Consider the following 44,763-nt stretch of genomic DNA (forward strand, 5'->3'; position numbering starts at 1 on the left):
AAATCCTTGTTCTGCGAAACATCAACCACAAGCGCCCCTATCGCGGAGCGATTTAGTGCATGAGCCCAAAGCGGACGATTCAGATTGAAGAGGGGGCGACCTACCGCCGGTGGACTATGCACCCGCGAACTTCTGACGAAGAAGTGCACAACTTGTGGTCTGATCTAGTGACAATGTCAGGGAACTCCTCAGGCTATTCTTGTGGGAATTGGGTATTCCGCCCGCAAGAGGTCACGCAAAATGTCAGAACCTTTGGCCCGCTCCTATGCAGGACATATCATTGCCACGCTCAAACTAGGTTTGCCTCTGGTCGGCGGGCATATTGCGCAATTCGCCATCACTCTGACTGATGCAATGATGATCGGCTGGTACGACATCACGGCGCTGGCCGGCATGATCCTGGGAGCGACGCTTTTCTTACTGATCTTTCTTGTCGGTTCGGGCTTTGCGTCTGCCGCAATGCCGATGTCTGCCGAGGCGAATGCTGCCGGAGCCGAGATAGGCGTTCGGCGCGCAACGGTCTCCTCCTTCTGGCTTTCAATTGGGTTTGCTGCGCTCACTCTCCCTTTGATGCTTTTTTCCGGCGACCTCTTCCGCACCCTAGGCCAAGAACCGGGCAACGCTGACTTGGCGCAGGTCTATTTGCGGATTGCTGCTTGGGGCATGTTTCCCGCGCTCATTGTGATGGTGTTGCGGACCTATCTTTCTGCCATGGAGACGACGCAGGTCATCTTCTGGACTACGCTTCTCATGGCCTTCGTGAACGCCGGCCTGAACTGGGTTCTCATTTTTGGGAACCTCGGCGCACCCGAGCTCGGTGTCGAAGGTGCAGCAATCGCTTCGGTAATCACGCACTCTATCTCGATCCCGTTTCTGGTCGTCTACGCATCACGCAAGTTCCGTAGTCATCGCATCATCTCTGGCCTGCGCGAATTCGATGTACCGACGAGCCGGAGGGTATTTTCGTTGGGGCTTCCTATCGGGCTCACATCGCTTGCCGAAATGGGCATGTTCAGCGTTGGCACCTTGATGATGGGCCTGGTGGGCACATTGTCGCTGTCTGCCCACGCCATCGCTCAGCTGATCTCAGCAACGACGTTCATGATCCATCTCGGCGTCAGTCAAGCTGCGACCGTTCGGGTCGGCAAAGCATTGGGTAATAATGATGCCGAAGGAATGCGCGACGGTGCCATTGCCGCAATGATTATCGCTTACATATGGGTCGGCTTAACGGTATTCGTTCTCGTTGTTTATCCTGACCCTCTGATCTCTCTTTTCGTGGACGCAGCGGAACCCGCCCGCGATCAGGTCATCGCGGTCGCAACCATGTTTCTGCTTGTGGCTGCTGCATTTCAGTTTGCCGACGCCAGCCAATTGATGGGCCTCAGTCTCCTTCGTGGCCTGCAGGATACAAGGATTCCCATGATACTTGCGGTGATAAGCTACTGGGTAGTAGGGGTCCCGGCCTCGTATTTTCTCGCCTTCAAAGTCGAATTGGGCGGCACAGGCATCTGGTGGGGACAAGTTGCGGCTCTGTCTGTCGCCGCGCTTCTTCTTCAGGCGCGGTTCTGGTGGGTCATGCTGCCCCTTCAAGCAAAGGTGTCCAATGTCGCGACCATCGACCCGGACACAACCGCGGCGGCAAGTCCGCGCGCCGCCGAGCTTGGCCCCACACAGGGCTTTGGGATAGCTTCTAGCCAGGGGGGCTAGATCATGAACCTACAAGCGCTTGGCCAAGAGCGAGACATCGCTGAGATACACGACGTCATTGACGAGGAGACGGCCGCGTTTATGGCCCGAGATTTTGAACGCTGGTCCGCATGCTTTGTGCACGGCCCGCGCACCCGCGAAGTCTCCTATGGTGCCGACCGAGGCGTTCTTATCCACAAGGGTTGGGATGAGGTCGCTGCGGCGATGCAGAAAATTATGGCCGACAATCCGGAACCGGAAGACAAAGATCTGGGACACAATGAAATTGAGGTTTCGGTCAATGGCGATCTTGCATGGGCGGTTTTTAACTCAAGATGTCACGCTCTTCCCAACGATCCCTACCCATTACATGACTCTGAACAGGTGCGTATCCTCGAGCGTCATTCTGGTCGCTGGCGGATTGTGTATCTAGGGTTCGCCATGCTCCGCCTAAGAATTCAAGCGCGCCCCGTGATACAGGTCGACGAGAATGCGCGCGTCATCTGGGCAACCTCCGAGACGCTTGCGGCGCTGAGCGATTTCGAGGGGCTCACGATTACGCAGGGGCGTTTGCACTCGACAGACAGCCATTTCAATAAGGCACTTACCCGAGCGATTGCGCGAGCAGCGAAGCTCCGTCACATCTTTGACTCGTCCTACAACAAGCAGCCAGGCAATACCTTCCATTTCCCTTGCATCCTCGGTGACGCCGAAGATGGGGGGACCATGCACTGCACTGTGTTCGCGCGGGATGGATCGGTAAATGTAACGTTCAATGATAACGAATTGATAAAGGGAAAGATCAAAGCCGCACAGGAAGTATTCTCGCTGTCACAAGGCCAAGGTCGCCTCGTCGCCGAAATAGCAAGCGGGCGCTGCCTAACCGAAGTCGCGGCTTCTCTCGGGATCAGCATCAATACCGCTCGGACCCATCTGTCGCGGATTTACGAAAAGACCGGCGTCTCCAGTCAACACGCACTGATCCGCCTGCTGATGTCATTGAATTCGCTTCCTGTTTGACTGCAAAATGGTACCGTCCTGAGGCGGGGGCCGTTCCCTGCTGAGTGGCAGGTTTGTCCGGCACAGCAGACCTTGGTTGTGGGTGCAGCGGATGACGGCTCCGAGCCCATAGAGGACTTCGCCATGCGGCGAAAACAACACTGTTCGGAGTCGATAGTGAGCGTCGCTTTGCCGGTCGACTAATCTGGATCATCAGGTTGGCGAGTTTGCCCCGGAAGCCAGCCGGAAGGTCATATCCGCACCGACGCTGCCTTGGTCCGAAAATTGTTCGATGCAGTCGCCAATTTCGCTCCAGGCCACATCGCGTTTTTCGTCGTCCAGATCGGCCAGCACGGCGCGATAGGCACCAAATGCTTCCTTCATCATAGTTAGCGCGTCGCCGACCGAAGCGATGGACAATCGTGCGGTGACCTGCTCGATCCTGGTGTCGATATACCCGGCCGCTCGAAACAAGTTCTCCAGTCTCGCAGGATCTGACAATGCAAACAGCCCAGGTGAGCCCGGCGGCGGCGGTGTCTTCCCGGCATGCTTTAGTGCGATCATCATAGTTTTTGAAAACAGGAGGTTGTCTTGCGGCGAGGCAACCACAAGCACTGCGAAGCGCCCGTTTTCCGCTAAGACGCTTCGCACGGCCGCGAGCGCGTTTTGAGGCGACTGGAACAGCATCAGGCCGAGCCGGCAGGTTGCCGCATCAACGCGCAGTCCGCTTTCGGATAGGCCTTCGGCTGGGCCGTGCAGCGTTTCCACATTGGTCAGCCCCGCGGCGGCGACATTGGAGGCCACGAAAGTTAGCATTTTGGACGCGATGTCGTTTGCAAAAACCCGGCCAGACGGCCCGACACGGCGGGCGGCTTGAATCGTTTGGCTGCCTGCACCACAGGCAAGGTCCAACACTCGCATGCCCGGCTTTATGTTGGCCGCATCCAGCATTTGTTCAGTCGCCTCGGTCGCCGCGCCCATCAATTCGGCTTCCCATCTTGCCCAGCCCGGCGCGGCTGAATCCCAAATACCTTCGTTTTCGTGTTTGCCATTTCCGGCCATCGCACCCATCCTCCCTGAAAGTGATGCCTTAGGTTACACTGCATTTCAGCTCGCTCAAGAGCCCAGCCAGACCAGGTTTTGCGTACAAAGAAGTGATTCCTGCGCGATGTGCAGATGCCGACGATGGTTTGCTTCCAGTAAATCGCGGAATTGCCTGAGGATTCCCGCCCAATACCGGACCTTCGTTCAATCTGCAGCTAACGGCAGGTTCGAGCCCTGTACGGAAGTTTGGTTGTGCCGCAGCATAGGTCGCTACTGCCGGAAACCTTGGTCGTCCACCGAACGAACTTCACGCGCCGGATTTCCCGCCACGATCATCCGCGGAGCAACATCCTTTGTGACGACCGATCCCGCGGCGACAACAGCGCCATCTCCAATTCTCGCTCCGGGTAGAATTATTGCTCCTGCGCCGATCCACGCATAATTGCCGACTGTGATGGACAACGCATAATTAACAACCCTGAACGGCAGCGTGTCGCCCTCCTTTGGCGGCTTATACCGGTCCTCTGGGCGCAACGGGTGGGTGTCAGTAATAAACTGGACGTTGGGCCCAACCGCAACAAAATCCCCGAGTGTGATCATCTTTGCATCAAGAAACGTGGCGCCAAAGTTTACGAAGGTCCAGGTCCCAATCTTGACGTGTCGGCCATACAGAAAGGTGAAAGAACCAATACGGGACCGCTTCCCTGAGCAAACAATCCTTTTGCGGCCTCGATACGCCTTTCAGATTTTGGAGTTTTTCAACAAAATAGGCGCATAGCAGAAGTGTCAAAATCTTGCTGCGTGCGCTCGCAGTGCAAAAACCTGCGGCGTCACCGCGAAATCGCTACTACAACGCAGAGAGGAATACGGCCATTTCGGCAGTAGAGTAGCAAATTTGAAACGATGGATTCACACGACGCGGACTTTCCAAACTTTTGCTGTAGGCATGCAAATGTCAGGTTCGAGCGTGTCGCGGCGAGATGACATCCAGGCTGCACCCGAATGCCGGTGATCTATTTGGTCTTTGGTAAATTGGCGATCAGGCAAAAGGCATTGGCCCAGCCGATATCAAAATATTGCTGCCAAGCGGAAATTGAACGATCGAGGCCTCTGCCTGATTGAGAACTGAAAGCATCGGGTTTCGCCGTCATTATCTGGTCGGAATTCCCATTTATTTGAGGGACAACGTTACCTCGCAAACATACTTTCAGGCTTCGTGTCGATTGAGCCAACGTTCGCACGCTAGTCGCCCACGTGCGCCAACGTCGAGAAACGGTCTAGGAGGCAAGAGACTTGGCTGACCAAGGCTCTGGATGTCGGCGATCAAAGGATTGTCGACACCACAGGCAAGGTCAGCGGCAAGAATTCCGCTAAATGTGCCTTTTGCCACACCCATTGCGTTCTGACATACAGCGGACCACACATTCGGAGCCAGTTGCCCGAAACCCGGAGCGCTGTTTTTCGACAGGCAAACAAAACCGCTCCATGTATGCTCCATGTCCACATCGGGCAGCATGGGAAACCGTTGATCAAACAACGCCTTGTGGCGGCGCTTTACAGCGGCGATTTCAGAGGCCGAGACGCGTTGGTTCGGACAATAATTCAGACCATGGCGAATGATGATCCGGTGATCATTGGTGTAACGCATGGTGATGCCGACAAAGGCATTGGCCGGGGTCATGCCCCACGGCTTTTCAACGCCGTATGTCTTCTGTTCATCCTCTGTCAATTTGCGCGTCATGCTGCAATGGGCAACCAGGTGAAGCAACCGGTTGCGGTAGTAGCCAAATTTCTGTGAAAACCCGTTGGTTGCCATGATCAGTTTCGCGCTGCGCAGAGACCCAAGCGCCGTCTTGAAATGAACTCCATTTTCGAAGGTGGCTTCTTGGACCGGCGAATTTTCATACAGCGTCACATTGCATGGCAGCGTGTCTGCCAGCCCCCGCGTCAATGCCGATGGATTGAGCAGCGCCCCGCCCGGTGTGTAGATTGCTGCTGTGAAATGCTCAGAGCCGATTACTTGGGCAATATCGGGCTTTTCAACCCATTCAAAGGGCTCGCCGAGTGCCTCCAGTTCTTTGGCGAAGGGTACCAATACCTGCTTCAAGCCGCGCGGCGACACGGCGGCATGATACTTGCCATCACGGGACCAATCGCAATCGATATCGTTTATTTTTATGGCTTCATCAAGATCACCAACCGCCATTTTGGCCAAACGCATGAACCGATGTGACCCGTCCAGTTCATCAAGTGACGCCCCCACGTTGTGTGGCAGATCAACCGCAAATCCGGAATTACGCCCGGACGCGTTCTCTCCAGCGGCGCCAGCCTCGATTACAGCGATGTGTTGATCCGGGCAGTTCTTTGCCAGACGCCGGGCCGCAGCAAGACCTGCAAAGCCAGCACCAAGAACGACCCAATCAGCCGTCAGGTCACCAACCAGCGCAGGCTTTGGGGTACGGGGTGCAAGGATTGCGCTCCAGCCATTGGTTTTGTCGTCGAGGGGGAGTCGTTTGATCCGCATAGCCGCGCTCTCAACTTTTGTCGCGGTGCATAACCCCGGCTGCCAAAAAGCCCCCGTCAACGCCGAGCACATGGCCAGTGACATAGCCTGCCTGCTCACTTGCCAGAAATACAGCTGTGAACGCTGTTTCATCCGGGCTGCCGTATCTGTCCATTGGAATTCCGGCCCGGTAAACGCGGCGCGTTTCGTCGGAATGCATTTTCGCCACCAATTCGGTTTCAATTGCACCCGGGGCCAGCGCATTGGCTGTAATGCCATGTCGGGCCAGTTCAACCGCCATCACTTTGGTCAGCCCAACGACGCCCGCCTTGGCCGCGCCATAAGCTGCCCGCCCGGTGCCGCCGCGCAGCCCGGCGGTGGACGACAGCGTCACAATGCGCCCGTAGCCTTGCGGAACCATCTTTTTCGCCGCCGCCTGAGCGCAATAGAACGTGCCTGACAGATCAATGTCGATCAGGCGTTGCCATTCTTCGGGTGTGGTTTCAAGAAAACTGCGTTCAATCCCGACGCCCGCACTATGCACCAGAATATCCAGCCGCCCAAACCGGTCCATGACCGCATCAGCTATCGCATTGGCACTTTCCGGGTTGGCGGCATCAAGCGTCAGCGCTGTGGCGCGATCCGCGCCCAAATCTTTTACAACCGCCTCGGCCCCTTCGGTGTTGCGATCAGCGATGGCAACTCTGGCCCCCAGCCCGATCAGTTGTGTGGCCACCGCACGGCCAATCCCACTCGCCCCGCCGGTCACCAGCGCCACCCTGCCGGTGAAATCCAGCTGTGCGGACATTTGACCGTTCATCATTCGATACCTCTGTTCAGATCAAACCAGCATGCCACGTGCGGCGACCGGGATCACTTCAGCGATCTCGCCGCCACGAACCGCCACCAACTGATCCACCATGTTCACGGCAACGCAGACGTGATTTGGGATCACACGCACGATATCGCCAACCACCGGCTTGTTGTTGCATCTCGAAAGGTCGAGAAATCCATGCTCTTCTGCGAATTTGTGGATGCGCGCCTCAGGATGCTCCATGATCAAACCGAAGCCTTCCAGACCGCCGGTGTCGGACGTCAAAGTCTTGGAGCCTGCGTCCAGAATGCCCCTCTCTTCGCCGCCGCGACTGACAACGCTGGTAAACACCTGAAGCGCGCAATCGCCCAGGGTTGCAAACTTCGCTTCAATCATCATGCGATCGTTGAAAATGCAGGTGCCTGCGCGATGTTCGGTAGCGCCTTTCAGCTTTCCGATATTGGCGAAATTGGGGGTTCCACCGGTGGAGATAATCTTGTGTTTGAGGCTCAGAGACGCAAGTCCGGCGGTCATCTCATCCAGAAACACCTGTGTCTGCGGCCAGCTATCAAGTGCTGGATAAAACAACAGCCCTGCAAAGTTCAGCCATGGGTTATCACGGATGATTTGGGCCAGCGCAAGCGCTTCGCGCGGTGTCTCAACACCGGCACGTTTTTGCCCGGTGTCGCATTCGATCATTACATCCAATGGGCGTTCAGCCCGTTGCGCGGCCTCAGAATAGGCGCTAAGCGAAACTGGATTATCGGCGCAAACCTTCAGGGCGACACGCCGCTGCAATGCCGCTAGCCTACCAGAGCGTGCAGCCCCCAACAGGTTGGTTGCGATCACAATATCCGTGATGCCGGCATTCGCCATCACCTCGGCCTCACCCAGTTTTTGGCAGGTGATCCCCTGCGCGCCTGCCGCGATCTGCATCTTTGCCAGAATGGGTGATTTATGGGTCTTGATATGCGGGCGATTGGCAACCCCTGCCGCGTCACACAGCTGCTGGGCGCGGGCGATATTGCGCTCGACCACATCCAGATCAATCACAGGGCACGGCGTGCCGAAACTCTCGATAACGGCGGTCTTAAGCGCAGCCAATTCACCCATTTTTCTCAACCTCTTTGATATGTCCTTCGGCGGCGCGGGCCAAGGCATCTGCATCCAGTTCGATCCCCAGACCCGGTCCCCGCAGAATGGGCAGACGTCCCTCTTGCAACCGCAGGTCAGGAGATTTCACGATGTCCCATTCCAGCAAGTGGTTCATATATTGATTGCCGTCATCCAGATTGGGCAGGGTTGCGCCCACTTGGTTGGCCGCCGTTGTTGTTATTCCGGTCTCGTAAAGACCGTGAAGGCAAATATCTATGCCAGCAGCTTCTGCGATATGGGCCACTTTGCGAAACCGTGCGATGCCGCCGGTTTCATGCAGGCCAAGTGTAATCATGTCAGCCGCCTTTTCGCGGCAAACATCATAGGCATCCTGCGGGGTGAAAACCAGTTGATCGGCAGCAATTGCAATCGGGCTGCGGTCGCGGACCTGCGCAAGGGCCGCGATTGATTCCGCGTTAGTTGGCTGTTCCACCATATCGATATCGAACTCGGACATTTTGCGCAGCATCCGTGCGGCCCGCACCGGGGACCAGCTTTCGTTCGGATCCATGCGCAGGCGTTTGTCGGGGCCGACCGCTGCGCGCACCAGTCGCGCAATCTCCAGATCCAATGCATCGCCGCGCCCTACCTTGAAATAAATCACATCACAGCCCGCGGCTGCCATCTCGCGCGCCTCATCGGCGACCTCTTGGGCTGTGGCGCCCTGAGGGAAGCCGAAATAGTGGATCTCGTCGCGCACCGCCCCGCCAAGAAGCTCGTGCACCGCGCGCCCAGTGGCCTTGCCCATCACATCCCAAAGCGCCATCTCCAGACCCGCCAAAACCTGGCCCGAATAGCGCGGTGCACTACAGGTGCCGAGTGCCTGAAAAAGGGCATGATAACATTCGCCCATTAGGCGCGTGTTCTCAAACGGGCTGCGGCCGATACATATATCCCCGGCAACGTTCAGATAGGCCTCAATCGCCGGTGCTGACGGAGTTGCGACGCATTCGCCAATGCCTACAAGCCCATCGTCAGTGTGAACCTCTACCAGCACCACACCCGCACCCCGAATAATCCCTTTGGCCCAATGATAAGGTTTCTTGTAAGGCACCAGCAAAGGCGTGGTCGTGATCCGTGTGATTTTCAATGTTCGTTTCCAAAAGTGTTAATTGCCAAGCAGCAAGTCAGGCAAGAAGAGCGCGATCTCAGGGATGAAGGTGGTCAGAAGAAGTGTCGGTAACCAGGCGAATATAATGAAAATCATCGTCGGTCCGATGAGGTCGCGCACCGGTACATTGGTGACCTGCGCCCCGAGATAGAGCAGCGGGGCCGTGGGCGGCGTGATATTCCCCATCCCCAGATTGACCCCCAGGACAGCTGCAAAATGAATCGGGTCCATGCCTGCGTTCTCAGCAATGGGCAGCAGCAGCGATGCACTCAGAATGATGCCGCTGATATCGTCCATCAGCATGCCGATCAAAAGCATGACCAGATTGATCATAAGGATAACAACAATCGGGTTGTCCGAAATCGAATAGATCAAGTCTTCGGCGAGACCTGGTATGTCTTCAAAAATCAGGAACCTGCTGGTGATCAACACCATGAAGATCATCACCATAACCACGCCAATGGTGGTCGCCGAATCCTTCAGGCTTTCGTAGAACGTGTGTAGCGTAAGGCCGCGGTAAAAGAAGAACCCGATCGGGATGGCATAGATCACAGCAACGCCAGCGGCCTCAGTCGGCGTCATGATGCCGCCATAGATCCCACCCAAAATGATAAAGGGCATGAATAGCGCAGGCAGTGCCGTCCAGGTTTTTTTGCTAAGCTGAAAGAAAAACCGCTGTGGGATCTCACTGATCTGAATGCTGGTGTTTTTACGCAGGACCACGAAATTTACGATGATCAGCATCACAGTCAGGATCAGGCCGGGAACAACCGTTGCCAGGAAACACTTGAGCACTGACAACTGGCCCACCCACGCATAGAGCAACTGCGCGCCGCTGGGGGGTATCAGCAGGCCAAGTGGGCTGGCGCTGATGACGAGGGCGGCGGAAAAACCATCGGGATACTTTGCCTTGCGCAGATGCGGCATAATTATCCCGCCAATGCAGGTAAGTGTCGCAGCACCACTGCCGGAAATTGCACCAAACATGGCGCTGGCGACGACGGCGGCAGCACTTAAGCCTCCTCTGAGATGACCGAACATAAGCTCTGCAATCTCGACAATTGGATTGGCGATCTTGCCACGCTGCATGATGTCACCGGCCATAATGAACAGCGGAATGGCCAAAAGGATCACCGAATTCATCTTCCAGTGCCCGGTGGCGAGAAACCCAGAAACATCATAGCCCGCTGTGTAGGCCAGCAGGATCAGAACCCCGCCAAAGGCCAAAGGTACGGACACACCAATTGCCAGCAGGACGCAGATCAGTAGGATTGCAATTGCGATTACCATGTCATGTATTCCCCGCGTCGATGTTTACTTGTTTCGTCGCGTCGCGGGTCTCTGCATATCGGTCCGGCCCGACCTTCAACATCAGATAGATGGCCAAGGCGCTGTAGAAGGCCATGAAAAAGAATCCCACAAAGATAGCCACTCGGGGAATGAAAAAGGGGATTTTAAGGGCGATCGTTGTCTTCCAGCGTGGATAGTCTGCGATCTCGTTCGCCAGCATCAGATACGCCCAATATAGCACGACCAGCGTGATGCCGAGTTCAATGACAGTGATCGCGATTTTGCGGAGCCACAAAACAGTGTGGTTCTCGGTGATGGCATCCAAAAGATCTGCGTTGATCTGTTTGTCATGGTAAGTGCCAAGCGCACTGCCCAGGAAATAAATCCAGAAACAAATCGGCAGCAGCCACTCTTCATAGGCAAACAGATCGCGTTCCAGAATATATCTGAAGAACACAACGCCAAAGAATGTGATCGGTAGAAGGGGCAGCGATACGACGACCAAAACTGTCTTTATCCGGATCATCAGCCGGACAAGGCCGCGCAGCCCAGGCGGAAGGGCGTCTTCAAACAAGATCATTGGATTTCTGGCCCCCAGATAAAGGGGAATGCCCACTCGTTCGTCAGAGCATTCCCCAATCGTATCATTTTAGCGGGATGAGCAGCTTACTCGGCAATTAGTTCATCCATGATATCCTGGCCGATGATACCAGCCAATTCCGGCCATACATTTTCCTTGATATGGGCGACCATTGCGGCCCGTTCTTCGGGTGTATAATCCAGAATCTCGTAACCGGATTCGACCATCTGATCCATGAAACCCTGACTGCGCTCCCAGGCTTTATCGATTGCGGAGCTAGCAGCTTTTTCGGCAGCCGCCTTAACAACGCCGCGCTGTTCGTCGTTCATCTTGTCCCAGGTCTTCTGACTGGCATAGAGCGACGACGCTTCGATAAACGTATTTACCGGGATGTAATATTTCCCGATATCGGCAACCGCAAAGGTCGTGTAGGCCCATTCCGGGGTGCAACAGATCGCGCCGTCAATCACACCGGATTGCAGCGCCGGAAGCACCTCGGCCCAATTCATCGTCGTTGACCGGTATCCAATGCTTTCGACAGTTTTCTTAGCAATATCCGAACTCCAGACACGGATATTCACGCCCTTGTCGCCAAACCCGGCATGATCGGTCGGCTTTTCACTTGCAACAATGCCGATTAGGCCTTCACCAACAAGACCGAGGGAAACCAGCCCGTGATCGGCCATGATCCCTGAAAGGATTGTATTGAGCTTTGATTCGGGATTGCCATAGACGGCTTTGAGTTCATCAAACGTGGTCACCATTGCAGGCAGGTTCAGGACCTCTAGGCGCGGGTCTGTCTGGGCGTAGACAAAAGCCTGCACCATATCGACGTTGCCGCGAATGGCATCTTCAATCAGTTCCTCGCCGGACCCCAATTGCGATGCAGGGAAATACTTGGCCGTCAGCCCGACATCGGCGGCCTCTATTTCCTTGACCATGTTCTCCATGATCTCAGTGCCAAAGTGCTTTGCTGGCCAAGTGCCCGCGATGCTGAGTTTGATGTCTTCAGCAAAGGCGGCTGTCGAAAGCGATAAAGCCAGCGCCAAGCTCAGAAATGGCTTTCCAATTTGTTGTATTTTCATTGATGCAAATCTCCTCTGTCATTTGTCGGGCCATCCGGCGCGATCTTTTTGTTACCTCGCAAGGTTGACTCTGAATCGCGCTATTGTCTTGTATGTATCAGACATTCAAAAGAACATATCAGACTCATTGAAAGCGCGTGATGTGACCAACATGCAAAACATCTTCCCACCACCGCCGCCCGCGCCGACGATAGAACCTGATCTGCGCGTTTCATTTATTCTGGCGCCCCGCTTCACCCTTGTGTCGTTTGCGGGCTTCATTGACTGCCTTCGCCACGCCGCAGACGAGGCCGATTTTGGCAGGCAGATCTATTGCCAGTGGGCCGTCGCCGCGCCAAATCTGGAGCCAATCGAAGCCAGTTGCGGTATATCCATCACGCCCAACGCATCCTTTAGCGAGGCCACGGACGTGGATTATCTGATTGTGGTCGGCGGCCAGTTGCCATGGAGCCTGGATTTGCCTGATGAAACGTTTGACTATCTGCGCGCTGCGCATGCAAACGGCACCAAGATCATTAGCCTGTGTACAGGGAGTTTCATCCTCGGGCGTGCAGGTCTGTTGCGTGGCAAAAGTTGCGTTATTCACGTTGAACATCGCGCCCAGTTTCAGCGCCTCTTTCCTGATACCCGGACACAGTCAGATCTGATCTATCTCGATGACAACGGGATAATTACTTGCCCCGGTGGCACCTCGGCGATTGATCTCGCCTTTAACCTGATCGAAAATCATTGCGGCAAGGCTCGCGCCATCAAAGCCCTGACATCCTTGCTGGTTGATCGCCAACGAACGTCGCATCACATGCCGCAGCGGCCGTTTGGGTATCTTACATCCTGCGGGAACTGGCGGGTTGAACAAGCGGTCACCCTGATGGAAAGGAACTTTTCGAACCCCTACAGCGTCGCAGGTCTGGCTGAGCGATTGAACACGTCTGAACGTGAACTCAACAGAGCTTTCAAAAAACATGCCCACGAGCCTCCCTCAGCGATCTGCCGAAGCATGCGTCTGACGCACGGCCATTGGTTGTTGATCAACACCACGCGAACGATCACGCAAATTTCGCTGGAATGCGGATTTTCAGACGGAGCTCATTTCAGTCGCTGGTTCAGAAAAACATACGGTGAACCGCCCAACCTTTTCAGAGCCCGACGCCAGCGTGTTGATGAGCCAATGTCTAGTCTACAGGCATAACTTTCCCCTAGGGGCTGGCGAGTGCCAATTGAGGTCAAATGGTGTTTTTGCGGCTCGACAACATATGAGTATCTGTCGCACGCCCGCCGGTTACGCAAAGAAGCTGGTTCATGGATCGACCATCAAGTTTCCAGTACATCGCGCCACGAAGCAATGTGGGTAACTATTGAAGCCCTACACTTTTGATTGCATGAGCGGCGGTCAAGAAGACCGCATAGAACTTCTGGGGCAGACCTCGATTGAGACCTATTGGATAAGGCAACATTGCTGGGCGTGGGCAACGTATCCAAGATTTCTTGCTAAACGGTCGGTCCGGGTCAAAGCGGCCAGAATTGAAATGTAGAATATGCACGCGTCACCATTGTCGCTATGCGCTGAAATCAGATGCTACCTTTCCAAAGCCGTACGGTGCTCCCCGTCCTGCCTTTTGGTGTCAGTCTCAGCAAAATTGTAGCTTGATATCTGTCGGGATCACCTGGTTGAATGGCCGGACTCAGGCATCTTCTTGCGTTGCAAAGCATCTTTTTCCGCATCCGCGAACAAGTTTCGGAGATTTCTGCACGTGCATTCGTTGCACCTGCACAAGTCCGGTTTGTCCGGAGGCCGTGCGAAAGCTATCAAGGGCTTTTACAAATGCCAAAAATTGCCAGATTCAGGCGCTCTCCAGTCGAGCTGAACCATCAATTTAGCAATCCCGAAAACGAGCGGCGCGAAATCATGAAGAATCCCGAGTTTTAACACAGCCTCTCGGCAGAGCGGACATTGATGAAGGGCGCGGCGGATGGCTGCTCAGAGCCCAATGCACAAGCGCAGAATTTTTGCTGTGAGCGCACGCAGCGCGGAATCCTGCTGTGTCGCCGCGCAAAGCACCAAACCGGGGGGTGGCTGCGACATCGCTTTCGGTGGCGGACCCCATCGACAGAGCCTCGAATTTCAAGGCGGGACTTCCGCCCCGGGGTACTTCACTGGCCTATGTCAAAAACGGCGAGGTGCTGTTGGGCTTTCTGGTCTTTCCGCAACGGGACCTTATCTATCAGGCAGTGCGGGGCGGCGGCGGCACATGCAACGGCCTGTCCATCATGACGAGTTATCCGTTGGCACGATGCGCCGCTGGTCTCGGGTGTCGTGGGAATGCAGTCGTCAGAAGTGGTCGAGGCGATTGCGACCTCTGCAAGCACGGGCAACTCAGAAATGATCCCCGGTCGAAACAAGCAGTCCGAGATGACCAGCGCGGATGAATTGGTAGGTCCGCGAACCATCTAAAATATCTGACGTTTAACAAATTATTTTGTTAAACGAAAAAATTCACCTTAACTGAAATTATCGCGTTATAAACGTCCTAAACAAAGGAGGAATACAATGATCAAAAAATTGAATCGCCGCGTCGCTTTTGCATCGCTGACCGCACTCGGCCTTGCGGTGGGCCTTGGTGCCCCGGCATTTGCCGACAGCCATTTGCTGACCCTACGCATGTCGACCCCGGCCTCGGCCACCGACCAGCGCTCTATCGCCCTAGAAGAGGTGTTCGCCCCTGCCGTCGCCGAATTTGCTACCTATGAGCCGCACTACAATGGCTCATTGATCGCGCAGAACTCCGAGCTGGAAGCCATTGCTTCTGGTGACCTGGAAATGTCGATCACCTCGGCGCAGGAACTAGCGCAATTCTTCCCTGAATTCTCGATTTTCGCTACCGGCTATGTCCACCAGGACGCCGCGCATCAAGTTGCGGTCTTCAACGATGCGCTTATGGAGCCATTTAAGCAGACGGTCGAAGACGAGCTTGGCGTCAAACTGCTGAGCGTGATGTATCTCGGCCAGCGCCACGTAAACCTGCGTCAGACCAAAGAAGAGCTGACTGTGATGACACCTGCGGATCTGGCTGGCGTGAACCTGCGGATGCCGGGCACCGATGCATGGCAGTTCCTGGGTAAAGCGCTGGGTGCCAACCCGACTCCGATGGCCTTCACGGAAGTCTATACAGCGCTTTCGACTGGCTCAGTAGATGGTCAGGACAACCCGCTTCCGACTGTGGTTGACGCCAAGTTCTACGAAGTCACCAACCAGATCGTCCTGACAGCGCATCTGGTTGACTTAAACTATGTTGCCTTTTCGAAAGCTGTCTGGGACGGTCTGTCCGCCGATCAGCAGGCCATTGTTCAGGCCGCGGCTGATGCTGCTGCCGAAAGCGGGCGTCAGATCCAGCTTCAAAAAGAGGCCGAACTAGGGGCCTTTCTGACGGAAAAAGGTCTGGAAATCTACGAGCCAGACATGGCCGCCTTCCGCAGCCATGTTCAGTCGATGTACCTGACCACCGACGCTTCGGCTGATTGGCCCGAAGGCGTGCTGGACAAAATCAATGCGCTCGGAAACTGATCTGAGAACGACAGCGCGCGGGATCCGGTGAAACCGATATTTAACGGAATAACCCGTGGAACAGAATTCGTGGCGGCCATGATGATGGCCGCCATGTTTGCGACATTCATCCTGCAGGTCACCGTGCGCTACACCGCGCGCGCCGAATGGATCGCCGAGGCTGTGCCGTTCCTTGACCCCAACCGCCATGGCTGGACGCTGGAATTCTGCCTATTGATGTGGGTGTGGATCGTTTTCTGGGGCAATTCCTTTATCGTGCGCCAACGCGACCATGTGATTTTCGATATCGTCTACACCAGCGTGAACCCACGGCTGCGCAAGTGGTTCGCTATTATCGCATCCGTTGCTATCTGCGTCGGGTTGTTGTTGTCGCTAGAGCCGACCTGGGACAAGTTCCATATACTGCGCCTGAAGAAGACACCGACCCTGTCAAACGTCTTCGGCGACTGGATTCGGGTGCGCCACGTTTATTCGATCTACTTCGCATTCCTGTTGGTCGTGGCGCTGCGCTATGCTTGGCGCACCTGGGATATCATCCGCAATGGCGCAGATGCCGATCTGCACCATTACGACGAACTTGCCGCATCGTCTGACGACGGCCCGAGGATTTCGAGAAATGACACTTGAATTCGGGCTTTGCCTGTTCACGCTGTTCATAATGGCTGGGATCGGCACACCGATTGCCTATGCGATCCTGCTCGCCTCGTTCGTGTATCTAACCGCAAGCGGCGCCGGCGTAGGTATCGCGGGCAAGGTACTGATGGATGGGCTTTATAACAGCTTTATTCTGCTTGCCGTACCGCTGTTCATTGTCGCCGCGAACATCATGAACGCCGGCACGATATCGGACCGGCTGCTGGGGTTCTGCGTCGGTCTTGTCGGCCGATTCAAGGGCGGGCTGGGGCACGTCAACGTGGTGGCATCGCTGATCTTTTCTGGCATGTCCGGCTCTGCTATCGCGGACGCTGCTGGTATCGGCAAAATCATCATCGAGATGATGACCAAATCGGGCCACTACACCCGGGGATACGCCGCCGCGATCACCGCAGCCTCGGCAACCATCGGCCCAATCATACCGCCCTCAATCCCGATGGTGCTTTACGCGCTCGTCTCGAACACTTCGATCGGCTTTCTGTTTCTGGGCGGCATCGTGCCGGGGTTGTTTATGGGGGCCGTTCTGATGGGGATGAATTATTTCATCTCGCTCCAGCGTGGGTTCCTGACTGAGGAACCCGTACCACTTCGCGAATTGCCGGCATTGACGGTCAATGCCTTCCCGGCGCTGCTGATGCCCGGGATCTTGCTCTACGGTATCTACGGCGGCGTCACCACGCCGACCGAAGCGGCCGCCGTCGCTGCGTTCTATGCGCTGATTCTGGCGTCAGCGTTCTACCGCGCGCTCAGCATCCATGCCTTCTATCGCATCCTTGTCGAGAGCGCCCGGTCGTCGGCGGCGGTGGGGCTAGTGATCGGCGGCGCGCTGATCCTCAACTTTGTCGTCGCCTCAGAAAACATCCCCGGAATGTTGGCCGATGCGCTGGTCGGGCTCGACGTCGAACCGATCATTTTCCTGCTCGGGGTCAATGTGCTGATCCTGCTGCTGGGCTGCGTACTTGACGCCACAACGATCATACTGGTGATCATCCCGCTGTTCCTGCCGACCTGCCGCGAGCTTGGAATCGATCTGGTCCACTTCGGCGTCGTCGCAGTCGTCAACTGTATGATCGGCCTGATCACGCCACCCTACGGCATTCTTCTGTTCGTGATCAACGCCGTAACCCGCATCCCGCTGGGCGAGATCATCCGCGAAGTCTTGCCCTTCCTCGCGGTACTTATCGCGGCACTCCTCGTTCTGATCTTGGTGCCTGAACTCGTGCTCTGGCTGCCACGGATATTCGGTTATCTCGGCTAATGCGCCATGGCGATGATTAACAATCCAACGCCAACAACCGGCATTGGAATATCCTCGACATCTACTCACCGGATAAAGAAGTCAGCCACGTCTCCACGTGATTGTGGTCGAACTTAAGCGACACAAGGCACCAGTTGAAAGCTGCCCTCTAATAAGGGCGGGCCAGTCTCTATGTGGTCTCGCGCTCGGGAAACCTTGCCGCGATCGCCGTGTGGGCTTCGCCCGTCAGCGCTTGTAGCGGCGCGCGAACATTGCCCCAGCTTGCGTTTCCGGTTTTGGCCATCATGGCTTGTTTCAACGCCGGAATAACCGGAACCGACACAATCAAATCCACGTCAGAGGACAACGCAGTATCCTCGACATGTGTGTCGAACAAAGTGCGCACGCGCTGTGGGTACAGGTTGGCCAGTCCGCAAATTGATCCGGCACCGCCCATCGCTGCTGCTTTGTGCAATAGCCGTTCATCTCCGACCAGAACCGGTATTTCACCGCTTTTCAACAGTGCGCTGGTGTTATCCCATTGTCCGGCGCTGTCCTTGATCGCCAAAATGCGGTCGGGGAAGGCCGTGTGCAGACGTTTGACGAGATTGAGTGACAACGGAACATGTGTCACTTGCGGGATATGATAGAGGATAAACTTGGCCTGCGTATCAGCCGCTTCGAATAGCTTTACGTGCCACTCGGACAAACCGACATCGTCCAAATCCTTAAAATAGAACGGCGGCAAAAGCAGAAAATTCGTTATACCAAACCCAACGCCTTGTTGGACTTGTGCCACCACATCCCCGATTGCGGAACCGCATAAGCCAAGAGTGATCTTGCTGCTTGGGATACCGCTGTCGATTAAGGCCGCAATTGCGCCCGATCTCTCACTAAAGGCGATAGAGGCGCCTTCGCCCGTGGTGCCAAAAGGCGTGACGCCGTTCGCGCCGCTTTGCAGCATCGAATTCGCATGCCCGCAAAAAAGCGACAGGTTCAGGCTGCCATCCGAATGAAACGGGGTCAGCAATGCTGCAGAGATTCCAAAATGTTTGATGTTCGTACCCATTCGTTGTCGTCAGATTCGCTGCCGCTACTGCAGATCATACTATTGGTTGCGGGTTGATTGTAAACGTAACATGTTAGGAATGCGGTCACCGTCCAAAGGCTGCATCGGATGGGGAATTGCATGCAATGCCAAGGATTATTTGCGCAGGTTTAATCGCTGCGGATCTGGTGTTCGACGTCGCAGAATTTCCGGTGAAGGGCACAAAGAACCGGGCAACCGGATCCCACATGACCACCGGTGGCGGAGCCCTGAACGCGGCTTCGACGATCGCCAGCCTTGGTGGTGATGCCAGCCTTGCAGGTGCCATCGGCGACGACGCATCGGGCGCGTTCCTGCGCAAGAAGATGGCGGACCGCCGGATTGACGACCAGTTTGTTAGCACGATTCCAAGGATTCCAACGTCTCGATCCGCGAATATGTTAACGCCCGATGGCGATCGGACAGTCATCAACCACCGCGATTCCGCGCTTATCCCTTGCGATTTCGCCCTGCCGCCTGAATTTCAGTTTGATGCGGCACTTGTCGACACGCGGTGGTCCGAGGGTGCAGCACTGATCGTGAAGGCCGCACGCCGCATTGGCAAACCGGCTGTTGTCGACGCAGAGGCTCCGGTTGCCCACGCAGCACAGGTGCTCGCCCTCGCCAGCCATGTTGTTTTCTCTGAGCAGGGCCTGGCCGATTATTGCGGTGGCAGCGACGCAGCGGCCCTGACATTGGCCCAAAAGCGGCTTGGAAACTGGTGTGCAGTAACCCGAGGCCCTCTGCCGGTATTGTGCCACGATGGGCGGTGTTTGACCGAGATTCCGACGTATCCGACAACGGCGGTGAATACGCTTGGTGCCGGTGACGTCTGGCATGGCGCATTCGCATTGGCGCTGTCCAATGGGTGTTCGGAAAATGAAGCGGTCCACTGGGCAAATGCCGCCGCATCCTTGAAAGTGAGTCGTCCGATACACGATGAGACTTTGCCGACTGCTGCCGAAGTGGATGCCCTGCTAGGCTCAGGATCGACGCAATCAACGGAAGGATCACAATGATGCAGACATCCAAACATTCGTTGACTGTGAACGGCGCGGTAGTTCCTGAGTCATCGTTGGATGAATTACGCTCCGCTGACGTGAATGGCGATATTGCGCAACAATTAAGTGACAACGGCTATCTTTTTTTGCGTGGCGTGCATGATCCGGTCGAAGTCGACGCCGCACGACTAGAGGTCCTGCATCGGCTTGCAGAAGTTGGCGAGGTTAAGGACCCTGTCAAATGCGGCCTGGCGTCCGGCACGTCTCGGCGACGAGAAACCTATCCCACTACAGATGATCTAGGGACTTTTTGGCGGTCCGTCAGCGAAGGCAAAGCCGTGCGAAGAGTCATCAACGGGCCACGTATCATGCGCGTCATGAGCCAACTCTTTCAGGAACCGGCCCAGCATTTTGCCTTTGCCTGGTTGCGTGCCATGACCGCGGGGCGTACCAGCCCACTGCATGTCGATCACCCTTATATGAACCGCGGATCCAAGCGGCTCGTCACCTGTTGGAGCCCGCTATGCCTCATCAGTTTGACCGACGGACCCCTGTATATCTTGAAGGACTCTCATAAATGGCCCGACATTCGACAACAGTTTGACGGCCATGATGTGGATCGTGAACCGTCCCGCCCCGGGCATATCGAAGAAAGCCCAATTACGCTGGCACAACGCAAAACCAGCAAATTTCTAACGGCGGAGTTTAATCTGGGTGATTGCCTGATCTTTGGCATGTTCACCGTCCACGGATCTTTTGACAACAACTCGAGCGCTGGATTGATCCGGCTATCTTGCGACACCCGGTTCCAACCTGCCGCAGATCCCATGGACGAACGCTTTGCGGGACCAAATCCGCCTGCGCACAACGGGCTCGGATACGGTTGCCTGTCCGCGTCACGTCCATTGACCGAAACCAGCGCATTGCGCTGAGGAGGTAGGTCATGAAAGGAATTGTTCCCAGCCTCAACACGCCCTTTGACAAGGACGGTGCCGTTGATCATGACTCCTTGCGCAAACTGGTCAACCACACCGTGAATGCAGGCTGTGGCGGCATGCTGGGCCTTGCAGTTGCCGGAGAGCAATCGACACTGACCCAGGCAGAAAAGGTCCGGTTTGCAGAAACTGTGGCAGAGACCAACGCGCAGCGGATTCCATTCATCGTCAGCGTCACTGCTCCAGATATGGATGCGAGCCTCGCGTTGACGAAATTAGCCAAATCTATCGGCGCGGCAGGAATTTGTGTGCAAATTCCCACCGGTTTTGACCGCCGGGAGAGCCTGGCCTTTTTGCAGGACCTGTCCCGCCACGCGCCCAAAATACTTATGGTTCAGGATCTCGATTGGGTGGGCGGCGGCCTGCCCCTCGACGATATCGTTTATCTCTTCGACAATCTTACTAAATTCTCCTGGTTGAAAATTGAAACACAGCAGGCTGGCCCCAAATATTCAGCAGTTCTGCAAGCCACGAATAATGCGCTGAACGTTTGCGGTGGCTGGGCCGTAACACAGTTGATGGACGCAATGGCGCGTGGGGTGAACGCGTTCATTCCGACCGGCATGGAAAATGTCTATGTCGCGATATATACGCACTATGAAAGCGGGGATCACAATGCGGCGCGCGCGCTGTTTGAAGGCGTGTTGCCGATCCTGAATTTTTCAAACCAAGATATCGACACAAGCATTCTGTTCTTTAAGCAGCTCAGGAATGCCGAGGGGCTTTTTAAGACCGCGGTCTGCCGAAACGAGAACGCCAGATTTGATGCTATCCAAGAGGCTGAAGCGCGCTACGCCCTCACCTCTGCAATGGCGTTAATTCGCTCTCACTCTGCGCGTTCTCAACCCGTTTGAATTTCTGAAACCTTCTTGGTTGACCGGGTTTCTCAGAATCGCCCATCACCTGCGCCCAATCCGCGTCCACAACATCGCCTATATAAAGATCACCAGTGCTGTCATAGGCGATGCTGTGTGGCGACAGAAATTGACCCGGACCCAGACCCGGTCCCTGCTGTGCATCAAGCCGTGAAAGCAAATTGCTCTGTTGATCAAAAACGCTGACAAACGGGCCAAGATTTGGGAACTCTCGGTTGACCGTCAGGTACGAGGCCAACTCACCAACGATACAGTCTGGGCAAGAGCCGGGCGTGATCGCCAATCCACTGGGCCTGTGCATGTTGTTGATCTGTGTCTCATACCGGCCATTTTCATCAAATATCTGGACCCGAGAATTTTCCCGGTCCGCGACGTAGATCCAGCCATCGGCGTCGCAGCAAATGTTATGGGGAAGATTAAACTCTCCAGGTCCTGTTCCCGGCGTTCCCCAGCTTTTCAACAATCTGCCCTTGGGGTCAAACTTGTGGATACAGGCGTTTTGATATCCATCTGACACAAAGATATCGCCAGACGGTGAAACTGCCGAATGCGTGCACTTGCAAAAGGGCTTGCCGCTCATAAAGCCAGAACCCACCCCGGCTGTCCCAATTTGCAAAAGGAGCTTTCCATCCAGCGTAAACTTTCGCACCGTGTGGTCGAAATTATCGGTCAGATAGATGCATTGGTCGGGCCCGATCGAGGCCCCGTGCGGGTTCGCAAAGGTCCCCTGGCCCCATTTCGACAACACATCTCCTCTTTGGTTCAGGACCACGACGGGATTGCTGCCGCGGTTGAAAAGGTAAACCCTGTCTTTGTTGTCCACGGCAATTCCAGCAACGTCGCCCAGCATTATGTCCGTCGGCAACTTCGCCCAATCTGTAACCGGTTTGTAGGAGTGGCGACCTTTGCCCAAAGAAACGACCATCCACATTCCTCCAATTTGTGCGGTGCGCGACGCACGCACTGTGCGCGAAGAATCCGCATATGTGAACCTGTGAAAGCTCTTCTGAGGGGCCGGAAACGCAAACCCCTAACCTCCAAAACGGGTGTGGCATACGACCGGAATAAAACTGATCTATCGAGTTTCCCCCGAATGACCGTACAAGGGAAATTGCGCTGCAGCTTTTTCGGGCTCCGAAGGTATTTATCTGTACCCGACATCCAGCGGCGATCAAGCAACACGGCATCTTGCGTGCGTTGGAATGGACTGCGCCGGTCACGCAATGCGTCCGGACCTCAAGACAGTCACCTGGTATTATTCCCTCACATTCGTGGAAGACGGCAGCGGCGAGCAGAAATGGCTCAAGGAGGTCGTTTTGCGGCCGAAAGGTCGGTTTTGGCCCAAAGACACAGTAAGGGTCCATAAATACCTAGTGAGGTGTGATCGGTGATTGCCTCAAAATTACACTTGGCGGGGCCCACACGCCGGTCGTACTGGAACCATGCCGGCTGTCCTGTTTGGGCCGAAGGCAAGTTGTCTCAGCTAAATCTTGGCAGAAGCGCGCAAGAATACATGCGTCACGGACGTCCGCATGTCGGACGTCCGTGATACCGTATTGAACGGCAGCTTTGTCCCGCATATCCCTCCGCCCTAGGTGGTCATTGACTATCGACCTCGGGAAAGTGTCCGGTTAGCCGACCCGCGGCCTGAGTTGCGACAGAATTACATGCAATAATAAATATGTGTTAAGTGAAGTGTGTGCATTGTCTGAGAGAGAGAGGTAGTATGTTTGTTTCAAGCCGCAAAGCTATAGTGACCTTTTGGATGCCGTCGGCACCATCGGTCAGCCTTCAAAAGTCCATCAAGTTCCAGCGAGCGTTGCGCCTCAAGCGCATGGCCGCTGCTATCGCTTTGTTGACAAACTGGACTGGCGAGCCCGCCCTGTTCAATGACCTGCAGAGCCATGCTGTATGAGGTAATCCTATCGCTGAGACTGCTTGCGATTGCGCCAGTACCGCATCGAATGCAAAGCCTGAAGTCACCCAGAAATCCTCGCCCATCAAATCATCTTAAACTGTCCGGCGGGCCTGTAAGCGTGAACAACTTTAAAGAATAGAAGGCCCAAGCGGCTCTGCGGTCGTAGCGACCTTTTGCCAAACCTCTGCAGATGACCGCTAACAGGTTCATCATGTAGTGACTACAATCTCACCGCCTACGCAGTATTCTACATTCTGGGCTCTTATGCGCATTGTGAGCTGGTTGACGATCAGTGATCAGCATCTTTCCATTTGACCGGGGTAACATAAACGATGCTACCATCAACACTGACCATCACATCACCGTCCTGAATATTAACCTGCAGCTTCATCGAGCGACTTGCCTGTTTTCCCAGTTCGCTGGTGTCCTTCTCAGAAAAATTTATAACCTGAAGGTTATCAAACCGGGTGGTGCTGTTTTTGATCTTCTCCCACCACATCTCAGCCGTCCTGCCGCCGTAACAATAGACAATCACCTCGTTAGCTTTGCCACAGCTTTGACGAACAATCTTCTCGCCCGGAAGTCCCAACGCGACCCACAACTCAAGCTCGCCACTCAGGCTTTTCTGCCAAATGTCTGGCTCGTCATCCGTTGAAAGGCCCCTAGTGAGTTCCAATTGCTCATGGGCATTCAGTGCAAAAGCAAGAATACGCACCATTAACCGTTCGTCCGTCTCCGAAGGATGCTTGGCAACGGTCAGTTTATGGGTCTCATAATAGTGACGATCCATATCGGAAACGGAAAGTTCAACTTTATAAATGGTGGCTTTTTGCGCCATGATTTTTTTCCGGAATAGCGAAGATAGGGATGCCTAGTGCGCCTGATGATATTGTGAAAGCAGATAAAAGAGGCCCCCGAATAAGAGGGGCAAAATAGGTATTGGCAAATTTTTTGACTTATCGAGGCAGAATAGTTGGTCCGTATGAAGATAATACCCTCATTACCGCACCTGAAGGGGAGGACTGGACCTGCGGGCATGGCGCTTGCGTGTCGAACAAATAATGCGAGCGCTCGGGCTCTTTATTCCAAGGCTGGATTTGCCGAAGTCGGTTGTAGGCCAATTGTGACCCGAGGCTGGCAGACCTCCGGAACTGAGTGGATACTCATGACGCAGACCCAAGTTGTTTACGTTACTAGATAAGCGGCGCGCGGGTGCTCAAGCCTCAGAACGAGGCAATGAACCGGAGCTTTTCCGCTTCTGTGAGCTCACCTAAACTGGGATTTTGCTGTTGCTGCGAATGGCCAGCCTGGTGAAGCTGCATGCAACGCCACGGTGGTTCATCGCGTCACCGATCAGGGCTGCGACTGGAAAGCATGCGGTAAGTTTGGGGTGATTAGGACAAGATAGCCGTCTTCATATTGCCCGACATGATCTCCGACAAAACGCATCCCGCGACTGTTGACAGTCAGGCTCAACTCGAACTCCGGGCGGTAGTGCCAGTTGAACCGAAACTCCGGCAAGTGGCGGTCAAAGACCAGCAAGGACCGGTCGGGCGGGATCGCCACAGTCTCGAAATAAGCCAAGGGTATGGGAATTGCGTATCATTTCTCGTCCATAATGCGGTAATCATACAAAAACTCGCGGTAATGGGGAATGGCGCGATGTCCTGCAGTTTGGCATGGAAGTAGGCAAAGTGGGACAGACGATGCAGACGATCAGTGCGGATATCGTGATCATCGGCTCGGGCGTGGGCGGGTCTGCCGTGGCGCATCAACTGGCAGGCAGTGGTGCGAAGATCCTTATCCTCGAACGTGGTGATTTCCTGCCCAATGAGCCGCAGAATAGTGATGCAGAGGCGGTGTTCGTCCAATCCCGCTATAAGACACGCGATGAATGGGTCGATGCCAGGGGTGCGCGCTACAGGCCCGGTCAGTATTACTATGTTGGCGGGCATACAAAATTCTACGGCACCGCGATGTTCCGCTTTCGCGCAAGCGACTTCGAGGCCACGGAGATGGGCGGTGTGCCGTCGCCGGCTTGGCCGGTGCGTTACGACGAACTTGCATCGCACTACACGGCCGCCGAACGCCTTTACGGTGTGCGCGGCAAGGCGGGCAGCGACCCAACAGAGCCGCCCCGTGCAGCCTTTCCCCATGCCGCGATCCCGCATGAGCCCACAATCGCCGCCCTATCGGACCGACTGAGCGCGCAGGGCTTGCGTCCGTTTCATATGCCGTCTGCGGTGGATTATGGCCCCGGCGGCACCTGCCAACGTTGCGGCACCTGCGATGCCTTCGCCTGCCAGTTCGATGCCAAGGGCGACGCTGAAACCCGCGTGCTGCGTCCGCTGCTGGCGCATCCAGACGTGCGGCTGGAACGTGGTGCGGAGGTCACCCGCCTGATCGCCGACGATCGGGGTCATGATATCGTCGCAGCAGAGGTACGCCGGGACGGCGAGATGCAGCGTGTCGAAGCGCCGGTGTTCGTTCTGAGCGCGGGGGCGATCAATTCGGCGCTGATCTTGCTGCGATCTGCCAGTCAGGTCATGCCGGATGGCCTTGCCAACCGATCCGGAGTCGTGGGGCGTAATCTGATGAACCATCATTTGACGGGTTTGATGGGAGTGAAACCATTTGCGTTGAATGACACGAAGTTCCCCAAGACCCTGTCCGTCAATGATTTTTACTACGGCTTGCCGGATGACAGTGAAGCGCGCGGCAACATCCAGATGCTCGGCAACATTCAAGGTGCGATGATCCGCGCAACCTATCCCGCCACGCCGAAGGCACTGGCCAACTGGCTGGGCCGCCATTCCGTCGACGTGCTGGCCATGTCAGAGGATTTGCCGAACCCCGACAGCCGCGTGCGGTTGCTGGACGGTGACAAGGTGGAGGTGGATTACCGCCCCGGCGGAACGCTTGCGCACGATCGCTTCGTGCGACATGTTAAGCGCGTTCTGCGGCGAGCCGGGTTTCCGGTCGTACTGCGGCACGGCTTTGGCATTCAAGCCCCATCGCACCAATGTGGCACCGTGCGCATGGGGCACGATCCGGCGAGCTCTGCACTGGATGCCCTGTGCCGCGCCCACGACCATCCCAATCTGTATGTGGTGGATGCGGGCTTCTTTCCGTCCTCTGCCGCGCTGAACCCTGCCCTTACCATCGCAGCACAGGCGCTGCGAGTTGGGGCGCACTTGCGCGCCACGCGCGTCACCTGACCAAAAAAGGACCAGACCAATGAATTTCCTGCTGCCGCTCACAGGGTCATTCGCGCAACCCGCCGCCGAAAATCCGACCGTCGCCATGATCGAGGCCGCCTACCAGCATCACGGCCTCGACTGGCGCTATATAAACGTCGAGGTCGCCCCGGATGATCTCGGTGATGCCGTGCGGGGCGCGCGGGCGATGGGTTGGCGCGGGTTCAACTGTTCGATTCCGCATAAGGTCGCGGTGATCGAGTATCTGGACGGGCTTGGCGCATCGGCGGAGATCATCGGTGCCGTCAACACTATCGTACGCGACGGCGACCGGCTGATCGGGGAAAACACCGACGGGCGCGGCTTCGTCGCTGCCCTGCGCGAGGTGGTGGACCCCAAGGACAAGTCCATTGTCCTATTCGGCGCAGGTGGTGCCGCGCGGGCCGTAGCGGTCGAAATGGCCTTGGCCGGGGCCGCGCGGATCACAGTCGTCAACCGAAGTGCCGACCGAGGCAAGGCCGTTGTCGATGTGCTAAAAAATCGCACCGCGACGCAGGCAGTGTATGCGCCATGGCAGGGCACCTTCACCGTGCCAAAAGACACCGATATCGTGATCCATGCAACCTCGGTCGGGTTGTATCCCGACGTCAATGCGATACCCGACATCGATACCGACAGCCTGACGCCGGACATGGTTGTTGCCGACGGCATCCACAACCCACCACTGACCCGCCTGCTGAAGGCAGCGCAGGAACGCGGGTGTAAGACGGTCGACGGGTTGGGGATGCTGGTGCAGCAGGGCGTCATCGGCGTCAAATACTGGACCGGCGTGGACGTCGACCCGCAGGTCATGCGAGAGGCGCTCCTCATTCTTAGACTCTAGATGGCATTTTCTAAATGCCATCGCCGTATGCCAGGGTTCCGATCTGGCCAGCCTTCTCGTGGAGTTACTATTGGGCATCATTAACCGACCTGCCGAAAACACTTCGCATCCGACGCTAAGCTACTACATCGTTGAGGTGCAGCAATCGATACCAAGGACTCCTTGCTGCCGTTAGCCGCATCGCAGCTATCCTGCCAAGCGATCTCGCCCCGACCAACATGAACGGCCCTTAGCGGACATTGTGAACTGCCTTCCGTCATGCTGCGGTGCGGCCCGTCGAACCGGATTTTCGTGCATTATGCAGCATTTTTGCTGGTTGAAACGTCGGTGTGCGGGACAAAGCCACCATCCTTCGCCGATCTTTCCAAGTCTGCTTTCAGGCGGGGTGGCTTCACTCTGCTGGCTGCATATCCCCCGCCCCTTCATGCCTCTTTCGCTCGCCCAACATCAGCATCGCGGGTGTGACCACCAATGTCAGGACAGTCGCAATTACCAAACCTCCTGCAATGGCGGACGACAATTCGGTCCACCACTGCGTTGAAGGTGCTCCGTAGACGATTTCGCGGGTGAAAAAGTTCAGGTTGACGCCAATCACCATGGGCATGAGCCCCAGTGCGGTCGTGACCGACGTCAGGATAACCGGACGTAAACGCTGTGCCCCTGTTCGTAGAGCGGCTTCCAGTGGAGACTGACCGGATCGCTTCAGATCGTTGTAGGTGTCGATCAGAACGATGTTGTTGTTCACCACGATACCCGCAAGGGCGATCACTCCGATCCCACCCATCACGATACCGAACGGCCGACCCGTGACGAGCAACCCGAGCAAAACGCCCGCAATCGAGAAGACGATGGCACTCATCACAACGAAGGCTTGGAAGAAGCTGTTGAACTGCAAAACCAGAATGACAAACATCAGAAAAATGGCGGTGATGAACGCCCCGACAAGAAAGACCATGCTCTCTTGCTGGTCTTCTGCCTCTCCGGCAAAGCTGAACTCAACGCCGTCCGGCAATTCAGCGTCATTCAGTGCGGCCGTGAGGGCGACGACCTGATCGTTTACCAACACACCCGGCGCCACATTTGCCTCGATTGTATTGACGCGTTTTTCGTCGATGCGGCGGATAACGCCCGTGCGTTCGGTGGGCGCGAAGGTCACGAAATTGGCGATGGGCACCAGACCTTCGGACGTCGGAACGCGCAGGCTACCAAGTTCGGCAAGCGACCGTTCCTCTCGCGGAAACCGCACGCGGATGTCTTGCGAGCCCTCGACGTCATCAGGCCGGTAGTCCGCCACCGTGATGCCTTGTGTCAAAAGCTGAACCGCTTGACCCAGTAGGCTGACATCTGCACCAAAGCGCGCGGCCTCGGCCCGGTCGACCAGGATCGAAACCTCTACACCCGGGACGGGTCGAGTATCGGTTACATCCGTAAAGCCCCCGATGCGGTCCATGATCTCGCGCACCATGAGAACGGCCTTTGTCTGAGCGTCCGAGTTGCGCGCGGTTATCTGCAGGTTCACTGGCTTTCCAGCAGAGGGTCCGCCGCTTTCCGTCTGCACCTGCACGTCGATCCCTGCGATGTCCGCGACGCTTTGGCGGATATCGACACCGATCTCGGCTGCGGTGCGACGCGTATCCCAAGCGGTCAACTCCAACTGCAGCGTCCCAATGGTTTCTTCGTCGCCCTGCCCGGCAGAAAGCATGGAGCGCGCATAGATGCTGGCGATTTCTTCGTATGGCAGCAGTCGGTCCTCGACCGCGCGCACCAAGGCGTCGCGCTCGAAAATCGAAAGGTTGTCGCGTGCGCGCACCTGAACTTGCATAAAATCCGGCTCGACCGAGGGGAAGAAGGCCACGCCCTTGCCGAACTGACCGTAAAGACCGAAGCCTCCCAAGAGCAAAGCAATCGCCAGCAAAAGAGTGGTGGCAGGCCGCAGGATCGCCCATTCCAGCACGCGCACATATGCGCCGGTAAAGCCTGTCATATCGCGTGGGTCGCCGACTTCAGCCGCATATAGCGCGGCCTTTGCCTTAGCGGACTGCGGTTGGCGCTTGCCGATCAGACCGCCTACGACAGGGATGAAAATCAATGCCATGAACAGGGATGCGAACAGCGTCAAGATCACGGTGATCGGCAGGAATTTCATGAACTCTCCGACCATGCCGGACCAGAACAGAAGTGGGAAAAACACGCTGAGCGTGGTCGCGGTAGAGGCAATGATGGGCCAGGACATACGCTTGGCGGCGAAGGCGTAAGCCTCGCGCGCGGGCGCACCTTCCTGCAACTTTCGATCTGCAAGCTCGGTCGTGACAATCGCACCATCCACGAGCATTCCGACGACCAGAATGAGCGAGAACAACACCACGATGTTCATCGTATATCCCATCGACCAAAGCGCGATGACGCCTGCCAGGAACGCGCCGGGGATAGCGAGACCGACCAGAATGGCGGACCGAAGACCGAGCGCCAAAACGATCACCACCATCACGAGGATCACAGCTGCGATGACGTTGGCCTCCAGATCGCTCAAGAGGTCTTTTACTTGCTTCGATTGGTCCTGAAGATAGGTGATTTCGATGGTGTTGGGCCAATCGGCCCTGATCTCTTCGACCAGTGCTTTCACTTCGGCCACGGTCTCGATGATGTTCGCCCCCGATCGCTTGGTCACCTCCAAAGCGAGCGCAGGCTGCCCGTTGATACGCGCGAATGAGTTGGGGTCCTCAAACGTGCGGCGCACTGTGGCAACGTCACCAAATGTCACTACTGCATTCCCGCGCACTTTGACCGGCATCGCCAGTACGTCTTCAAGGTCCTCAATCAGACCCGGCACTTTCAACACGATCCGCCCGGCCTCGGTCTCAATGGCACCTGCGGCGATCAGCCGGTTGTTGCGCTGTATCTGCCTGATCAGTTCATCAAACGACAGGTTGTAGGTCTGGAACACTGTCGGGTCGATCAGAACCTCAAGGAACTCGAAACGCTGCCCACCGATATCAACCTCAAGAACACCCGGCAGTCCCTCGACTTCTTCCTGAAGTCTGTCGGCCAAATTGTTCAATGTGCGTTCCGGCACGGGGCCGGACAGGATCGCGGTAATGATTGGAAATAACGCCGTGTTGATCTCGGTTATCGTGATGTCCCTTGCGTCGTCCGGCAGATCGCTTTGTGCGCGGTCAGCGGCTTCGCGGACTTTATCGAGGGCTTCATCGTTATCGCCGCCGGGTGCGAACTCAAGCTGGATACTTGCGAACCCTTCGGACGCATCGGATTTCATGCTGTCCAACCCAGCGATTGAGGCGAACTCGGCCTCCATTGGCTCAAGCAAGAGGCGCTCGGCGTCGGTGGGGCTTATGCCGTCAAGACCGGTTGAAACATAGAACAGCGGCAGAGGCACCTCGGGGTTGGCCTCCTTGGGGATTGAGACGTAGGCATAAGCCCCGACAGTCAGCACCATGACCAGCGCCATGACGACAACTCGCGACCGCGAAAATGCGGCGTCGATAATGCTGTTCATCAGTTCAGCTCCCCAGCACTGGGGGCGACGGTTTCGCCTTCGTTCACGAACCCCTGCCCAACGGTGATAATGTCAACCGCATCCGGCAAGCCCGTGACCCAGATCCCATCGATCTGCGCTTTGACGACCTCGATTGGAAAGAACACCACAACGTCGTCGCCATTCACAGTTTTGATGCCGAGAGTGCCTTCCGTGTTCAGCGAAACGATCGAGGGCGACAGAAAATGCGCCACCGCCTCGCCTGTTGGAATGATCACCTCCGCCGAGATACCCGCAGGGATTGCGCCATCGTCGTTCGCAACTTCGATTTCGGCCAGAAATGTGCGCGTTTCAGAGGCTGCTGAAGTGCCGACGAAGGTCACTGTCCCGGCGCGTTCTTCCCCGGTGATAAAGCGGACAGTGGCCGGTTGCCCGACAGCCAGCAGGGTGAGCGATTGCTGAGGCACCTGAATGGCGACCGTCAGCGGCGTGATATCGACCAGACGCCCAACGTCGGTGCCTGCGGACACGAACTCTCCTTCATCGAGGTCAAGCGCCTCGATGCGACCGGCAAAAGGCGCGGTAATGGTCAGAGCATTGGCATCTTGCTCAACCTCCGTCACCTGTGCCTGAGCCGCGGCAAGTGCTGCCCGCGCCTGAGACACGCGGTCTGCTGTTGCAACTCCGCGTTCCAGAAGTTGCTCGGCATTGTCGAACTCGCGTTGCGCGCGTGCCAGCTCTTGTGCGGCGCGGTTTGCGTCCGCGGCATTATTGGCGGGATCAAACCGGGCAATGACCTGCCCGGCATCAACGTCCTGGCCCTTTGAAACCATCACCTCGGCGATGTCCCCTGAAATCTCGGCGCGAAGGGCTGTGTCGCGGTCGGGAAGCGCCTGACCTTCGGCCTGATAGAACTGCGCTACGGTCTCGGCAGACGAGGTTTTGACAGCCACTGCAACAGGTTGTGGCTCTTGCCGCATGATTGTTTGAGGTTCCTCCGCAGACGGGATGACAAATCCGCTGCCCATCCATCCAACGATAAGAACAACAAGACTACCCGCGATCCATGTGGAACGCGACGCGCCTTTGTCGGACGCGAATGAAAGCGTCTGCGGCGTGTAAGGCGCTCCGGCCTGAGAATGTGCTTTGCTCGATGTATCTTCAGGTGTCATTTCTTGCGTCCTTTTGGGACCGACTGTGGCTTGCCCCGTTTTACATGTTTTGATTTTGCCAGTTCGTCCAAAGCCACGCCAATTGCGGCATCCGTAAGGGCATAAAAGTCGGCATATTCCTGCAATCTTTCGATTGCGCCTGCGCCTGATGGCAGTGCATCGATTGTTTGGGCAATCTCGTCACGCGTAGCACGCGTGCGTTTTTGAATGCCTTCCAGCATTGTCATGTAGGCGTTCGAAGCAAGCTGGAAGTAATCTTGGCGCTGACCTGGCTTGGTCATTCTTTTCACCAGTCCGCGTTCTTCCAGAATGCGAACGCTTGTGCTGATACTGGCGCGACTGACCTGCAATCGCTTTGCAAGATCACCAAAAGACACCATGTCGCCATCAAATATCAGCATCCCGAAGACGCGCCCCGCAATGCGCGGCAGGCCCTCTGCCTGCGTGATTAGACCGGTTTTCTCGATGAAGTCAGTTCTTATGGCGGTGATTGCTACGTCTTCAGGCATGATGGCTCCTGTTCCTAAGCCCATCCGTTACAGCCAAGCGTATGCTCACGTCAATTTTGTTCAGTTATAACTGAACAAAACGTGGCGTCATCTTTTGGAACGGGCTCTCATCTAACTGCCAATCGCAAGTCGATACCTAGATGAAGGCAAAGCGGACATTTGTCCGGACCACACCATGGCGTACTTTGGGCTCCTTGATGCCGTTAGCCGCATCGCAGCGATCCTGCCAAACGATCTCGCCCCGACCAACATGAACGGCCCACAGGAGACATTCACCCCCCGTCATGATGCTGCAGTGCGCCCCGCTATTGCGGACTTTCGCAGCAACCGCGAAATCGAGTGATGTCTGAATTCACACAATGCGGAACGAAGCGGGCCTTCTAGGGCGGGCAGTCAGTTCGAACTTTTTTGAGACATATGAAAATATTTAGTTATTACTATGTTTAGAAACTAGGGAGTTACTCAATGTCATTCACAAGAAGAACTGTGCTTCAATTCGCGACAAGTCTGATGCTTCTGACCGGCGCGACGACGGCTTTTGCGTCCGATGATGGCGTAAAGCGCCTGGCAATTCAGGTAAGCGATAACGATCCCGCCACGTTTACTAAGGCGCTTAACGTTGCGACGAACTTCGCCAAGGGCATGAGCGATGCCGGCGAGATTTACGAAATTGAGATCGTCACGTTCAACGCAGGCTTACACCTTCTTCGGAGCGATACATCCCCGGTGATGGACAGGATCAAGAGCATTTCGGAAAGCGTCCCAGACGTGACCTTCAGTGCGTGCGGAAACACGATTGCCGGGATGACGAAGAAAGAAGGCGCTGCGCCGCCCATCACGGAATATGCGCGAGTGGTGCCGGCTGGCGTCGTACGACTTTTGGAATTGGACGAGATGGGCTACTACGTAATCAGGCCTTAGCACTCCCTGTAAAAATCCCGAGACAAAACATATACCGTTCCGCGAACTTGCGGGACGGTTAAAGCAAGTAATGTTAGACTTATATCGGCACAATTCTCTTGTCCGCTATGAGCTGCGGTTTCAATCGGTCGACGCAACACTTTAGTCTTTTTGGAAAGATGGAGTGTGAAGCATGAAGTATCGTCCCCGAGTATTTTTTACGGACAAGCAGAAGTCAGAGATATGGGATCGTTGGCAACGCGGAGAGTCGATGAGTTCGATTGGACGTGGTTTTGATCGCGAGTCTTCGGCGATCTATCCACTCCTTGCTCGCACTGGCGGCATTCGCCCGCCAGAGCGCGTCAGGTCCCGCCGTGCTCTGACACTTTGCGATCGAGAGGAGATATCGAGGGGCTTACGTGCGAAGGTCTCCCTGCGTTCGATTGCCCATGCTTTGAACCGATCGGCATCCACAATCAGCCGAGAGGTCCGGCGTAATGGTGGCGCCAGACTCTACCGTGCAGCGCCCTCAGATGCTGCGGCCTGGGACCGTGCCCTCCGCCCAAAGGCCTGCAAGTTGGAAGGCAATGCCTATCTCTGTCGCGCGATATCGGCCAAGCTAGCGCGCAAGTGGTCCCCGCAACAAATCGCAGGCTGGCTAATGCGTGAACATCCTGATGAGGAAGACAAACGGGTCTCACACGAGACGATCTACCGAAGCCTGTTTATCCAGACCCGCGGTGTACTTAAGAAGGAATTACTTGCGCATCTACCCGCCACGCGATCCATTCGTCGGTCTCGCCACCCCACATTGAAGCGCAGTGGATTAGGCAAGTTCAACGATGCAATATCGATCCGCGACAGACCATTGGAGGTGGAAGATCGGGCCGTGCCAGGGCACTGGGAGGGCGACTTGATCGCAGTTTCTGACAACAGCTTCATTGCTACTCTCGTCGAGCGGCACACGCGTTACGTGATGCTGGCCAAGGTCGGTAACCAAGACAGCCACAGCGTCATTCAGGCGTTGATCAAACAGGCACGCAAGTTGCCAAAAGAGCTGTACCGCTCGCTGACCTGGGATCGTGGAACAGAGATGGCTGGGCATAAAAATTCACCCTGGCGACGGATATCGACGTCTTCCTGTGCGAGCCACATTCACCGTGGCAACGCGGCACAAACGAAAATACCAACCGCCTGCTGCGACAGTACTTCCCAAAAGGCACGGATTTGTCGATACATAGTCAAGCTAAGCTGAGCGCCGTCGCAAGACAGCTCAACGAACGACCTCGAAAAACGCTCAACTACGAAACACCAGCCGAGCGTTTTAATGCATGTGTTGCGTCGACCGGTTGAGCCCGCCGCTCAAAGCGGTCATCTGGTGCTTTTGTTCAGAAAGAGAAAGGAGCATCCTGCCGATCCAAGAAGGAGTCTCATTGGGTGGCCTAGACCGTAAGTCTGGATAGAATGAACGAAGAAGCCCAAATGAAGAGGTAGATATGGCTTTGATCCGGCTTGCAGTCCTAGTGCTGCTCGGCATCCTGTCAGGCCCTGCTTTGGCGGAGTGCGTGGCAGAAGATATCGATTCAGTGTCGTTGCAATTAGATGTAGAACCTCCCGCGGCACCTGATGTTACGCTCAGGCCGGTCCTTCCTACATGTCTGCGCGGCCTTTCGGGGCCAGAGCAGGAGAACTGCCCAAGGGAAGAGCTTACGAAATATGGTGAGGAAGTAGACGAGTGGGTAGAAGATCTGAATGACTACGCCACCGCCACTAACCGTTTCGCGAACCAGGCTGCAGAATTCGCCAACTCCGCCATTCAGTACGCGCGCCATGCACGAGGGTTTGCCGACTCTGCACTTGAGTTCCGCAATTGCGAGGCGGAAGCGATCTACTCTGCGTCAGAGGAATAGATCAAACTCGGTGAAATCGGGCTCGAAGGTGTGGATGCCTTTGCCAAGAGCCCGCAAAAAAAGCGAAGGCCACGATTTCAAAACGACTGCTGACGGTTCTAGTCGGTTGCAGGCATCCGATAGACCCCGACCGTCCCCTGGTTAGCTTTCATTTCAGTAACGGCCAGATACTCATCTCCAAGAAATGCCACGGCTGATCTCATGTGAACGCGGTGTCGCCTCCGGTACGCCTCTTCGCCGGTGTCTGTGCGGAAGGCGAAGACTGAACTCTGAATGTCACCTATCCTGAGATTGCTTGAGACAGCCACCGCGATTAGATCTCCGTTGGCCGCGACTGTCACGGAGTCGATGCGTTGCCCAAGTGGAACCGACCGCACTCCACGCCCGTTTGGAATATCCCAGACAATACGGGACCGCCCGTCCTCCCTGTATCCGTCCCATGCGATCCAGCCGCCGTTCAACCAGACAAATCCCCAGCGGGCATCGTAGATGCCGTCGGGAGATACGGGGCCCCGGACAATCTCGCCGTTCTGGTCAATTTCAAAGATCGCGTTCCTGAATCGAGCCAATGTAAATGGCCCGTTGCGTGAGCGTGCGCCCATGAGTTCAATCTGATCCGGTCCGGGAATCCGGATCGGAATGATGCGCTCCTCTTCCCCGGAAAGATTTCGAAGATGGAGGCGGGGCGTTCTGCGGCCGTCGTCCGACGCCGTACGGTCCAGCCAGACCAAAACTTGGCCATCGTCCGAGAGGATCGGATTCCAGTAGGCGACACCATCCGGCTTGGAGACCGTCGCGAACCCGTTCGAGGCCGGATCGAGATATGCAATTGCGCCTTCAATTTGACGATGAAGCACAACGCCGCCAGGCGCAACGGCGTCAATCGTCGTACTATCGAAGCGTTCGTCCATCGCGATAAGCTGGCATCCCGGCATCGTCAGGACGGACCGGGCCAATCCACCGCTGGTGTCGAGCCAGGCTTCACCTGCGTGGACGAGGCTGAGATCGCTTCCGGACCTCACCTGCGCAACCGTAGCGCCGGGAATGCTGCACACCTGTTCGGGACTGCCCAACTCCGGGGCCGTATCCCTCTCGACGAGCATGAGTAGAGGGATCCACCACAGCAGGATCAGGTTAGCGCCGACCACCAAGACCGGGAACGCAGCGACAAATACCAGTATCCTTATCCAATTGACTCGGGTCAGGAACCAAAGAGCAGCAAGGAATGTACTGACCTGCAGAATTAGGACGGCGAAAATCCATGCAAGCGATGTGTTGCTAGCATCGCGAATGCCCGAAAGCGTCTTTCCAATCGAGAGCCATCCGGCCTCAAGATGGAAAAGCGGGATCAGGTAGATCGCGAAGGATAATAGAAAGGCCATGAAAAAGCCTGCACTACGCGAGGGTCTCAAGACTTGTCCTCTCTCGGCGAGTAGTCGTTTCGTTGGCGAGTCTTATTGCTGGGCCAGTCCTCGCCCGCGGCCGGGCCTCTGTTGAGGTCGCGAATCCAAGGCGCTCCGGGGTGGATAGGTGCCGCCTCTGGATAATGAATCTAAACACTTTAAGGACGATCACCGCCAAAGCGCCTGCAATACCGTTTATGCCGTCTGGACGTCCCAAATGACCCTACCTAATCCCCCGCGATGGATCGCAGGCCCCCGGTACCGTAGCAAGGCGTTTGCCATGTGCGCAAACAAATCGCATGTTACAGAAGCCGTCCCGATTTCAGCCCGACTCCTCGCTATGGTCGTGACCGGACACTTGGGAAAACGCATGATACCCGCACAAGACAGAAGCCCGGTCTCGGGCGGAGGATCGGAGACAACCTTTCATCATCGCAGCAGCGTGCTTATCACCGTTGTCTGCCTTTTATCGGGTTTGCTCGTACTGTTTGTATTTGCCGCGGTCTTTGGGCCGGGCTTCCAGACGAGCTCGCGCGACCTCGTCTGGGCGATCCTTCTCGGAAGTCTTCTACTGGCGATCCTAGTTCCGTTCGTCTGGCTCCTGTGGCGGAAACCGGCTGTCCTGATCGTCAGCGACGCCGGCATTCACCTTCCTTTCGCCTTCACAAGACCGTTGCGGTGGGAGGACATTCATCGAATTCGCCTCCTGCCGCACAGCAAGTCTTTCTACGGCCGACGGGACTGGGTGATTGTCGATCCGTCGCCCGGCTTCCTTGCACCGATCCGTCTCAAAAGCTGGAGGCGGCTAGATCTCTGGTTTCAGAAACACCACGGCGTTCGCATACCGCTTCACGGGCTGGATGCCGACGCTGACAAGGTCATCCGATCGATTGAACGCTTCCGCCCAGTGATACGGGAAAACGGGTAACACCCGGGGCCGCAGCGGAGCCTGAGGACCATCAGTTCGCTGCATAAGCGAAGGCCCCAATCGATCCAAGAGTTACGCTGCAACGCAGCCAGAAAAGCCGACATTGGTCGCGACCGCAGCGAGGTCCGAGGGGGTCTATTGCCGAGTTGCGGGACAATCCGGCCGTCTAGGAACACTGCATGTGAGCGAAACTTGCGAAGATGACATCGGACAGCGGCGCACCCTATATAACACAAACAGGGTGCGCCAAATTTGCAATTCAACTAGCCTGAGACGTGCTCACTCAGGAACGTTGAAAACGCTTCCCAGCTCGCCGCATCGGCACGTTCCTGGTAACGGTTTGAGCCAAATACCGTGAAGGCATGTGGAGCGCCTGAGTAGACTTCGAGCGTGTAGGTCGTGCCGGCCTCTTCCAGTTCAGTCGCGAAACTAGCTACGTCTTGCATCGTAATTGAGGTATCGGCTCCACCATGTAGAACGAGCACGGGCGGCTCATCTCCGCTCCAGGACTGGCCTTCTGGCGTCGTTAGACCTCCATGGAAGGTCGCGTAACCGTTAGCCATATCCGACATGTCACTCCGTGCCATTTCAAGCGCGACGGCACCACCAAAGCAGTAACCTGTGACTATCATTTCATCGACGCTGGACAGCGATTGCGCCTGTTCGACACCAGCTTGCACCAGTGCCTTCATCCGATCTCGATCTTGATAAAGTGCGCCGGTCGCAGCAATGCGATGGTCCATTGTTTCGGTCGGTGTATCGTTGCCGAACATGTCGAGCGCAAAGGCATCGTAGCCCATCTCCGCTAGCATATCCGCGCGCTGGCGCTCGTAGTCGGTCATGCCATCCCAGTCGTGAATGATCAAAACAAGACCTTTGGGGGCGTCAGCTTTGGCCCAGTATCCAGTAAAGGCCTCTCCATCAATCGAGTAGGACACGTCTTCCGCCAGCGCAGGTGCAGCAGCCATCATCGAAGCCACGCAAAGAGATACAAGTCGCATTATTCCTCCAAGTCGTTGTTGATATCTAGACTAGGCCATAATTTGCCTCCTCAAAAGATAGTTCCGAGAGCATCTCTGGCAAGTTTAGGGACGTTCGGCGTCTACCGCCAGAGGCTTCAGCTTGCCCCAAACTATTCAATGTGTCCAAGAAAAAGACCCTGTAAGCAATGTGGCTTTGACACGTCTTGCGGACGCCCGTTGAAAGATGTGTGGCTGCTCTGGGCTCGAAGCTGCCATTCACTGCATCTTGCACCAATGTCAGCTCTGCGGGTGTGAGAAAGCTGACCTTGAAATTATATGCCTGCCGATCCGAGTACCGACAGGTCGGAAACGTCCATTCACGGACAGTTCCTTTTAAACCTAGAATGCGAAGTCCTCGTGCCGAAAAAAAATTACAACAAGCGATCGTTACGCGGAAGAAGCTGTCCTTCGATAACCTTCACGGCCTGGGCTGCAGAAAGGGCCTAAAATATTGCGTTAGCGACGATCATGATCACCAAAGATGCGATCCAATGGCCCGCATCAACCAGGCGGGCATAGGTCGACTGCCCACGGAACATCGCTCCAGATTGCGCCAGTATTACAAAGGCTAATGTCGCCAGGATGACCGTCAACAACAGGTTCGATGCCGCCGCAACGCTGACAAACCAGCTCATCAGAAACAATCCGACAATCTGTGCCGCCAACGCGCCAACATTGGCGTGGACTTTGGCAAGTTCCACTCCTACACCTACCGCCCATTTCTCGCCAAACAGGCGCTCCGAATACCACAGCCAGCCTAACAGAAACGACGCGATGGCCCCGACTATAACTGCGATCCAGCTTACGTTTGTTGTCAGTTCACCCATAAGATCCTCCTCTACCGAATAGTTCGAGCATGCATTGCCAGAACGGCACAATGTCGCATTTTTTGGCCCGTGTGGCTAGAGAGGCGGTGGCATCTTACTCGTCCGCGCCGGGCCCAAGTCTGCAATGCGGGACGGAGCGGTCATTCATTGCGAGCGCCTCAATCCATAGCAATGGTATCGTTCGACGCCAAAACACATTTTGAATAAAGTTTGTTCGATCACCCAGCTGATCCAGGCGGATGCATCACCGGCTTGGACATGAGGGCCACGGCTTGGTCGAAGGATAATGGTCAGGCAATTGATCCTCCCAAAATGTGTTGGCTGGCGCGCCCACCGCTACGGGCGGACGCGCCATTCAAATATTCCGTCAATATTATCCTGCAGAAATAGCCGCCCCCGAGCGACGGTTGTCGGCCGACCATGATCCAGCACCGAAGATTATTACCATGATGAGACCGCCGGTAATGGCGAGGTTCTTCATGAAGTGGATTACTTCACCTTGCGCTGCCATAGCTTCCATTTCAAAGCTGGGCACCAGGTGGAAGATCGTACCGGCGATCACGGTGAATCCGGCCAGCAGAACGGCTGCGAGACGTGCTTGAAAACCTACAAGAAGTGCTAGTCCGCCAAGTACTTCAACTGCGATAACAAGCGGCAAAAGCGCGCCGGATACGCCCATCATCTCCATGTAGCCTTGGGTGCCGGCATAGCCGCTGATTTTCTGCACACCGGCAATGATGAAGATGAGTGCGAGAAGAGAGCGCGCCAAGGGTGCAACGTTGGCAAATCTGTCGTTCATTTTATTGTCCTTTTGGCTCGAGGCGTATTCGATCGCCTCCGGGATATCTTGTCGAGCGGGCGCCTGATCGACGCCGTAGGATGCGTTGCATGCACGGGACCAAGGCAGCGGACCACCCCTCGGAACGCACGGCCTCTGTGCTCCATCGCACACAAAGTGATGTTTTGTGATTTCCGCGTGCGTATTTTGAGGATAAATATCCTATTCGAAGTCTTTCTCGGACGGTTGGTGACCTAGCTAATTTTCAGGTTTGATTGGCGCTGGATTGTCCGCATTGGGCATAGCGGACTTTCGGGCGGCCGGCAGCGAAGGTCTGCTTGCAGCCGGCGCTGATAAGTTTCTGCGTCGCAGCGATTGCCGGCTATGCAGTTTTAGCCACAAATTGAGTTGCTGCACTTGGGACTATTTTGGAGCTCACGTCCGCTTCAGTTCCTCAGCCAGAAAATCGTAAACCAAGCGTATGCGGCGGTTTGTTCTCAATTCGCGGTGTGCAACGAGCCATATCGGGAAAACCAGCGGTTCCAGATCAGGGAGCACCCGGCGGACGATTGGGTCTGCATCCCCAATGTAGGCGTCCAGAACGCCGATGGCTGCTCCTTGCCGCACAAGTTCCCACATCACCAGATAGCTCTCGGTGAGCAGCGGGAAGTTAGCCTCGGTCAGACCAAGCCCAAGCGAGTTCAAGCCTTTAAGCATCATGCCGCCGTGGTCCATGTTCACGAAGTCCGCATGGCGCAGATCGTAAGGCAATGTCGGATTGCCGATCTTGGTGATATATCCTGGGGTTGCATAAAGGACCGCATCTGCATCGCCGATCTTCTTTGCGACGAGGTCGGGTTCGGCTGGGCGAAAATTGCGGATCGCGATGTCAGCCTCCCGGCGACGAAGATCGCTGGCATGATTGGCGACGACAATCTCAACCTTAATGCCAGGCTCCATCTGGCGTAACTTGGCGATGATCGCAGGGAGCAGCACAGTCGCATAGGTTTCACTGGCCGAGATGCAGATTGTTCCTTCCAACGCCTGAGACTGACCGAGCGCCGTGAGTGAGACACGGCCCGCGGCCTCGCCCATATCGCGGACATGATCGAGCAGTTCCAGACCACTTGGCGTGAGTGTCAGGCCACGACCGACCCGCTCAAACAAAACGATACCTAACTCTTGCTCCAACCCATCAACCTGACGGCCAAGGGTTGGTTGGGCCATGCCCAAAGCCCGCGCGGCCGCAGACAACGAGCCCTCTTCCGCCGTGACTAAGAAAGCCCGCGCTTTGTTCCAGTCAAATTTTACCGACCGCCAATCCATGCAGATATGCATATCAAAGCACAGGAATTGGTCAATTCGCATAAGGGCCTCTGCACCCTAAACCCAATCCAACATCATCTTGCAGAGACACTAACTCCGTTTCTGCCCGGCAGCACCGCAGCGGTCACACCTTGACCCATGAAGGGAAAAGTAATGACGAAGAGCAATTTAACCACATTGAACTCAAGAGATGCCCGCATTGCAGGCGCACTATATCTCACGATTGCCGTCTGCGGCGGCTTCAGCATCGGCTATGTGCCATCACAGATAGTCGTGGCCGGAAACGCCGCAACCACTGCCGCCAACCTGTTGGATCAACTTGGGCTATTCAGGCTAGGTGTGCTTGCCGATAGCGCCATGATCCTGCTTGAGATTGCGATCACGGTCATCCTCTACCAGATGTTTCGCAGCGTCAGCCCACGGCTCGCCATGATCGCGATGATATCCCGGTTGGGCATGATCGTCGTGATGGGGTTCAATCTTCTTCTTTGGGTCATGCCGTATGTGCTGCTTTCCCAACCCACGGCATTCGAACCGACCGACAGTCAGGCCTTTGCCCAAGTTTTTTTCGAGGTCCACGCCTTGGGGATATACGTCTGGCAGATTTTCTTTGGCGCGCACTTGCTGGCGCTGGGTTGGATCATCCTACGATCCCAACTGGTACCGCACCTGCTTGGATGGGGTCTGTCTATCGGGGCGTTCGGCTACCTGATCCAAGGATTGGTTGAGCTGACGTTCACTGATGTGGCGGCACTAGATATCACCATCATCGGCTTGCTTGTCATCGTGACGGTTTGGGAACTCGGATTTGGCCTTTGGCTACTGGTCCGAGGACTACGCAGCACCGCAAGCCAACCCAATTCCACACTCCAGACAGTTTGAAGGAAAACCTGAGATGTATGCTTATTTCTATTCCAAATACGGCAGCCCCGACGTTTTGAACTGCCTACAACTGCCCACCCCAACGCCTAAAGCAAACGAAGTTCTCATCCGTGTGTGCGCGACCACCGTCAGCGCAGGTGACTGGCGGGCGCGGAGCCTGACGATGCCCGCAGGCATGGCGTTGATTGGGCGTCTTGTATTCGGGATAACTGGGCCTCGAAAACCAGTTCTTGGGACTGAGTTATCAGGGATCATCGAAGCGGTCGGTGTCGATGTGACCTCATTCAAACCTGGGGATGCTGTAATTGGATTTCCCGGTGCCAGCTTTGGGGCACATGCCGAACACATCGTGATGCCGGCCGATGGAAAGATCGTTGCAAAGCCAAACGGCCTGAGCTTTGACGAAGCGGCGGCCATCCCCTTCGGCGCCACGACCGCTTACGATTTCCTGATCAACAAAGGCAAACTGCGCACTAGGGAACGCGTTCTGATCAACGGCGCATCAGGGTCCGTTGGGTCGGCCTGCGTGCAGATCGCCAAGCACTTTGGGGCTGACGTCACAGGCGTTTGCAGCGCCGCAAATGCAGATCTAGTTCGTGCCATCGGGGCCGACCGCGTCATTGACTACAACGCGGAAGACTTCACAGAGGAAGGCCTGCAGTACGACGTAGTCGTAGACACCGTTGGCTCCGCCCCTTGGTCGAAGGCGCAGCATGCTTTGGCCACAAACGGCCGCATGCTGCTGATCGCAGGCAATACATCTGACATGATCTTTGGTTGGCTGAAGGCGCGACTGCGCGGCAAACGGCTGATCGGGGGAGTCGCGTCCGAGGCCATCGAGGTCTTGCGCAAGGTCGTTGAGCTGACCGCAGACGGTCACTTCCATCCAGTGATCGACCGATCCTTTGACTTTTCGCAGATGGTTGCCGCGCATGCTCATGTCGATACCGGCCACAAGAAAGGCAACGTAGTTGTCACAGTGGCGTTAGACACCAAGTCGCATCGAAATGCTGGCACAGGCTTTCATTTGAACGAGGCGGCTCATGTCTAGCGCGTTGAAACTTCAGATCGTTGGTCTGTGCATTTTAACAGCATTTCCCCTCTTCGGCGGCGGGCAAGCCTTGTTGGAAAGCGAATTACATTGGCTTGGGTTGTTTATGTGCCTCAGCAATTCAGTCGCAGTGATAACAATCGGGTTTCTGATGCGCCCAGTGATCGCGACAACAACGCCTCGCACTGGGAACATCTACCTCGTTGCCCGTATCACTGAAGGGGTGTTGTTGGGCATAAGTGCAATGGCATTTCAGAGCAGCTTCTTGGGTTTCACAATTACAAGCGACGTCTTCTACCAACTTGGTATGATTGGGCTCGGCATTGGCAGCTTACCGATGTGTCGCTGGCTGATCGGGTCGAAGCTCGTTCCACCCATGCTTGGCCGCTTGGGTGTCGTGGGATATCTTTATCTTGTCGCCGCGATGATCGCTTCGGCAAACGGTTTAGAAAAAGCGTCGATGGCGCTGTTGCTCCCGGGTGCTGTATTTGAGGTGATGTTTGGTTTCATTTTCGTGCTGCGTGGTCGGAAGGCGTGGATGCCGCACCTGTCGTGTTAGGTGGAGCTGCCGGAAAGTGGACTTTCATCGCTAGGTGTAGCGCGTCAACCACCTTGTCCGGGAGCGACAACCACCATGGCCGGGTTTGAGGCCGCTGGGGTTGGCAGTCATTGGTGGACACTTCAGCGAAGGTCGGCTTTGACCATAGCGTAGGCAAACAAAGCCGGAGTTGCTCTCTCTTGTTAGGCAGCGGACTCATAAAACTCGATCCACAGACGGACTGAGGCCAGTTTGATCATTGCCAGAAAGTTGCGTGAAGTTTTCTCATACCGCGTGGCGATGCGGCGGAAGGAGGCTTTCAGGCGACCAAAGAAGCGCTCGATT

General features: G+C 55.9%; 41 protein-coding genes and 2 pseudogenes. 21 read left to right on the forward strand and 22 right to left on the reverse strand.

Annotated features, from left to right (window positions below):
- Positions 1 to 240: 240 nt before the first annotated feature.
- Both AC221Y_RS02080 and AC221Y_RS02085 read left to right on the forward strand, forming a co-directional pair.
- Complete coding sequence (locus AC221Y_RS02080; protein ID WP_299752699.1) at positions 241 to 1,710, forward strand: MATE family efflux transporter; 1,470 nt, start codon at positions 241 to 243, stop codon at positions 1,708 to 1,710.
- Between the two features lie 3 nt (positions 1,711 to 1,713).
- Complete coding sequence (locus AC221Y_RS02085) at positions 1,714 to 2,709, forward strand: nuclear transport factor 2 family protein (protein WP_299752702.1); 996 nt, start codon at positions 1,714 to 1,716, stop codon at positions 2,707 to 2,709.
- A 192-nt stretch (positions 2,710 to 2,901) separates the two neighbouring features.
- Here AC221Y_RS02085 and AC221Y_RS02090 read toward each other — a convergent pair whose 3' ends face one another.
- The 9 genes from AC221Y_RS02090 to dctP (AC221Y_RS02130) form a co-directional block, all read right to left on the reverse strand.
- A complete protein-coding gene (locus AC221Y_RS02090) occupies positions 2,902 to 3,750 on the reverse strand; it encodes a class I SAM-dependent methyltransferase (RefSeq protein WP_299752705.1) in 849 nt (282 codons plus the stop codon).
- Positions 3,751 to 4,002: 252 nt separating this feature from the next.
- Complete coding sequence (locus AC221Y_RS02095; RefSeq protein WP_299752708.1) at positions 4,003 to 4,332, reverse strand: DapH/DapD/GlmU-related protein; 330 nt, start codon at positions 4,330 to 4,332, stop codon at positions 4,003 to 4,005.
- Positions 4,333 to 4,939: 607 nt separating this feature from the next.
- Complete coding sequence (locus AC221Y_RS02100; protein WP_486706707.1) at positions 4,940 to 6,256, reverse strand: NAD(P)/FAD-dependent oxidoreductase; 1,317 nt, start codon at positions 6,254 to 6,256, stop codon at positions 4,940 to 4,942.
- A gap of 10 nt (positions 6,257 to 6,266) precedes the next feature.
- A complete protein-coding gene (locus AC221Y_RS02105; RefSeq protein ID WP_299755126.1) occupies positions 6,267 to 7,043 on the reverse strand; it encodes an SDR family NAD(P)-dependent oxidoreductase in 777 nt (258 codons plus the stop codon).
- Positions 7,044 to 7,076: 33 nt separating this feature from the next.
- Positions 7,077 to 8,162: a D-TA family PLP-dependent enzyme gene (locus tag AC221Y_RS02110; protein WP_299755128.1), complete on the reverse strand. Its 1,086-nt coding sequence runs from the start codon at positions 8,160 to 8,162 to the stop codon at positions 7,077 to 7,079.
- A complete protein-coding gene (locus AC221Y_RS02115) occupies positions 8,155 to 9,294 on the reverse strand; it encodes a mandelate racemase/muconate lactonizing enzyme family protein (RefSeq protein WP_299755130.1) in 1,140 nt (379 codons plus the stop codon). The genes AC221Y_RS02110 and AC221Y_RS02115 overlap by 8 nt, the downstream gene beginning before the upstream one ends.
- Before the next feature lie 18 nt (positions 9,295 to 9,312).
- Positions 9,313 to 10,605, reverse strand: coding sequence for a TRAP transporter large permease (locus AC221Y_RS02120; protein ID WP_299755132.1), 1,293 nt, complete (start codon positions 10,603 to 10,605; stop codon positions 9,313 to 9,315).
- 1 nt (position 10,606) lies between these two features.
- Positions 10,607 to 11,221, reverse strand: coding sequence for a TRAP transporter small permease (locus AC221Y_RS02125; RefSeq protein ID WP_299755135.1), 615 nt, complete (start codon positions 11,219 to 11,221; stop codon positions 10,607 to 10,609).
- A gap of 50 nt (positions 11,222 to 11,271) precedes the next feature.
- Positions 11,272 to 12,270 (reverse strand): TRAP transporter substrate-binding protein DctP, encoded by a 999-nt coding sequence (dctP, locus tag AC221Y_RS02130; protein WP_486706708.1) that lies wholly within the window; start codon positions 12,268 to 12,270, stop codon positions 11,272 to 11,274.
- 151 nt (positions 12,271 to 12,421) lie between these two features.
- On the opposite strand from dctP (AC221Y_RS02130), the gene AC221Y_RS02135 reads away from it, so the two are divergent.
- From AC221Y_RS02135 to AC221Y_RS02160, 6 genes are all read left to right on the forward strand, one after another.
- Complete coding sequence (locus AC221Y_RS02135) at positions 12,422 to 13,459, forward strand: GlxA family transcriptional regulator (protein ID WP_299755138.1); 1,038 nt, start codon at positions 12,422 to 12,424, stop codon at positions 13,457 to 13,459.
- Positions 13,460 to 13,942: 483 nt separating this feature from the next.
- Positions 13,943 to 14,197, forward strand: a complete 255-nt coding sequence (locus AC221Y_RS02140; protein ID WP_486706709.1) for a hypothetical protein — start codon at positions 13,943 to 13,945, stop codon at positions 14,195 to 14,197.
- A gap of 164 nt (positions 14,198 to 14,361) precedes the next feature.
- On the forward strand, positions 14,362 to 14,697 hold the full coding sequence (locus AC221Y_RS02145; RefSeq protein WP_366141735.1) for an inositol monophosphatase family protein: 336 nt from the start codon (positions 14,362 to 14,364) through the stop codon (positions 14,695 to 14,697).
- Positions 14,698 to 14,818: 121 nt separating this feature from the next.
- Positions 14,819 to 15,832: a TRAP transporter substrate-binding protein DctP gene (gene dctP, locus AC221Y_RS02150; RefSeq protein ID WP_299755140.1), complete on the forward strand. Its 1,014-nt coding sequence runs from the start codon at positions 14,819 to 14,821 to the stop codon at positions 15,830 to 15,832.
- Between the two features lie 27 nt (positions 15,833 to 15,859).
- Entirely contained in the window at positions 15,860 to 16,459 is a 600-nt protein-coding gene (locus AC221Y_RS02155) for a TRAP transporter small permease (RefSeq protein ID WP_486706710.1), read from the forward strand.
- Positions 16,449 to 17,744, forward strand: a complete 1,296-nt coding sequence (locus tag AC221Y_RS02160; RefSeq protein ID WP_486706711.1) for a TRAP transporter large permease — start codon at positions 16,449 to 16,451, stop codon at positions 17,742 to 17,744. Before AC221Y_RS02155 ends, AC221Y_RS02160 begins: the two co-directional genes overlap by 11 nt.
- A gap of 169 nt (positions 17,745 to 17,913) precedes the next feature.
- On the opposite strand, the gene AC221Y_RS02165 is transcribed toward AC221Y_RS02160, so the two are convergent.
- A complete protein-coding gene (locus tag AC221Y_RS02165) occupies positions 17,914 to 18,792 on the reverse strand; it encodes a dihydrodipicolinate synthase family protein (protein ID WP_486706712.1) in 879 nt (292 codons plus the stop codon).
- 125 nt (positions 18,793 to 18,917) lie between these two features.
- Here AC221Y_RS02165 and AC221Y_RS02170 point away from each other — a divergent pair, with 125 nt between their 5' ends.
- From AC221Y_RS02170 to AC221Y_RS02180, 3 genes are read left to right on the forward strand one after another with little or no spacing between them, the layout of a single operon-like run.
- Entirely contained in the window at positions 18,918 to 19,829 is a 912-nt protein-coding gene (locus tag AC221Y_RS02170; protein WP_299756008.1) for a PfkB family carbohydrate kinase, read from the forward strand.
- A complete protein-coding gene (locus AC221Y_RS02175; RefSeq protein WP_486706713.1) occupies positions 19,829 to 20,743 on the forward strand; it encodes a phytanoyl-CoA dioxygenase family protein in 915 nt (304 codons plus the stop codon). The genes AC221Y_RS02170 and AC221Y_RS02175 overlap by 1 nt, the downstream gene beginning before the upstream one ends.
- A gap of 11 nt (positions 20,744 to 20,754) precedes the next feature.
- Entirely contained in the window at positions 20,755 to 21,660 is a 906-nt protein-coding gene (locus AC221Y_RS02180; protein ID WP_486706714.1) for a dihydrodipicolinate synthase family protein, read from the forward strand.
- Here the strand turns inward: AC221Y_RS02180 and AC221Y_RS02185 are convergent.
- From AC221Y_RS02185 to AC221Y_RS02195, 3 genes are all read right to left on the reverse strand, one after another.
- The gene (locus AC221Y_RS02185) at positions 21,605 to 22,606 is read right to left on the reverse strand and encodes a peptidyl-alpha-hydroxyglycine alpha-amidating lyase family protein (protein WP_299755999.1); all 1,002 of its coding nucleotides are present in this window, start codon (positions 22,604 to 22,606) and stop codon (positions 21,605 to 21,607) included. The genes AC221Y_RS02180 and AC221Y_RS02185 overlap by 56 nt on opposite strands.
- 1,282 nt (positions 22,607 to 23,888) lie before the next feature.
- Positions 23,889 to 24,437 (reverse strand): YaeQ family protein, encoded by a 549-nt coding sequence (locus AC221Y_RS02190; RefSeq protein WP_299755996.1) that lies wholly within the window; start codon positions 24,435 to 24,437, stop codon positions 23,889 to 23,891.
- Between the two features lie 515 nt (positions 24,438 to 24,952).
- The gene (locus AC221Y_RS02195; protein ID WP_299755993.1) at positions 24,953 to 25,183 is read right to left on the reverse strand and encodes a cupin domain-containing protein; all 231 of its coding nucleotides are present in this window, start codon (positions 25,181 to 25,183) and stop codon (positions 24,953 to 24,955) included.
- A gap of 95 nt (positions 25,184 to 25,278) precedes the next feature.
- Between AC221Y_RS02195 and AC221Y_RS02200 the strand changes: the two genes are divergently transcribed.
- A complete protein-coding gene (locus tag AC221Y_RS02200) occupies positions 25,279 to 26,817 on the forward strand; it encodes a GMC oxidoreductase (protein WP_486706715.1) in 1,539 nt (512 codons plus the stop codon).
- Positions 26,818 to 26,836: 19 nt separating this feature from the next.
- Entirely contained in the window at positions 26,837 to 27,679 is an 843-nt protein-coding gene (aroE, locus tag AC221Y_RS02205) for a shikimate dehydrogenase (protein WP_299752320.1), read from the forward strand.
- Positions 27,680 to 28,070: 391 nt separating this feature from the next.
- On the opposite strand, the gene AC221Y_RS02210 is transcribed toward aroE, so the two are convergent.
- From AC221Y_RS02210 to AC221Y_RS02220, 3 genes are read right to left on the reverse strand one after another with little or no spacing between them, the layout of a single operon-like run.
- The gene (locus AC221Y_RS02210; protein ID WP_486706716.1) at positions 28,071 to 31,193 is read right to left on the reverse strand and encodes an efflux RND transporter permease subunit; all 3,123 of its coding nucleotides are present in this window, start codon (positions 31,191 to 31,193) and stop codon (positions 28,071 to 28,073) included.
- Complete coding sequence (locus AC221Y_RS02215) at positions 31,193 to 32,344, reverse strand: efflux RND transporter periplasmic adaptor subunit (RefSeq protein ID WP_299752326.1); 1,152 nt, start codon at positions 32,342 to 32,344, stop codon at positions 31,193 to 31,195. The genes AC221Y_RS02210 and AC221Y_RS02215 overlap by 1 nt, the downstream gene beginning before the upstream one ends.
- Positions 32,341 to 32,853, reverse strand: coding sequence for a GbsR/MarR family transcriptional regulator (locus AC221Y_RS02220; RefSeq protein ID WP_486706717.1), 513 nt, complete (start codon positions 32,851 to 32,853; stop codon positions 32,341 to 32,343). Before AC221Y_RS02220 ends, AC221Y_RS02215 begins: the two co-directional genes overlap by 4 nt.
- 175 nt (positions 32,854 to 33,028) lie before the next feature.
- On the opposite strand from AC221Y_RS02220, the gene AC221Y_RS02225 reads away from it, so the two are divergent.
- The 4 genes and pseudogenes from AC221Y_RS02225 to AC221Y_RS02240 all read left to right on the forward strand — a co-directional run bounded on the left by AC221Y_RS02225 (position 33,029) and on the right by AC221Y_RS02240 (position 35,663).
- On the forward strand, positions 33,029 to 33,196 hold the full coding sequence (locus AC221Y_RS02225; RefSeq protein WP_299752332.1) for a hypothetical protein: 168 nt from the start codon (positions 33,029 to 33,031) through the stop codon (positions 33,194 to 33,196).
- A 122-nt stretch (positions 33,197 to 33,318) separates the two neighbouring features.
- On the forward strand, positions 33,319 to 33,774 hold the full coding sequence (locus AC221Y_RS02230) for a DsrE family protein (protein ID WP_299752334.1): 456 nt from the start codon (positions 33,319 to 33,321) through the stop codon (positions 33,772 to 33,774).
- A gap of 172 nt (positions 33,775 to 33,946) precedes the next feature.
- Positions 33,947 to 35,106: pseudogene (locus AC221Y_RS02235) on the forward strand (IS30 family transposase).
- 143 nt (positions 35,107 to 35,249) lie between these two features.
- Entirely contained in the window at positions 35,250 to 35,663 is a 414-nt protein-coding gene (locus AC221Y_RS02240) for a hypothetical protein (protein WP_299752337.1), read from the forward strand.
- Positions 35,664 to 35,761: 98 nt separating this feature from the next.
- Here AC221Y_RS02240 and AC221Y_RS02245 read toward each other — a convergent pair whose 3' ends face one another.
- Positions 35,762 to 37,045, reverse strand: coding sequence for a hypothetical protein (locus tag AC221Y_RS02245; protein ID WP_299752340.1), 1,284 nt, complete (start codon positions 37,043 to 37,045; stop codon positions 35,762 to 35,764).
- A 301-nt stretch (positions 37,046 to 37,346) separates the two neighbouring features.
- On the opposite strand from AC221Y_RS02245, the gene AC221Y_RS02250 reads away from it, so the two are divergent.
- Positions 37,347 to 37,994, forward strand: coding sequence for a hypothetical protein (locus AC221Y_RS02250; protein WP_486706718.1), 648 nt, complete (start codon positions 37,347 to 37,349; stop codon positions 37,992 to 37,994).
- A gap of 263 nt (positions 37,995 to 38,257) precedes the next feature.
- On the opposite strand, the gene AC221Y_RS02255 is transcribed toward AC221Y_RS02250, so the two are convergent.
- The 4 genes from AC221Y_RS02255 to AC221Y_RS02270 all read right to left on the reverse strand — a co-directional run bounded on the left by AC221Y_RS02255 (position 38,258) and on the right by AC221Y_RS02270 (position 41,959).
- A complete protein-coding gene (locus tag AC221Y_RS02255) occupies positions 38,258 to 38,995 on the reverse strand; it encodes a dienelactone hydrolase family protein (RefSeq protein WP_299750064.1) in 738 nt (245 codons plus the stop codon).
- Between the two features lie 464 nt (positions 38,996 to 39,459).
- Entirely contained in the window at positions 39,460 to 39,843 is a 384-nt protein-coding gene (locus AC221Y_RS02260; protein WP_299750062.1) for a DUF1761 domain-containing protein, read from the reverse strand.
- 373 nt (positions 39,844 to 40,216) lie between these two features.
- Positions 40,217 to 40,642 (reverse strand): DoxX family protein, encoded by a 426-nt coding sequence (locus AC221Y_RS02265; protein ID WP_299750059.1) that lies wholly within the window; start codon positions 40,640 to 40,642, stop codon positions 40,217 to 40,219.
- A gap of 414 nt (positions 40,643 to 41,056) precedes the next feature.
- Positions 41,057 to 41,959 (reverse strand): LysR family transcriptional regulator, encoded by a 903-nt coding sequence (locus AC221Y_RS02270; RefSeq protein WP_299750070.1) that lies wholly within the window; start codon positions 41,957 to 41,959, stop codon positions 41,057 to 41,059.
- A 141-nt stretch (positions 41,960 to 42,100) separates the two neighbouring features.
- Between AC221Y_RS02270 and AC221Y_RS02275 the strand changes: the two genes are divergently transcribed.
- Genes AC221Y_RS02275 through AC221Y_RS02285 form a run of 3 tightly spaced genes read left to right on the forward strand, consistent with a single transcriptional unit; the run spans position 42,101 to position 44,439 of the window.
- Positions 42,101 to 42,829, forward strand: a complete 729-nt coding sequence (locus AC221Y_RS02275) for a DUF4386 domain-containing protein (RefSeq protein WP_299750057.1) — start codon at positions 42,101 to 42,103, stop codon at positions 42,827 to 42,829.
- Between the two features lie 13 nt (positions 42,830 to 42,842).
- Positions 42,843 to 43,880, forward strand: coding sequence for an NAD(P)-dependent alcohol dehydrogenase (locus tag AC221Y_RS02280; RefSeq protein WP_486706719.1), 1,038 nt, complete (start codon positions 42,843 to 42,845; stop codon positions 43,878 to 43,880).
- Positions 43,873 to 44,439 carry a DUF4386 family protein gene (locus AC221Y_RS02285; RefSeq protein WP_299750051.1) on the forward strand — a complete coding sequence of 189 codons (567 nt, stop codon included), beginning with the start codon at positions 43,873 to 43,875 and terminating at the stop codon, positions 44,437 to 44,439. The genes AC221Y_RS02280 and AC221Y_RS02285 overlap by 8 nt, the downstream gene beginning before the upstream one ends.
- A 182-nt stretch (positions 44,440 to 44,621) precedes the next feature.
- Here the strand turns inward: AC221Y_RS02285 and AC221Y_RS02290 are convergent.
- A pseudogene (locus tag AC221Y_RS02290) lies at positions 44,622 to 44,763 on the reverse strand (IS5/IS1182 family transposase); the annotation flags it as partial.

The sequence above is a fragment of the Boseongicola sp. genome, from assembly GCF_057460485.1.

Bases quoted from the DNA above. Each gene is read 5' to 3' on its own strand.
- AC221Y_RS02080 (WP_299752699.1), top strand. From the start codon at position 241: ATGTCAGAACCTTTGGCCCGCTCCTATGCAGGACATATCATTGCCACG.
- AC221Y_RS02085 (WP_299752702.1), top strand. From the start codon at position 1,714: ATGAACCTACAAGCGCTTGGCCAAGAGCGAGACATCGCTGAGATACAC.
- AC221Y_RS02090 (WP_299752705.1), bottom strand. From the start codon at position 3,750: ATGGCCGGAAATGGCAAACACGAAAACGAAGGTATTTGGGATTCAGCC.
- AC221Y_RS02095 (WP_299752708.1), bottom strand. From the start codon at position 4,332: ATGATCACACTCGGGGATTTTGTTGCGGTTGGGCCCAACGTCCAGTTT.
- AC221Y_RS02100 (WP_486706707.1), bottom strand. From the start codon at position 6,256: ATGCGGATCAAACGACTCCCCCTCGACGACAAAACCAATGGCTGGAGC.
- AC221Y_RS02105 (WP_299755126.1), bottom strand. From the start codon at position 7,043: ATGTCCGCACAGCTGGATTTCACCGGCAGGGTGGCGCTGGTGACCGGC.
- AC221Y_RS02110 (WP_299755128.1), bottom strand. From the start codon at position 8,162: ATGGGTGAATTGGCTGCGCTTAAGACCGCCGTTATCGAGAGTTTCGGC.
- AC221Y_RS02120 (WP_299755132.1), bottom strand. From the start codon at position 10,605: ATGGTAATCGCAATTGCAATCCTACTGATCTGCGTCCTGCTGGCAATT.
- dctP (WP_486706708.1), bottom strand. From the start codon at position 12,270: ATGAAAATACAACAAATTGGAAAGCCATTTCTGAGCTTGGCGCTGGCT.
- AC221Y_RS02135 (WP_299755138.1), top strand. From the start codon at position 12,422: ATGCAAAACATCTTCCCACCACCGCCGCCCGCGCCGACGATAGAACCT.
- AC221Y_RS02140 (WP_486706709.1), top strand. From the start codon at position 13,943: ATGGCCGGACTCAGGCATCTTCTTGCGTTGCAAAGCATCTTTTTCCGC.
- dctP (WP_299755140.1), top strand. From the start codon at position 14,819: ATGATCAAAAAATTGAATCGCCGCGTCGCTTTTGCATCGCTGACCGCA.
- AC221Y_RS02160 (WP_486706711.1), top strand. From the start codon at position 16,449: ATGACACTTGAATTCGGGCTTTGCCTGTTCACGCTGTTCATAATGGCT.
- AC221Y_RS02165 (WP_486706712.1), bottom strand. From the start codon at position 18,792: ATGGGTACGAACATCAAACATTTTGGAATCTCTGCAGCATTGCTGACC.
- AC221Y_RS02170 (WP_299756008.1), top strand. From the start codon at position 18,918: ATGCCAAGGATTATTTGCGCAGGTTTAATCGCTGCGGATCTGGTGTTC.
- AC221Y_RS02175 (WP_486706713.1), top strand. From the start codon at position 19,829: ATGCAGACATCCAAACATTCGTTGACTGTGAACGGCGCGGTAGTTCCT.
- AC221Y_RS02180 (WP_486706714.1), top strand. From the start codon at position 20,755: ATGAAAGGAATTGTTCCCAGCCTCAACACGCCCTTTGACAAGGACGGT.
- AC221Y_RS02185 (WP_299755999.1), bottom strand. From the start codon at position 22,606: ATGGTCGTTTCTTTGGGCAAAGGTCGCCACTCCTACAAACCGGTTACA.
- AC221Y_RS02190 (WP_299755996.1), bottom strand. From the start codon at position 24,437: ATGGCGCAAAAAGCCACCATTTATAAAGTTGAACTTTCCGTTTCCGAT.
- AC221Y_RS02200 (WP_486706715.1), top strand. From the start codon at position 25,279: ATGGAAGTAGGCAAAGTGGGACAGACGATGCAGACGATCAGTGCGGAT.
- aroE (WP_299752320.1), top strand. From the start codon at position 26,837: ATGAATTTCCTGCTGCCGCTCACAGGGTCATTCGCGCAACCCGCCGCC.
- AC221Y_RS02210 (WP_486706716.1), bottom strand. From the start codon at position 31,193: ATGAACAGCATTATCGACGCCGCATTTTCGCGGTCGCGAGTTGTCGTC.
- AC221Y_RS02215 (WP_299752326.1), bottom strand. From the start codon at position 32,344: ATGACACCTGAAGATACATCGAGCAAAGCACATTCTCAGGCCGGAGCG.
- AC221Y_RS02220 (WP_486706717.1), bottom strand. From the start codon at position 32,853: ATGCCTGAAGACGTAGCAATCACCGCCATAAGAACTGACTTCATCGAG.
- AC221Y_RS02225 (WP_299752332.1), top strand. From the start codon at position 33,029: ATGGCGTACTTTGGGCTCCTTGATGCCGTTAGCCGCATCGCAGCGATC.
- AC221Y_RS02230 (WP_299752334.1), top strand. From the start codon at position 33,319: ATGTCATTCACAAGAAGAACTGTGCTTCAATTCGCGACAAGTCTGATG.
- AC221Y_RS02240 (WP_299752337.1), top strand. From the start codon at position 35,250: ATGGCTTTGATCCGGCTTGCAGTCCTAGTGCTGCTCGGCATCCTGTCA.
- AC221Y_RS02245 (WP_299752340.1), bottom strand. From the start codon at position 37,045: ATGGCCTTTCTATTATCCTTCGCGATCTACCTGATCCCGCTTTTCCAT.
- AC221Y_RS02250 (WP_486706718.1), top strand. From the start codon at position 37,347: ATGTGCGCAAACAAATCGCATGTTACAGAAGCCGTCCCGATTTCAGCC.
- AC221Y_RS02255 (WP_299750064.1), bottom strand. From the start codon at position 38,995: ATGCGACTTGTATCTCTTTGCGTGGCTTCGATGATGGCTGCTGCACCT.
- AC221Y_RS02260 (WP_299750062.1), bottom strand. From the start codon at position 39,843: ATGGGTGAACTGACAACAAACGTAAGCTGGATCGCAGTTATAGTCGGG.
- AC221Y_RS02265 (WP_299750059.1), bottom strand. From the start codon at position 40,642: ATGAACGACAGATTTGCCAACGTTGCACCCTTGGCGCGCTCTCTTCTC.
- AC221Y_RS02270 (WP_299750070.1), bottom strand. From the start codon at position 41,959: ATGCATATCTGCATGGATTGGCGGTCGGTAAAATTTGACTGGAACAAA.
- AC221Y_RS02275 (WP_299750057.1), top strand. From the start codon at position 42,101: ATGACGAAGAGCAATTTAACCACATTGAACTCAAGAGATGCCCGCATT.
- AC221Y_RS02280 (WP_486706719.1), top strand. From the start codon at position 42,843: ATGTATGCTTATTTCTATTCCAAATACGGCAGCCCCGACGTTTTGAAC.
- AC221Y_RS02285 (WP_299750051.1), top strand. From the start codon at position 43,873: ATGTCTAGCGCGTTGAAACTTCAGATCGTTGGTCTGTGCATTTTAACA.